Origin of the sequence: Teichococcus oryzae, assembly GCF_008386565.1 — a bacterium.
In the GTDB taxonomy this organism is placed as follows: Bacteria; Pseudomonadota; Alphaproteobacteria; order Acetobacterales; family Acetobacteraceae; genus Pseudoroseomonas; species Pseudoroseomonas oryzae.
This window is the reverse complement of the sequence record NZ_VUKA01000015.1, coordinates 1-54,985: the sequence shown is the minus strand read 5'-3', so window position 1 is coordinate 54,985 and position 54,985 is coordinate 1. Positions and strand designations below refer to the sequence as shown.

Below are 54,985 nucleotides of genomic sequence, written 5' to 3'. Positions count from 1 at the left end.
TGGCGCCGGGCACCGCCACCTCCTGGTCGGCGCCGATCGTCAGCGGCACCGTGGCCCTGATGCTGGAAGCCAACCCCAATCTCGGCTACCGCGACGTGCAGACCATCCTCGGCATGTCCGCCCGCATGGTCGACAATGATGGCGCCGGCTGGTTCTTCAACGCGGCGCAGGATTGGAATGGCGGCGGGCACCATGTCTCGCGGCGTGCCGGCTTCGGGCTGATCGATGCGCATGCGGCGGTGCGGCTGGCGGAGAGCTGGGAAGCGCAATCCACCGCCGGAAACCTGTCGCAGGCCAGCGTCCGCAACGATGCCGGCGGCGGCCTGTCCGAGAACCAGCGCCTCGAACAAAGCGTGCGGATCGATGCTGCGATCCGCGTCGAGCGCGCCGAGCTGTTCATCGACCTGCGCCATGAGCGCATCGGCGATCTGCGCATTTCCCTGGTGTCGCCCTCCGGCACCGAAAGCCTGCTGCTCGACCGCGTGGCCCTCGGCAATTATGACCCGGCCAGCGGCGCGCTCACCTTCACGCTGGCCAGCACGCAATTCCTCAACGAGGCGGCGCAGGGCGATTGGCGGCTGCGTGTCGACGATCTGGCCGCGGGCAACACCGGCACGCTGCTGAACTGGGGCCTCACCGTGCTGGGCTCGGCGGCCTCGGCCAACACGCAGCATGTTTATACCGACGAGTTCGGCAGCCTTTCCGCCGCCAATGCCGCGCGGCGCGTGCTGCAGGACGCGGAGGGCACCGACACCATCAATGGCGCGGCACTGACGGGCGATGCGCGCATCGACCTGTCCGGCGCCGGCGCCAGCCGCATCGCCGGGCAGACGCTCACCCTCGCCGCCGGCACGGCCATCGAGAACGCCATCGGCGGCGACGGCAATGACTGGCTGACCGGCAATGAACTGGCCAACCACCTGCGGGGCGGGCGCGGCAATGACCGGCTGGAAGGCGGAGGCGGCAACGACGTGCTGCAACCGGGGCCCGGCAGCAACCTCGCCGATGGCGGCGCCGGCTATGACATCCTGGTGCTCGGCGGCACGGCGGCGACCTATGCCTCCTGGCGGCAGGGCGACGTGACGACGCTGCGCTCCAGCGGCGATATTGTGCAGAGCTGGAATGTGGAGCAGGTCAACTTCGCCGATGGCGCGGTCCTGCTGCGGCCGGATGTGCCGCTGTTCAACGCCCATTTCTATGCCGCCGCCAATCCGGACGTGCTGCGCAGCGGGGCCGACCTGCTGACCCACTACAGCGTGTTCGGCTGGCGCGAAGGGCGCGATGCGAACCCGCTGCTCGACAGCGACGCCTATCTGGCGCGCAACGCCGATGTCGCGGCGGCGGGGATCGACCCTCTCACCCATTACGGTTCCTCCGGCTGGCGCGAAGGGCGCGATCCTTCCGCCGGCTTCGATATCGGAACCTATCTGGGACGCAATCCCGATGTCGCGGCGGCGGGGATCGACCCGCTGGCGCATTACCTGACCTTCGGCCAGGCGGAAGGACGCGGCACCGGGCCGGCGATCGGCCATGCGGCGGATGATGGCTTCGATGCCGGCTACTACTTTCTGGCCAATCCGGACGTGGCGCGGGCCGGCGTGGATGCACGCGCCCACTGGGAAGCGGGCGGCCGGCAGGAAGGGCGCGATCCGAACGGTTATTTCGACATGGCCTTCTATCTGGCCGCCAATCCGGATGTTGCGGCCGCGGGGGTCGATCCGCTGCTGCACTACAACCAGTCCGGCTGGCGCGAAGGGCGCGCGGCCAGCGATCTTTTCGACAGCGCGGCCTATCTCAACGCCAATCCCGATGTCGCGGCGGCGGGCTTCAACCCGTTGCTGCATTATCTCAACAACGGAAGCGTGGAAGGGCGCCTGCCCGACCCGGTCTTCCTGTAGGCACCATGGGGCCGGGCAGCATGACCGCCCGGCCTTTACCCACCCGATGTCACCGGGCGAGGCGGAGCAGCGCCCCCATGTCCAGATGGGCTTCCAGATGCGCCGCCAGCCCGTCCAGCGCCGCCTCCACCGCCGCGTCATGCGGGGCGGGGGCGGCGGCCGCGCCCAGGCGGGCCAGCCAGGCGGCGCGCTGGGCGTCATCGGCGAAGAAGCCGTGGATGTAGCTGCCGGCGACCCGCCCATCGGCCGATACCGCACCATCGGCCCGCCCATCGGCGAGGCGCAACAGCGGCCGCGCCGTGTCAGGGCCGGTGGTGCGGCCGATATGCATCTCGTAGCCGGTGAAGGGCTGGCCATCGGCCAGGGTGGTGCCATGCACCTCGGCCAAGCGCTTCTCTCCCGACAGCACCGTGTCCACCGCCAGCAGCCCGAGGCCGGGAACGCTGCCCGCCGCCCCTTCCACACCCTCCGGATCGGACAGCGTGCGGCCCAGCATCTGGTAGCCGCCGCACAAGCCCAGCACCCGGCCGCCGCGCCGATGATGCGCCAGGATGTCGGTGTCCCAGCCTTCCGCGCGCAGCGCCTGGAGGTCGGCGATGCTGGCCTTGGAGCCGGGCAGCAGCACCAGGTCCACATCCCCCGGCAGCGCCATGCCGGGGCGCAGCAGGATCAGTTCCATCTCCGGCTCGGCGGCCAGCGGGTCCAGATCGTCGAAATTGCTGATGCGCGGCAGCACCGGCACGGCGACGCGGCATTTCGCGCCATCCCGGCGCGGCTGCTCGGCGAGGTCCTGCGCGTCCTCGGCCGGCAGGCGGCGCGCGCCATCGAAGAACGGCACCAGGCCGAGCGGCGCCCAGCCGGTGCGCGCGGCGATCTGCGCCATGCCTTCGGCGAACAGCATCGGGTCGCCGCGCATGCGGTTGACGATGAAGCCGCGCACCAGCGCCGCGTCCTCCAGCTCCAGCACCGCATAGGTGCCGACCAGCGCGGCGATGACGCCGCCGCGGTCGATGTCGCCGATCACCACGACGGGCGTGTTTGTGGCGCGCGCGAAGCCCATATTGGCGATGTCGCCCTGGCGCAGATTGATCTCCGACGCACTGCCGGCGCCTTCCACCAGCACGATGTCGGCTTCCGCGCGGAGGCGGGCGAAGCTGTCCAGCACGAAGGGCATCAGGGATGGCTTCATCGCCTGGTATTCGCGCGCCCGCGCCGTGGCATGGACGCGGCCCTGCACCACCACCTGCGCGCCGGTCTCGCTTTGCGGCTTCAGCAGCACGGGGTTCATGTGGATGCCGGGCGCGACGCCGGCCGCGCGCGCCTGCAGGGCCTGGGCGCGGCCGATCTCCCCGCCCTCCGCGGTGACGGCGGCGTTGTTGGACATGTTCTGCGGCTTGAACGGCCGCACCGCGAGGCCCCGCCGCGCGAGCGCCCGCGCCAGCCCCGCCACCAGCAGCGACTTGCCGACCGAGGAGCCGGTGCCCTGGAACATGATGGCGGCGGCCGGCATGGTCAGTGCGGCACCGATTTCGAGAACAGGTTCACCACCGCCACCCCGGCGACGATCAGCCCGAGGCCGATCAGCGCCGGCAGGTCCAGCGCCTGGCGGAACCAGATCCAGCCAATGGCCGAGATCAGCACGATGCCGGCGCCCGACCAGATGGCATAGGCGATGCCGGTCGGCACCGTGCGCAGCGTGACCGACAGGAAGAAGAACGCTACCGCATAGCCCGCCACCACCACCAGCGAGGGCCAGAGCCGCGAGAAGCCATCCGATGCCTTCAGGGCGGAGGTGGCGATCACCTCGGCGACGATGGCGATGCCCAGCGCGGCATAGGCGTTCATCTCAGAACTCGATGCCCTGCTGCGCCTTCACCCCGGCGGCGAAATGGTGCTTCACCGGCTTCATCTCGGTCACCATGTCGGCGGCCTCGACAAGCGCGGGCGGCGCGTTGCGGCCGGTGACCACGACATGCAGGCCGGCGGGGCGGGCCGCCAGCCCGGCCAGCACCTCGTCCAGCGGCAGGTAGTCGTAGCGCAGCGCGATGCATAATTCGTCCAGCACCAGCAGGCCGAGATCCGGCTCCGCCATCAGCCGCACCGCCTGGTCCCAGGCGCGGCGGGCGGCGGCGATGTCGCGCGCGCGGTCCTGGGTTTCCCAGGTGAAGCCCTCCCCCATGCTGTGCCATTCCAGCATGGCATAGGCTTCCAGCAGGCCGCGCTCGCCCGTGCTCCAGGCGCCCTTGATGAACTGCACCACGCCGACCCGGCGCCCACGCCCCAGCATGCGGAGCGCCAGGCCGAAGGCGGCGGTGGACTTGCCCTTGCCGGCGCCGGTGTGGACCATCAGCAGTCCCTTCTCCAGCGTCTTGCCGGCCACCTCGGCATCCTGCACGGCCTTGCGCTTCGCCATCTTCTCGCGGTGGCGGGCGGCGTCCTCGTCTTCCGTCATGGCTCCCCCTTCAGCACCAGCGGCAGGCCGGCGGCGATGAAATGCACCGATGCGGCGCGTGCCGCCAGATCCTGGTTCAACCCGCCGGCAAGATCGCGGAAGCGGCGGGCCAGCGCATTCTCCGGCACGATGCCGAGACCCACCTCATTCGCCACCAGCACGGTGGGCGCGGCGCGGCCGGCCAGCGCGGCCCGCAGGCCGGCGCCGGCGGCGGCGATGTCGTGTTCGCCCAGCATCAGGTTGGTCAGCCACAGCGTCAGGCAATCCACCAGAACGGGCCGCGCCCCGGCTTCGGCCAGCGCGGCGGGCAGGTCGAGCGGCGCGTCGATGGTGGTCCATTCCGCGCCCCGCCGCGCCCGGTGCTCGGCGATGCGGGCGCGCATCTCGTCATCCCAGGCTTCCGCCGTGGCGATGTAGGCCCAGGGCGCGGGGTGGCGGGCGATCAGCGCCTCGGCATGGCGCGACTTGCCGGAGCGGGCCCCGCCGAGGACAAGGGTGAAGCTCATGCGGAAGGGGTTAGCGGATTCCGGTGGCGCGCCATAGAGGCAGCGTCGCCGGCTCCGGGCGGCCCGCCAGCCTGTTGTGGGGGGATCAGGCCCCGGCCAGCCAGCCCTGCACGGTTGTGGCATGCTCGTCGATGAACCGGCCGATGGCGGTGTCGAAATCCTTTTCCTGCGACACCAGCATGCCCTGCTCCAGATCCTTCAGCGTGATCTGCACGCGGGACAGGAAGGCGGCCACCTCCGGATGGTCCTTGCTCAGGCCGGGGCGGCCCAGAGCGATGGACTCCTCCTCCCCGCCCAACGCCTTCTTCGGGTCGGCCAGGTAGCGCAGATCATATTTGCCGAACATCCAGTGCGGACTCCAGGCCGTGGCCACCACCCACCTCTCCTGGCGCAGGGCGCGGTCCACCACACTGAGCATGGCCAGTTCGCTGGCTTCCTGCAGCCTGTAGCCATCGAGGCCATAAGCCTCCAGCGCCCCGAGCGAAATGCGGGTCAGGCCGGCGCCAGGCTCGATCCCCTGGATGATGCCGCCCATCTTCTTCCGCACCTCCGGCTTCGTCAGGTCGGCGATAGAGGACAGCTCGGCTTCGGGCACATATCCAGGCACGACCCACCCGTTCCTGCCCTTGTAGAAGGTGCCAAGCCGCTCGGCCTTGCCCTCGATGCGTTTCCAGTAATCGGCATGGGTCACCGGCAACCAGGCCATCATCATGACATCCAGGTCGCCACGGGCGATCCCCTGGAAGAGCAGCGCGATGTCGGTCCGCACCAGTTCCACCGGCGTCCGAAGATTGTCCCCGATCAGCTTCGCCAAAAGCCGGGCGACGAACTCGCTGTCGGTCCAGGAAGCGTAGCCGAGCTTGATGGGCTTGCCGGCCCATGCAGGCGCCGCGCCGATGGCAAAGGTCGAGGCCAGGCCGGCGGTCAGGCTCAGCAATTCGCGCTTCTTGAACGTCATGGAGATTCCTTAGGGAAGTGAGGGGGAAGGTGGCGTCAGACCTGGCGATCCGGCGGCGCGGGAGCTGCGGCGGCCTTTACTCGCCACGACTTGCGCGGTTGCTCTGGATCCTTGTTTCCGGCTGCATCTTCACCGCCCCGGCGATGCCATCCGGACAGGCGCCGCTCCAGGCGGGCAAGACCCCGCAGGGGCGCAGATACGTGACCGGATCAGCGTCCGCGGGCGGGTCAGCGGCGGCCAATGGCCGCCGCGAAAGCGGGCGGGGGCGGAAGCCGCCCGCCCTTCCGTCATCCGACGAGATCAGCTGCCGGCGAACCAGCCATCCACGCGGTCGCCGTGATTCTCGACGTAATGGGCCACGGCGGCGTCCTGGCTGTCCTCCTGCGCGGCCAGCATGCCGACCTCCAGCTCGTTCAGCGGCAGGTTCAGCTTCGACAGGAAGGCAGCCACCTTCGGATGGTCCTGCTTCAGGCCAGGACGGCCGAGGGCGATCACCTCCTCCGCGGCGCCGAGCGCGTTCTTCGGATCGTTCAGGTAGCGCAGCTCGTACTTGCCGAACATCCAGTGCGGGCTCCAGGCGGTGGCGACGATCCAGTCCTCGCCACGCATCTGCCGGTTCACCATGGACAGCATGGCGGCCTCGGACGATTCCTGCAGGGTGTAGTCCTTCAGGCCATAGATCTTCAGCGCCTGCTGCGAAAGGCGGGTCAGGCCGGCGCCCGGCTCGATGCCCTGGATGCGGCCATTCAGCTTTTCCCGCACGGCCGGCTTGGCGAGGTCCTCGATGGAGGCCAGCTCGCTTTCGGGCACGTATTTCGGCACCACCCAGCCCAGCTTGGCGCCGGTGTACAGGGTGCCGAGGCGCTCCACCTTCTTCTCGACGCGCTTGAAGTAATCGGCGTGGGTCTGCGGCAGCCAGCACATCAGCATGGCATCCACGTCGCCGCGCGTCAGGCCCTGGTAGAGCGGCGCAACATCGGTCTGCACCAGCTCCACCTTCATCTCAAGGCGCTCCTCGATCAGACGGGCGGCTAGGCGGGTGATGAACTCCGCATCGGCCCAGGGAGCGAAGCCGAGCTTGATGGCCTTGTCCTGGGCACGGGCCGGGCGGAAGCCCGTCGCGAGCCCGGCCGCGAGACCGGCACCGGCGGCGAGCAGCTGGCGCTTGTTCAGTTGGATCATGGTTGCGTCCTTTTGTTGGGGCGCGACCGAAGGCACGCCCGTAAACAGGCAGAAAGGGGAAAGGGAAGGCGGGGGAGCATCCTCCCCCGCCGCGGCCTCAGGCCTTGGGCACCGCGAGGCTGCCGGCGGGTGCCGCGTTCTTCTGCGCCGCCACCTGCGCCGAGGCGGCGCCGAACAGGCGCCGCAGGGAAAAGCCCTGGGGCTGGCCGCTGAAGCTCTGGGTGATGCGGTCCAGCAGCACCGCCAGCACCACCACGGCCAGGCCGCCCTCGAAGCCGGTGCCCACATCCAGGCGCTGGATGCCGGTCAGCACCGTGTTGCCGAGCCCGCCCGCGCCGATCATGGAGGCGATCACCACCATCGACAGCGACAGCATGATGGTCTGGTTCACGCCGGCCATGATGGAAGGCAGGGCGTTCGGGATCTGCACCTTCAGCAGCAGCTGCATGGGCGTGCAGCCAAAGGCCTCGCCGGCCTCGATGAACTCGTGATGCACCTGGCGGATGCCGAGATTGGTCAGGCGCACCACCGGCGGCATGGCGAAGATCACCGTGGCGATGGTGCCCGGCACGGCGCCAAGGCCGAAGAACATGGCCGCCGGGATCAGGTAGACGAAGGCCGGCATGGTCTGCATCAGGTCCAGCACCGGCCGCGCCACCGCCTGCACCGCGTTGGAGCGCGCCATGGCGATGCCGAGCGGAATGCCGACCAGCATGGCGATGCCGGTCGCGGCCAGCACCAGGGACAGCGTTTCCATCATCCGCTCCCACAGCCCCATGCCGGTGATCAGCAGCAGGGAGGCGACGGCGAAGACGGCGAACTTCCAGCCCATGCGCCACAGCGCGACCAGGGCGATCGCGGCGATGATGGCGGGCGCCGGCAGCCCAACCAGCGCGTCATGGAGGCCGTCGGTGACAAAGCCGATGGCGGCGGCGATGATGTCCAGGGCGGGGGTGAAATGGTCGAGAACGAAGTTCACGACCGCATCGGCGCCTTCGCCGATGCCGAGGTCGAAATCCTGCATCGGGTGCCTCCTCAGTTGCCGCTGCGGTCGAGCGTCTGCAGAAGCGCCGACTTGCTGATCGAGCCAAGATAGCGCTGATCGTCATCCACCACGGGCAGGGGGTGCGGGCTCTCGGCGACGCGGCCCATCACCTCGGACAATGTCTCGCCCGCGGCGATCGGCGCCACTTCGGGCAGCAGGGCGCGGTGATAGGGATCGGGCTCGGGGCGGCGCGCCGCCGCGGCCAGCGAATCGACACTGACCATGCCGTGATACTTCTTGTCGCGGCCCACCACGATGGCGACGTCGCGGTCATGCCGGCGCATCCGCTCCAGCGCGGCGGGGATGGCCATGCCGCGGCGCTCGATCAGCGTCACCTGCGTCTCGCGCGCGATGTCGCCGGCGCGGAACACATGGGACACGTCCACGTTGCGGAAGAAGGAGCGGACATAGTCATTGGCCGGGCTCATCACGATCTCGTCCGGCGTGCCGACCTGCACCACGCGGCCATGCTGCATGATGGCGATGCGGTCGCCGATGCGCATGGCCTCGTCGAGGTCATGGCTGACGAACACTACGGTGCGGCTGCGCTCGGATTGCAGGCGGATCAGCTCGTCCTGCATCTCGGTGCGGATCAACGGGTCGAGCGCCGAGAAGGCCTCGTCCATCAACAGCACGCTGGGCTCGCCCGCCAGGGCACGGGCGAGGCCGACGCGCTGCTTCATGCCGCCCGAAAGCTGGTCCGGCCGGCTGTCGGCATAGGCCCCGAGGCCCACCGCCTCCAGCGCGGCCCGCGCCTTGGCGTGGCGCTCGGCCTGCGCCATGCCAGCCACTTCAAGGCCAAAGGCGGCATTGTCCAGCACGGTGCGGTTGGGCAGCAGGGCGAAGGACTGGAACACCATGCCCATGCTGGAGCGGCGCAGCGCCGTCAGTTCCTGGCGCGACATCTTCGTGATGTCCTGGCCGTCGATCAGGATCTCGCCGGAGGATGGCTCGATCAGGCGATTGATCAGCCGCAGCAGGGTGGATTTGCCCGAGCCCGACAGGCCCATGATCACAAAGATCTCGCCGGAGCGGATCTCGAAGGAGGCATTGTCCACGCCGACCGTGCAGCCGGTCTCGGCCTGGATCTCGGCCTTGTCGCGGCCATCGCGCACCAGCCGCATGGCGGCTTCGTCGTGGTCGCCAAACACTTTGTAGACGTTGCGCAAGGCGATCTTCACGGGCGGGATGGCGTCGTCGCCAGCCGCCCTGTCGAGGGTGGGGGTCAGGCTGTCCATGGATGCTCCTGGCTGCCGCGCGCCGCGGGCGGCATCACCTCCATCGGGGTTCAAACGGGTCTCGGCCACCCGGCGAATCCTGGCGGCTGAAAGGCGTCAAGAGCGCCCTAAAAAGGGCACAATTCTGAATTGACGCGTGAGTTTCGCCGAGACCTAAAGCATCCCGGCTACCCTGTCCACCATTAACACAGTCACTCATGGCATCACCCGAGAATCGAGCGCCCCTGTCCATGACAAGGAAATGAAACCTATGGGCGAAACCTCGAAATCTGCTTTGCTTGATGGTGAGTTTAGACCGTGACTTCACAAGGAAACTCTTTTTCTTCATTTCATGTATTCATAACTGGCCAGAAAGAACTCATCGAAGAGCCAAAAGTTTCCATAATCCTTCCGGGAGCTTCTCCCGCCATGGGGCGGCCGGGTTTGACTCCCGCCGGTTCCGCCGCCTACCACCATGCCGGTGATGGTCCTTCCGCGAGGAAGGCGAAGAGGGAACACGGCAAGGGGCTCCTTCCCCAAATCCGTGGCTGCCCCCGCAACTGTGGGCGGAAAGCACCCGCGCAACTGCCACTGGTCCCGCAAGGGGCCGGGAAGGCGCGCCGGGCGCGTTTGGATCCGCGAGCCAGGAGACCTGCCATCGCCGCATCGGATCGTGCCACCGGGCGGGGTGCCCCGGAGGGCGGCGATGGGCCCGCGCATCCGCACGCCGGGCACTGTCGGGCCCGCGCACCATAGAGGGGCGCGGGACGGTTCTTGGCATCCCCTGTCCATGCGCCGACCACGGCGCGCAACAAGGGTGCAGAACCGTGCCGAGCGATGCCTCCCCGCCTTGTCTGGTTGTTTGCACCACCTGCCGCGCCGGCCGTCCCCTGGCGGAAGGGGAAACGCCGCCCGGCCAGCACCTGCACGATGCGGTGGCGGCGGCGCTCGCGGCCTGGGACGGTCCGCCGCCGCTGGAGCTGCGCGGCGCCAAATGCCTGGCCGCCTGCGAACGCGGCTGCACCGCGGCGATGGCCGCGCCTGGCAAGTGGAGCTACCTGCTCGGCCATCTCGACGCCGCGCTGGCGCCCGACCTGCTGCGCTATGCCGAGGCCTATGCCGCGCACCGCACCGGCGCGGTGCTGCCCTCCCGCCGGCCCGAAAGCCTGCGCCGCGCGGTGCTGGGCCGCATCCCCTCCTTCCTTCCCGAACAGGACATCCCCGCATGAGCCAGAGCCTGGACAAGGTTCCCGCCACCGTCGTCACCGGCTTCCTGGGCGCGGGCAAGACCACCCTGCTGCGCCACCTGATGCAGCATGCGGGCGGCCGCCGCATCGCCATCATCGTCAACGAGTTCGGCGCCCTCGGCGTCGATGGCGAGACGCTGAAGGATTGCGGCATCCCGGGCTGCGAAGCGGAGAACATCGTGGAGCTGGCCAATGGCTGCCTGTGCTGCACCGTGGCGGATGACTTCATCCCGACGCTGCAAACCCTGCTCGACCGGCCGAACCCGCCCGAGCACATCCTGATCGAGACCTCCGGCCTCGCCCTGCCCAAGCCGCTGATCAAGGCGTTCAACTGGCCCGCCATCCGCTCCCGCGTCACGGTGGACGGGGTGGTGACGGTGGTGGACGGCCCGGCGGTGGCCGAGGGCCGCTTCGCCGACGACCCGGAGGCGGTGGCCGCCCAGCGCGCCGCCGACCCCTCCCTCGACCACGACAACCCGTTGGCCGAGGTGTATGAGGACCAGCTCAACGCCGCCGACATCGTGGTGCTGAACAAGGCCGACCTGTTGGACACGGCCGCGCTGGAGCGGCTGCGGAGCGAGATCGGCGCCCGCCTGCCCCGCGCCGTGAAGGTGGTGCCCGCCCGGGAAGGCGCGCTGGAGCCCGCCATGCTGCTCGGCCTGGAGGCCGCCGCCGAGGATGACCTCGCCGCCCGCCCCTCGCACCACGATGCCGAGGATGGCGCGCATGAGCACGACGATTTCGACAGCTTCGTCGTGGTGCTGCCGGAATACGACAGCGCCGACGCGCTCCTGGCCCGGCTGCCGGAGGTCGCGGCCGCGCATGACGTGCTGCGAATCAAGGGCTTCGTGCGGCTGAAGGGGAAGCCGATGCGCCTCGCGGTGCAGGGCGTGGGCCGCCGCTTCCGCTCGCATTTCGACCGCGCCTGGACGGATGACCGCGAGGGGCATCTTGTTGTGATCGGGCAGGCGGGGATGGATCAGGCAGCCATCGCCCGCGCCATCCTGGGGTAGAAGCGCATCGGCGGGGCAGCACGCCCCGGCCGGCATGAGGGAACCAGGCGTTGCACCTGCTGCGGCAAGAAACACGCACGCTGGACGAAACGGAGCTGGCTGAGGATCTCGGCCATGCCCCGGCCGACCTGGCGCTGCTGTCCTTCAGCGACAGCGACCTCGCCGCCGCCGCGGCCGGCTGGCAGGCGCTGCCCGAACCGCGGCCGACGCTGCGCCTGGCCAGCCTGTCGCGCCTGCGCCATCCCATGTCGGTGGACCTTTACGCCGAGGACGTGCTGAGCCACGCGCGCTGCATCGTCATCCGCCTGCTGGGCGGCCTCGATTACTGGCGCTACGGGGCGGAGGAGGTGGCGGCGCTGTGCCGGCGCCGCTCCATCCCCCTGGCCATCCTGCCGGGGGATGGGCGGGCCGACGCGCAGCTCGCGGCGCTGTCCACCGTTCCGCCGGCGATGCATGGCCGGTTCGACGCCCTTCTGCGCGAGGGCGGGGCCGGGAACCTCGCCGCCGCCCTGCGCCTGGCCGCGCATTGCGCCGGGCTGGGGCCGGATGACGTGCCGGCCCCCCTGGCCCTGCCGGCCTGCGGCGAGCATCCGCTGGGGCGGGAGGAACCGGCCCCGCAGGCGGTCATCACCTTCTACCGCTCGCACCTGCTGGCCGGCGACATCGCGCCGATGCTGGCGCTCGCCGACGCCCTGCGCCAGCGGGGCCTGCGCGTGCGCGGCCTGTATGCCGCCAGCCTGAAGGACGCGGGCTGCGCGGATTTCGTGGCGCGGCGGCTGGCGGAATGGCGCCCGGCCGTGGTGCTGAACGCCACCGCCTTCTCGGCCCGGCAGGACGGCGCCTCGCCGCTCGACGCCGCCGGCGCGCCGGTGCTGCAATTGCTGCTCTCCGGCGCGCCGCGCGAGGCCTGGGCCGCCTCGGCGCGCGGCCTGGGACAGAGCGACCTCGCCATGCAGCTGGTGCTGCCGGAACTGGATGGGCGCCTCGCCACCACGGCCATCGGCTTCAAGCAGGAAGCGGCGCCGGTGCCCGGTCTGGACCATGGCCAGACGGTGCTAGCGCCGGATGCCGGGAACATCGCCCTGGCGGCGGACCGGGCCCTGGGCTGGGTGCGGCTCGCCGCCACGCCGCGCGCGGAACGGCGGATCGCCGTGCTGCTGTCCGACTACCCGGCGGTGGGTGGGCAGGAAGGCCATGCGGTGGGGCTGGACAGCTTCGCCAGCCTTGCCGCCCTGCTGCGGGATCTGCGGGATGCCGGATACGACACGGAAGCGCCGGACGCCGCGCATCTGGCCCGCGCCCTGACCACAGCCCCCGCAACCCCCTTCCTGGACCTGGCCGGCTACGCAGCGCTGTCCGCCACCCTGCCCGCCCCCCTGCGCGAGGCCATCGCCGCCGCCTGGGGCGCGCCGGAAGACGATCCGGCCGTCCGGGCGGGCGGCTTCGCGCTGCGCCACCTTCGCCTCGGGCGGGCCACGGTGGCGGTGCAGCCGGATCGCGGCAGCCGGCTCAACCGCCGGGAAGGCTATCACGACGCGGACACGCCGCCGCGCCATGGCTTCGTGGCCTTTCATCTGTGGCTGCGGGCGCGGCATGACGCGCTGCTGCATCTCGGCACGCATGGCATGCTGGAATGGCTGCCGGGCAAGGCCGCCGCGCCCTCCGCCGCCTGCGCCCCGGCCGCCCTGCTGCGCGGGATGCCGGTGATCTACCCCTTCATCGTCAACAATCCGGGGGAGGCCGCCTATGCGAAGCGCCGCCTCGGCGCGGTCACGCTGGGTCATCTGACGCCGCCGCTGCGCGCCGCCGGCCAGCATGGCGCGGCGCTGGAGCTGGAACGGCTGATCGACGAATACGCCGCCGCCGACGGCCTCGACCGCCGCCGCGGCGCCATCCTGCGGCGGGAAATCCTCGACCGCGCCGAGGCCACCGGCCTGCTGGCGGAAGGCAACATCCCGCGCGGCCTGCCGGAGGAGGAAGCGCTGGCCCGGCTGGATGCCTGGCTGTGCGACGTCAAGGAAATGCAGATCCGCGACGGGCTGCATGTCTTCGGCCGGGCACCCTCCCCCGAGCGGCGGGATGCCCTGCTCGCCGCCCTGCCCGCCGGCACCGATCCGGCGCGGCTCGATGCCTCCGCCGGCGCCGAGCGGGACGCGGTGCTGGCCGCCCTCGATGGCCGATTCGTGCATCCCGGCCCGGCCGGGGCGCCGACGCGCGGCCGGGCCGATGTGCTGCCCACCGGCCGCAACCTGTTCAGCATCGACCCGCGCGGCGTCCCCAACCGCTCGGCCCTGGCCCTGGCCGAAAAGGCCGCCGCCGAGCTGCTGCGTCGCCACCGGCAGGATCATGGCGACTGGCCGCGCTCCCTGGTGATCGACCTTTGGGGCAGCACCACCCTGCGCACCGGCGGCGAGGACCTGGCGCTGGCCCTGGTGCTGATGGGGGCGAGGCCGGTCTGGGACGCCGCCTCGGCCCGCGTCACGGGGGTGGAGATCCTGCCGCTGGCGCTGCTGGACCGGCCGCGCGTCGATGTGACGCTGCGCATCTCCGGCCTGTTCCGGGATGCCTTTCCCGCCCAGATCGCCCTGTTCGACGAGGCGGTGCGCGCCCTCGCCGCGCGGGCCGAGGAGGACAATGGCTGGAACCCGCTGGCCGATGCCGCGCGCGGGCTGGGCGGGGCGGCGCTGCGCCAGGCCACCGCCCGCATCTTCGGCGCCGCCCCCGGCAGCTACGGCACCGGGCTGGAGGACCGCATCGCGCGTAGCGCCTGGACCAGCCGGGCCGATCTGGGAAGCGCCTATCTGGACGGCTCCGCCGCCGCCTATGGCCGCGGCCTGGACGGCGCGCCGCAGCGCGAGGCCCTGGCCGGCCGGCTGCGCACCGCCGACGCCATCCTGCACAGCCAGGACCATGCCGAGGCGGACCTGCTGGACAGCCCCGACTTCGCCGCCCACCAGGGCGGGCTGGCCGCCGCCGCCACGGCGCTGGGCGCCGATCCCGCGCTCTACCACGCCGACACCAGCACCCCCGACGCGCCGCGCATCCGCGCGCTGGAGGAGGAGATCGCCCGCGTGGTGCGCGGCCGCGCCGCCAACCCCGCCTGGATCGCCGGCATGATGCGCCACGGCCAACAGGGCGCGCTGCACATCGCCCGGGGCCTGGAAGGGCTGCACGCCTTCGCCGCCACCCTGCCGGCGCGGCTCGACCGCCAGTTCGACCTGCTGTTCGAGGCGACGCTGGGCAATCCCGCCGTGGAAGCCTTCCTGGCCGAGCACAACCCGGCCGCCCTGGACGCCATGCGCGCCCGCTTCGCCGAGGCGCGGGAGCGGGGTCTGTGGCGCCCGCGCCGGAACAGCGTGCCGTGACGCCGCGCGGCTGGTGCCCTTCGCTGTTCGAGCCGATGCGCGCGGAAGATGGCTGGCTGACCCGCATCAAGCCGCCGCGCGGGCAGATCACCGCGCTCCAGGCCCGCGCCATCGCGGCCGCCGCGCCCGCTGGGATCGAGCTGACCCAGCGCGGCAACCTCCAGCTTCGCGGCTTCGCGGAAGCGGGCCTGGCGCCCTTCGCCCTGGCGATGCAAGCGGCAGGGCTTGCCAGCGGCGAGGCCGGCATCGAGCGGCGGCGCAACATCATCGCCCCGCCCCTGCTCGGGCATGATCTCGGCATCGCGCCGAATGCCGCGGCATGGCTTGAGGCGCTGGAAGCCGTTCTGGCCGACGACGCCCTGGCGGCGCTGCCGGGCAAGTTTGGCCTTGCCCTGGATGCCGGCGGCGCGCTGCCGCTGCACGGCGTGGCGGCCGACATCACCCTGCGCCTGGATGCCGGCGGGGCGGCCAGCCTGCACATCCCCGGCGCCATGGCGCGCGGCGCGGCGCCCGGCCATGTCGCCACGCTGATCCGCGCCTTTCTGGCGGTTCCGGGCGCGCGGCGGATGCGCGACGCGACGGCGGCCCTTGGCGCCGCCGCCCTGATTCGCGCGGCCGGGCTGCGGCCCGAGCCCCCGATGCCCGAGCCGCCTGCGCCACGCGCCATCGGCCTGCTTCCCGGCGCCACCGGCTTCGGCCTGCCCTTTGGCCAGATGGGCGGCGATGAGCTGCGCCACCTGGCCAGTCTGGCGGAGCGTGCCGGGCCCGGTGCCCTGTGCATCACGCCCTGGCGTGCCATCCTGCTGCCGGGGCCTTCCGACCCTGGCCTGCTGAGCGCCGAGGCCGGCCGCTTCATCACCGATCCCGGCGACCCGCGCATGCTGATCCGCGCCTGCCCCGGCTCGGCCGGCTGCGCCAGCGGCGGGGCCGACACGCGCGCCGCCGCCGCCATCCTGGCGCGGCATCCCCGCCCGCCGGGCTTGCTGCATCTGTCCGGTTGCGCCAAAGGCTGCGCCCATCCGGGGCCGGCGGCGCTGGTGCTGGTGGCGCAGCCCGACGGGCGCTACGCCCTTGTGCGGGACGGCCGCGCGGGTGACGCGCCGGCGCGGCGAAACCTTTCCCTGGCCGAGGCAGCGGCGGAGCTGGAGCGATGACCCACGACTACATCCGCGATGGCGCGGCCATCTATGCCAGGTCCTTCGCCATCATCCGCGCCGAGGCCGACCTCGCGCGCTTCTCGGCGGCCGAGGCGCGGGTCGCGGTGCGCATGATCCATGCCTGCGGCCTGGTGGAGGTGGCGCGCCATATCCGCTTCGCCCCCGGCTTCGCCGAGGCCGCCCGCGCCGCCCTGCTGCGCGGCGCGCCGATCCTGTGCGACGCGAAGATGGTGGCGCAGGGCATCACCCGCGCCCGCCTGCCGGCGGAGAACGAGATCCTCTGCACCCTGGCCGACCCGGGCGTGCCGGAACGGGCGGCGGCGATCGGCAACACCCGCTCGGCCGCCGCGCTGGATTTCTGGGGCGACAGGCTCGGCGGCGCGGTGGTGGCGATCGGCAACGCGCCCACCGCGCTGTTCCGCCTGCTGGAGCTGATGGATGCCGGGGCGCCGCGCCCGGCCGCCATCATCGGCCTGCCGGTCGGCTTCGTCGGCGCCGCCGAAAGCAAGCAGGCGCTGGCCGACGACAACCGCGTTCCCTGGATGATCGTCGAGGGCCGGCAGGGCGGCAGCGCCATGGCCGTCGCCGCCGTCAACGCCCTGGCCTCCGAGCAGGAATGATCCCGGGGAACATGACAGGCACGCTGCACATCCTGGGCGTCGGCCCGGGCGATCCGGAGCTGGTGACGCTGCGGGCCGCGCGCATCATGGCCGCCGCGCCGGTCTTCGCCTGCTTCGCCAGGCGCGGCCGCGCGGGCCATGCCCGCTCCATCGCCGCGCCGCACCTGAACCCGGCGGCGGAGGAGCTGCGCTTCGAATATCCCTACACCACCGACCTGCCGGTGGATGACCCCCGCTACCCGGCCGCCATGACCGCCTTCTACGACGAAAGCGCCGCCGCCATCGCCGCGCATCTGCGCGCGAGCCGCGACGTGGCGCTGCTGTGCGAGGGCGATCCGTTCCTTTACGGCTCGGCCATGTATCTGTTCGACCGGCTGCGCGGCGCGCACCCCGTGGCGGTGACGCCCGGCATCACCGCCATGTCCGGCTGCTGGTCCCGCGCGGCCTCGCCGATGGTGCATGGCGACGACATCCTGTCCGTGCTGCCCGCCACCCTGCCGGCGGAGGAACTGGCCGGGGCGCTGCGCCGCTGCGACGCCGCGGTGGTGATGAAGCTTGGCCGCAACCTGCCCAAGCTGCGCGCCGTGCTGGACGAGCTGGGCCTGACGGGGCGCGCCATCTATGCCGAGCGCGGCTGCATGGAGGGCGAGCGCATCCTGCCGCTGGCGGAGCGCGACACCACCCCCGCGCCCTATTTCGCGCTGGTGCTGATCCCTGGACGGCAGGGCACGCGATGAGCGGCTGGCTCCGCATCATTGGTCTCGGTCCCGGCGCGGCCTCGCTGCGCACACCGGAAGCGGAGGCGGCGCTGGCCGAGGCCACCGACATCCTCGGCTACGGCCCCTATGTGGCGCGGGTCGCGGCGCGGACGGAGCAGCGCGTCCATCCCACCGACAACCGGGAGGAGCTGGACCGTGCCCGCCATGCCCTGGAACTGGCGGAAACCGGCGCCCGCGTCGCGGTGGTGTCCTCCGGCGATCCCGGCGTCTTCGCCATGGCGGCGGCGGTGTTCGAGGCGGTGGAGCACGGCCCCGCCCCCTGGCGCGACCTGGACATCCAGGTGCTGCCAGGCATTTCCGCCATGTTCGCCGCCGCCGCCCGGCTCGGCGCGCCGCTCGGGCATGATTTCTGCGCCATCTCCCTGTCGGACAATCTGAAGCCCTGGGAATTGGTCGAAAAGCGGCTGCGCCTGGCCGCCGAGGCCGGCTTCGTGCTGGCGCTCTACAACCCGATCTCGCGCGCCCGGCCCTGGCAGCTCGGCCGCGCCTTCGCCCTGCTGCGGGAGCACCTGCCGGGCACCGTGCCGGTGGCCTTCGCCACCGCCATCTCCCGCCCCGAGGAGCGCATGGTGCTCAGGCCGCTGGCGGAGGCCAATCCGGCCCTGGCCGACATGCGGACCCTGGTGCTGGTGGGCAGCGCGGCCACGCGGATGGCCGGGCGGTTCCTCTACACCCCCCGCTCGGCGGCCAGCGCATGAAGCCAGCCCAGCGCCGCCGCGACATCCGGCACGGTACGCAGCCCCGCCAGCGGCGGCGGGCGGCGCAGCAGGATCACCGCCGCGCCGCTTTCCCGCGCCGCGTCCAGCTTGGCACCGGTCGCCGCGCCACCGGAATTCTTGGCCACCAGCGCCTCGATGCGATGGGCGCGCAGCAGGGCGCGCTCCGCCTCCAGGCCGAAGGGACCGGTGGCGGAAAGCACGATGGCGCCTGGCGGCAGCAATTCGGGCGGCGGCGGGTCAACGGAGCGGATCAGGTAGTGGTGCTGCGGCGCCATGTCCCGGAAGGGCGGCAGTTCCTTGCGGCCCACCGCCAGGAAAACGCGGCGCGGCGCCTTCCCCAGCGCGGCGGCGGCGTCCGCCATGCTGTCCACCTCCCGGTCGCCGGGTTGCACCGGCCAGGGCGAGCGGTCCAGCCGCAGCAGCCTCGTGCCGGCAAGGGCGGCGGCGGCGGCGGCGTTGCGGGTCATCTGCGCGGCGAAGGGATGGGTGGCGTCGACCAGCGCATCCACGCGCTCCGCCCGCAGATACGCCGCCAGCCCGGCCACGCCGCCGAAGCCGCCGATCCGCGTCGGCAGGGGCTGCGCCCGCGGCGTGCTGGTGGCGCCGGCCAGGGACAGGGTCGCCTGGAAGCGCGCATCCCCGCCGAGGGCGCGGGCCAGGGCCGAGCCTTCCGTTGTTCCCCCCAGCAGCAGAACCCGCATAACTCCCCGCGATGACCGATCCATGGCTGTTCATCCTGGGCATCGGTGAGGATGGCGTCGAGGGCCTTTCCCCCGCCGCCGCCACGCTGCTGCGCCAGGCCGAAGCGGTGTTCGGGGGCCGGCGCCACCTGGCCCTCGCGGCGCCGCTGATCCGGGGCGAGCCGCATCCCTGGCCCAGCCCGATGGCCGATGGCTACCCGGCGCTGCTGGCGCGGCGCGGCCGGCCCACGGTTGCGCTGGCCTCGGGCGACCCGTTCTGCTTCGGCGTCGGCGCCACCCTGGCGAGGCAGGTGCCGCCAGGCGAGTTCCTGTGCATCCCGGCGCCTTCCGCCTTCGCCCTGGCCCGTGCCCGGCTGGGATGGGCCGCGCAGGATTGCGCCACCCTTTCCTTCTGCGGCCGCCCGCTGGAGCCGGTGCTGCCGCTGCTGCAGCCCGGCGCCCGCATCCTGGCCCTGTCGGCCGATGCCGGAACGCCCGCCGCCCTCGCCGCGCTGCTGACGTGCCATGGCTTCGGCCCGTCCCGCCTGCACCTGCTGGAAGCGCTGGGCGGCCCGCGCGAGCGCCAGCGCAGCGCCACCGCCGACACCTTCGCACTGGAAGCCGGTCCGCTGAACCTGCTGGGCATCGAGGTGGTGGCCGGGCCGGAGGCCCGCATCCTGCCCCTGGCTCCCGGCCTGCCGGAAGCCTTGTTCGAACAGGATGGCCAGATCACCAAGCGCGAGGTGCGGGCGGTGACGCTCTCGGCCCTGGCACCGCGGCAAGGGGAGTTGCTGTGGGATGTCGGCTGCGGCTCCGGCTCCGTGGCCATTGAATGGATGCTGCGCCACCCTTCTCTGCGTGCCATCGGGCTGGAGCCGCGCGCGGACCGCGCCGCGCAGGCCGCGCGCAACGCCCTGGCCCTCGGCGTGCCGGCGCTGCGGGTCATCGAGGCGGCGGCGCCGGTCGGCTTCGACGGCCTACCCACCCCCGATGCGGTGTTTCTCGGCGGCGGCGCCAGCCATCCCGGCGTGCTGGAAGCGGCCTGGGCCGCGCTGCGCCCCGGCGGGCGGCTGGTGGCCAACGCCGTGACGCTGGAAACCGAGGCGGTGCTGATCGCGGCGCATCGGCGCTGGGGCGGCAGCCTGACGCGGATCGGCGTGGAAAGGCTGGATTCCGTCGGCACCCTGCATGGCTACCGCCCGCTGATGACCGTGACCCAGTATGCCGTGCAGAAACCCGCCGATCCGCGCCCGGCGGCGGTGGCCGGAATCGGCGCCCGCCCTGCCGCCGCCGCCGCCGACATCGTAGCCCTGGTGCGCGGCGCGGAGGCGCTGTCCGGCCACCGCGTCACCCGGTTGCTCGCCCCCGGGTTCCGCCGCGATGTGCCAGCGCTGGCGGAAGCGGCCTCGGCGCTCGGCCTGCCCCTGGCCTTCGCCGCGCGAGAGGCCATCCTGGCGGCGCAAGGCCATTGCCCCACCCGTTCGGCGGCGGCGCTGGAGGCCACCGGCATCGCTTCCGTGGCGGAAGGCTGCGCCCTGGCCGGCGGCGGCGCCCTGGTGCTGCCGCGCATCGACGGCCCCGGCGTCACCTGCGCCCTGGCCACGGAGCGGAACGCATGACCGTCCACTTCATCGGCGCCGGCCCCGGCGCGCCGGACCTGCTCACCCTGCGCGGGCGCGACCTGCTGGCCGCCTGCCCGGTCTGCCTTTACGCCGGCTCCATCGTGCCGCCGGAAATGCTGCGACACTGCCCGCCCGATGCGCGCAAGGTGGACACCGCTTTCCTCGACCTCGACGCCATCGAGGCGGAGTTCCGCCGCGCCCACGCGGCCGGCCAGGATGTGGCGCGGCTGCATTCGGGGGATCTTTCCGTCTGGTCGGCGGTGGCCGAGCAGGCGCGGCGCCTCGACCGGCTGGGCATCCCGTGGAGCATGACGCCAGGCGTGCCGGCCTTCGCCGCCGCCGCCGCCGCGCTGGGGCGGGAGCTGACGGTGCCGGCCCTGGCGCAGAGCGTGGTGCTGACGCGGGTTTCCGGCCGCGCCTCCCCCATGCCGCCGGGCGAAACGCTGGATGCCTTCGGCGCCACCGGCGCGACCCTGGCCATCCACCTCGCCATCCACGCCCTGCCGGGCATCGTGGGGGCGCTGCGCCCGCTGCATGGCGCGGATTGCCCGGTGGCCATCGTGGTGCGCGCTTCCTGGCCGGACCAGCGCATCCTCCGCGGCACGCTGGGCGACATCGAGGCGAAGCTGGCCGCCGAGCCGGCGGAACGGATGGCGGTGATCCTGGTGGGCCGCGCGCTGGAGCCGGGGGATTTCCGCGACAGCGCGCTGTACAGCACGGATTACCGGCGGCGCTTCCGGTGAGCGGGCCCGAACCGGCGGCAACCGCCGCCCGCCCCTTCGGCTCAGGCGTGTTTAGCTCAGGCGCGCGCCAGCAAGGCGCCGTCTCGCCCGAACAGCGCCACATCGACGGCGATGCCGGTGCCGGCCACCACCTGCCGCGCCACCTCCCGCGCCCGCGCCGCCACCGCCGCCGGCAGGGCGATGCCCTGCCCCTGCGCCAGGGTGAAGGCTTCCAGCGCGGTGTTGGCGGCGGCGATCCGCGCGGCAAGGGCCGCGTCCGCCCCCGCCTCCCGCGCCAGGGCGGCAAGGGCTTCCAGGTCCACCGTGCCGCGCCGCGAATGCAGGTCCAGCCGCCCCTGCGCCAGCTTGGTCAGCTTGGCCAGGCCGCCCGCCACGGTGACGCGCGGCACGGGATGGGCGCGCAGGTATTTCAGCATGCCGCCGACGAAATCGCCCATGTCGATCAAGGCCTGTTCCGGCAGGTTGTCCAGTTGCCGGATCGCCGCCTCGCTGGTGCTGCCTGTGGCGCCGGCCAGGTGATCCAGCCCGAGGGCACGGGCCACGTCGATGCCGCGATGGATGGAATGGATCCAGGCGGCGCAGGAATACGGCACCACCACCCCTGTGGTGCCGAGCACCGACAGCCCGCCCAGGATGCCCAGCCGGGGGTTCATGGTCCGCTCGGCGATGCGGGCGCCGCCGGGGATGCTGATCTCGACATGCGCATCGGCCTCCGCCCCCGTGATGCCCTCACTGGCGATCTCGGCCAGGGCGGCGCGGATCATGGCGCGCGGCGCGGGGTTGATGGCGGGCTCGCCCACCGGCAGCGGCAGGCCTGGCAGCGTCACGGTGCCGACGCCCTCGCCAGCGGCGAACACCACGCCGCTGCCCGGCGGCAGCCGCCGCACCGTGGCGCGGATCAGCGCGCCATGCGTCACGTCCGGGTCGTCCCCCGCATCCTTCACCACCGCCGCCATGGCCCCGCCACCTGGCAGCAGGGCGTGCTCCGCCAGGGCGAAGGCCGGCTGCTCGCCGCGCGGCAGGGTGATCCGCACCGGGTCCGGGAAGGCGCCGCCGCGCAGCGCGGCATAGGCTGCCTTGGCCGCCGCCGCGGCACAGGCCCCGGTGGTCCAGCCACGGCGCAGCGGGCGATCCTGGTCTTGCACCCGGCGAGCATTATCCCCCCTCGCCCCGCCTGTCATGCGGGAGCCGCGCGGTGAACCGGCTGGTGATGCTGGAGGCGCTGCTGGGCCACCGCCCGCCCGTGCTGCCACCGGGCCATGTTTGGCTGGTCGGCGCCGGGCCTGGCGATCCGGGGCAGCTGACGCTGGATGCCGTGGCGGCGATCGCCCAGGCCGAGGCCCTGGTGCATGACGATCTGGTGGACCCCCGCATCCTGGCCCTCGCGCCCGAATCCGCGACACGGCTGTTCATGGGCAAGCGCGGCGGCCGCCCCTCGGCCCGGCAGGCGGACATCATCGCCGCGCTGATCCGCGAAGCTCGCCTCGGCCGCCGGGTGGTGCGGCTGAAGGGGGGCGATCCCTTCGTGTTCGGGCGTGGCGCGGAGGAAGCGCTGGCGCTGGCCGATGCCGGCATACCCTGCCGCATCGTCCCGGGGCTGACGGCCGGGCTGGCTGGACTGGCCGCCGCCGGCATCCCGGCCACGCAGCGCGGCGTCAACCAGGCCGTGGTGCTGGCCACCGGCCATGCCGCGGCGGGGGCGGAGGATGCGCTGGACTGGGCGGCACTGGCGCGACTCGGCCAGCCCCTCGTGCTTTACATGGCCATGCGGCGGCTGCCGGAGGTGGCGGCGGCGCTGCTGCGCGGCGGCCTGCCGCCCGGCACGCCGGCGGCGGCGGTGGCCGAGGCGACCACCCCGCGGCAGCGCAAGGTGGTCTCGACGCTCGGGAACATCGTCGATGCTGTGCGGCGGGCGGGCCTGGCCGCGCCCGCCATCGTGGTCATTGGCGGCGTCGTCGCCACGGCGGCCGCCCTGGCGCAGCGGCCAATGGCCGATTCCCCCGGCCAGCCGGGCGGACCGGAGGCCGGGCTGGGCTGAACCCGCCCGGACCCGTTCAGCGGCCCCGGCGCGCCGGGGCCGCCTTGGCGGGAGTGGTCACCGGCTTCGCCGAGTTGGCGGCCGGCGTTACCACCGGGCGGGCGGGCTGCGCGACGGCAGGCACCGCGGCGGCCGTGGCCGGCTGCGCCCCGCCCTCGACCTTGGCATTGACCCGCACCGAGGTGGAGCCGGGCAACAGCCGCACCACGAAGCTGTCCTCGCCCACGAAGCCGGGATCGGGGATGTAGTCGATGCGGGTCCAGTCGCCGACGGCCTGCACCCGCACGCGGCCATGCGCGGCGCGGCTGGTCAGCAGCCCGGCATCGAACGGCTCCGGCCCGGGGCGGGACACGCGGAGGCCGCACCAACCGCCATCATTGCCGAGGGTCATCGGCACCTCGGTCTGCTGCGCGTCCACCAGGCGGGGATTGTCCGCCACGGTGCAGGACTTGGCCGCCCCCATCATGTCGGCGGCATAGACCGGGCGGGCGGACTGGCTCAGCGGCGCATCGTTCTTGGCGCAGGCGGCCAGCGCGGCCGGCGCGAGCAGCGCCAGCCACAGGCCGGCGCGGCGGAAAGCGGACATCATCAGCGTGAAGCTCTCCGGGTGGAGCGTGCCGGGGCCGCGGCGGGCTGGCTGCTGCCGGCGCAGATGCCGACGGAAGCCGGGATCAGGTCCTTGGCGGCGGCGTAGGGGGCCAGTTCGGCGGCGGAAGGCAGCGCCATCACCTCCTTGAACAGGGCGGCGTTGCGGGCGCAGAAATCCGCGCCGATGCGGTTGGCTTCCTGCGCGCGCGCATTGGCCAGGTTGGTGATGAAGGTGTCGTTGGCGCGCTGCCCGGCGCGGCGGTCGCGCCCGGTGAAGTGCCGGATCACCGCTAGGTCGTTGCTGGCGAGCTGCGACTGGTAGCGGCGGATGAAGTTGTTGTAGGGCTGATCGGCCTGACAGGTGGTGGCGACCACCATCAGCTCCGTTTTCAGCGCCGAAATCTCGAACATGCGCTGCGCTTCCTCATCGGCGCAGCGGAACGGCGCCGCCATGGCGCCGGAGGAGGCGCACAGCGTGCCCACCGCCAGCAGGCCGGCCAGGACGCGGCGCAGCAGCGGGGTGGATGGCCGGGCGGGGTGCGTCTGCGGAAGGTGGCGCTGGACCATGCCCTTCTCTTCTCCAATCGTGAATGGCTGGCAACCGGGGCGCAGCCGGCGGTGCGAGGCCCGGGCGGCAGGTGCTGCCCGGCCGGTGGCTGTAAATACCGCGCCGTGCCCTGCCAGAGCAAGCAAGACATCAGGGTTTGCGCGATTCTGCCACGCAATAAATCAACCCGTTATGCAGGATTGCTGAGGCGTCATCTGCAGATGGCGGGCGCCTGCGCGGCGGGGCCGAAACATGCTATCCGCGGCGCATGAGCCTCGCTTCCCCCTTCCCGCCAATGGCCGCCCGAGGGCTGGTGATCGGCGCCGCCCGCTCCGGCAGCGGCAAGAGCACGCTGATGCTGGCGCTGCTGGCGGCGCTGCGGCGGCGCGGCGTGGCGGTGGGCGCCGCGAAATCAGGGCCGGACTACATCGACCCCGCCTTCCATTCCGCCGCCATCGGCCGCCCCAGCCCCAACCTGGACAGCTGGGCCATGCCGCCCGGCCTGCTCGGCGCCACGGCCGCAACGGCGGCGGCCGGCTGCGAGCTGCTGCTGGTGGAATCGGCCATGGGCCTGTTCGACGGCGCGGGGCCGGAAGCCGGGCGGCAAGGCAGCGCCGCCGATCTGGCCGCCCGCTTCGGCTGGCCGGTGCTGCTGCTGCTCGACATCTCGGGCCAAGCGCAATCGGCCGCCGCCATCGCCCGGGGCTTCGCCGCCCACCATCCGGCGGTGCGCGTCGCGGGCGTGGTGCTCAACCGCGTCGGCAGCGAGCGGCACCGGCGCGGCGCGGCCGATGCCATCGCCGCGCTGGGCCTGCCGGTCTGGGGTGCCCTGCCGCGTGACGCCACCATCGCCCTGCCGGAGCGTCACCTCGGCCTGGTGCAGGCGCGCGAGCTGGGCACCCTGCCCGCCCTGCTGGAACGGCTGGCGGCGCTGGCGGAGGCGCATCTCGACCTCGACGCCATCCAGGCGGCGGCGGGCGGCGCCGTGCCAGGGGCGGCGGCCCGCCCCGCCCTGCCGCCGCCAGGGCAGCGCGTCGCCGTGGCCGAGGATGCCGCCTTTTCCTTTCTGTACCCGCACCTGCTCGCCGGCTGGCGCGGCGCTGGGGCGGAGATCCGCACCTTCTCACCCCTGGCCGACGAAGCGCCGCCGGATGATTGCGATTCCTGCTGGCTTCCCGGCGGCTATCCCGAGTTGCATGCCGGGCGGCTGGCGGCGGCGGCCCGCTTCCGCGCAGGCCTCCGAAGCTTCGCGGAAACCCGCCCGGTGCATGGCGAGTGCGGCGGCTTCATGGTGCTGGGCCAGGGGCTGGAGGATGCTGGGGGCGAGCGGCACGCCATGGCCGGGCTGCTCGGCCATGCCACCAGCTTCGCCCGGCGGCGCATGAATCTCGGCTATCGCGAGGCGCGGCTGCTGGCCGATGGCCCCCTGGGCCATGCCGGCCAGGTGCTGCGCGGCCACGAGTTCCATTACGCCAGCGTCAGCGATCCCGGCACCGATCCGCCCCTGGCCGAGTTGCGGGACGCGCAGGGCGCGGTTCTGGGTCCGGCCGGCGGCCGGCGCGGCCGGGCCAGCGGCAGCTTCTTCCACGCCATTGCGCTGCAGGAATCCTGATGCCTGACTTTCCCACTCTGGCCGCCCTGCGCGCCGCCGCCCTGGCGCCCTCCGCCGGCGATGATGCCGCCGCCGGGGCCGTCATTGCCCGGCAGGCGGTGCTGACCAAGCCCCCCGGCAGCCTGGGCCGGCTGGAATCGCTGGTGGCCTGGCTGGCACGCTGGCAGCGCCGCCCGGTGCCGCGGCTGCAGCGCGTCCAGGTGCTGGTCTTCGCCGGCAATCACGGCGTCGCGGCGCAAGGCGTATCGCCTTATCCGGCGGCGGTGACGGCGCAGATGGTGCATAATTTCGCCGCCGGCGGCGCCGCCATCAACGCGCTTGCCGCGCAGGCCGGCGGCGCCCTGCGGGTGGTGCCGCTGCGGCTGGACCGCCCCACTGCCGACTTCACCGCCGCCCCCGCCATGACCGAGGCCGAATTCCTGGACGCCGCGCAACAGGGCGCCGCAGCGGTTCCGGCGGAATGCGACCTGCTGTGCCTGGGCGAGATGGGGATCGCCAACACCACCGCCGCCGCCGCGCTGGCGGCGGCGCTGTTCGGCGGCACCGGCTGGGCCGGGCGCGGAACCGGCCTCGACGCGGCGGGGGTCGCGCACAAGGAGGAGGTGGTTCGGGCCGCGCTGGCCCGCCATGCCGCCGCCCTGGACGACCCGCTGGAAGTGGCCCGCCGCCTGGGCGGGCATGAGCTGGCGGCGATCCTGGGCGCCACCCTGGCGGCGCGGCGGCGGGGCATCCCGGTTCTGCTGGACGGCTTCGCCGTCACGGCCGCGGCGGCCCCGCTGGCCCTGCTGGCGCCGGATGGGCTGGACCATGCGGCGGCCGCCCATCTTTCCGCCGAGTCCGGCCATCGCCGGCTGCTGGCGGCGCTGGAGATGACGCCGCTGCTCGATCTTGGCCTGCGGCTGGGCGAAGGCTCGGGCGCGGCGCTGGCCGTGCCGCTGCTGCGGGCGGCGCTGGCCTGCCACACCGGCATGGCGAGCTTCGCGGAAGCCGGGGTGGCGGGCCGCGCCGCATGATCCACGCCCCATGATCCGGGCCCGCCTGGCGGAGATCGGCGCCGCTTTCGGCCTGTTGACCCGGCTGCCCGTCGGCTGGCTACCCGTGCCAGAGGCGGCCAATGGCTATGCCCGCGCCGCCTGGGCCTGGCCACTGGCCGGCGCGGCGCTCGGCGCCCTGGCCGGGGCGGTGCAGGCCGGGCTGGTGGCGGCCGGCCTGCCGCCTTCCCTGGCCGCGCCCTGGGCGATCGCCGTGCTGCTGCTGGCCAGTGGCGGGCTGCATGAGGACGGGCTGGCCGACACCGCCGATGGCTTTGGCGGCGGCGGCGGCCGGGAGCGCAAGCTGGCCATCATGCGGGACAGCCGCATCGGCAGCTTCGGCACCCTGGCGCTAATCCTGTGTCTCGGGCTGCGCGGCACGGCGCTGGCGTTGCTGGCCGCGCCATTGCCGGCCATGGCGGCCGCCGGGGCGCTGGCCCGCCTGGCCATGCTGCCGCCCTTGCTGTTCCTGCCGCCTGCGCGGCGCGACGGGCTGGCGGCCGGGCTGGGCCGGCCCGGCCCTGTTCCGGCTATTGCCGCGCTGGCGGTGGCCACCGGCCTGGCGCTGCTGCTGCTGCCCGTCCAGGTGGCCTGGCCGGCCCTGCTGGCGGCATCCGGCGCCGCGGTGGCGTTGAGCTGGCTGGCATGGCGCCAGATTGGCGGGCAGACCGGCGATGTGCTGGGGGCCACCGCCATGGTGGCCGAATGCGCGGTGCTGACGGCCCTCATCGCATCGGGCTGAACAGCACGCTTCCTGGCGGCTGCGCCGGCGACAGCAGGTCCGGCTCCATGCCCGCCAGCAGCGCGCGCAACACCTTCAGCGAGCCTCCATGCGCCACGATGATGGCGGCGTCCGGCAATTCGGCATGGAAGGCGCGCAGCCTCGCCACCAGCGCCGCGCCGCTTTCCCCCCCGGGCGGCGCGAAGCCCCAGGGATCGGCCGCCCATTCATCCAGGGCGGGGCATGGCACGCTATCCCAGGGCAGGCCTTCCCAGGCGCCGAAATCCAGTTCCCGCAGCCTGGCATCGAGGCGGCATGGCAGGCCGGATGCCGCCCCGATCGTGTCCGCCAGGCTGCGGCAGCGCCGTGCCGGGCTGCTGATCAGGTGGCGCGCCGGGAAGCCGCGCAACGCGGCCAGCACCGCCTCCGCCCCTTCATTCCCCCCCGCCGGAAGGTCGAGGCGGCCATAGCAAAGGCCCTCCGCATCCACCGGCAGGTGGCGGACCAGCGCATGAGCGTGGGAGGCGAGCACACCCATCGGGATCATCCTGTCAGGATCGTGACCGTTTCATGTCTGCGGCAATGCAACAAAAGCCGCTGGTCCGTGTTTCAATGCCGCCATGCACAGAAGCGGGCCGCGTCACCGTCCGAGCCTGCCGGAGGAAATCTTGCACATCGCCTCACTTCATCCTTTCCCCGCGGTTCCGGAAACAACGGAAAGCCGGGCCGGCCGCCTCGGCGTGACGGAACAGGCGCGCCAGGATGCGCTGCGCCGCATTCCTGGCCCGGGCCTGCCGCTTGCCGGACAGATCCTGGTCGCCTTCCCCACAGGGGCCACTCCACCCGCCGCGCCCCGCTGACGCACAGGCCAGTCCGGGCGTCAGCCGCCGACGCGATAGACCGTGACATCCCGCTTGTCGCGGTCTTCCAGTTCCCGCGTGGTGGGCACGCTGAAGCGGGCCACCGCCACCAATCCTTCGCGCGGCAGATAGGCCCGCCCCGGATCGGCCAGCAGGACCTCCACCCCATCGGCCGCGAGGCGGCGCAGCCAGGGCATGATGTGCCCGGTCATCGGCGCCTCGTAGCAGACATCGCCGGCCAGCACCGTGTCCCAGCGCCGCGCCGCGCCCACCACGTCCCCTTCCGCTTCCCGCACGGGGACACGGTTATGGGTGGCGTTGAGCCGCGTGGCCGCGAGGGCCAGCGGATCGATCTCCGCCGCTTCCACCAGCGCCGCGCCGGCCCGCGCCGCCGCGATCGCGGCCAGCCCGCCGCCGGCGGCAAAATCCAGCACCCGCCGCCCCGCCACGGGAACCACGCCGTCCAGGATCAGCCGCGCCAGCGCCTGGCTGCCGGGCCAGGCGAAGGCCCAGAAGGGCGGCTCGATCCCCGTCTCGGCCAGCCAGGCCTCGGTGGCCTGCCAGATCGGGGTGATCTCCGTGGCGAGGTGAAGCTCGATCTCGGGCACCAGGGGCGGCCGGGCCAGCGCGGTGTGGGCGATGATAAAGGATGCCGCGTCGGGCGGGTTCACAGCCGGCCGATCAAGAAGGCCAGCGCCACCAGCAGCCCGACCTCCCGGTTGCGCTGGAACAGCTTCAGGCACAGCGCCCGGTCGTGGATGTCGAGGCGGCGGATCTGCCAGCCCAGCACCAGCGCCGGCAGCAGCAGCGCCGGGTAGAACAGCGCCCCCGCCCCGCCCAGGAAGCCGGCCAGCAGCAGCAGCGCCACGGTTCCGGCATAGCAGGCCAGCAGGAAGGGCGCGGTGTTCTCGCCGAAGCGGCGGGCGGTGGAGCGGACGCCGACCAGCGCGTCGTCTTCCCGGTCCTGGTGGGCGTAGATGGTGTCGTAGCCCAGGATCCACAGAAAGGCGGCGGCGTAGAGCGCCAGCGCCGCGCCATCCAGCCGCCCGGTGGCCGCCGCGTAGCCCATCGGCGCCGCCCAGGAGAAGGTCAGCCCCAGCACCGCCTGCGGATAGTCCGTCACCCGCTTGGCCAGGGGATAGAGCGCCACGGGAACCAGCGACACCACGCCCAGCAGCCAGCAAAGCGGGTTCAACTGCAACAGGATGGCCAGCCCCACCAGCAGCAGCAGGCCCAGAAAGGCCAGCGCCTGCTTCGGCCGCACCGCGCCGGATGCCAGCGGCCGCTCGGCGGTGCGGCTCACCTTGCGGTCCAGGTCGCGGTCCCACAGATCGTTCACCACGCAGCCCGCGCCCCGCATCACCACGGAGCCGAGGCCGAACAGCGCCGCCAGCCACACCCCTTCCGCCCAGCCCGGCGCCGCGAGCGCGAAGGCCCACAGCCCCGGCAGGAACAGCAGCCAGGAGCCGATCGGCCGGTCCAGCCGCATCAGCAGCGCATAGGGTTGCCAGCGATCGGGGAGTTGCGCGACCCAGCCCCTGGCGCGGATATCGGTGTACGAGTTCACCGCGCCATTTGCCCCGCCGGAGCCCCGCATGTCCATCCCGCGTCTGTTTGCCGAGGCCGAGCTGTCCGAAGGACTGGAAGTGCCCGCCCTGCCCGGCCAGGGCCATTATCTCGGGCAGGTGATGCGGAAACGGGAAGGCGATCCGGTGGTCCTGTTCAACGGCCGGGATGGCGAGTGGCGCGCCCGCATCGCCGCCATCCGCAAGGACCGTGCCAGCTTCATCCCCGAGACGCGGCTGCGCGAACAGAGCAGCGGCCCTGACATCCGCCTGCTGCTGGCCCCCGTGAAGCGCGATGCGCTGGACTGGACGGTGGAAAAGGCCACCGAACTCGGCGTCCGCCGCATCCAGCCGGTGATCACCGCCCGCACCGTGGTGGGCCGCGTCAACACCGACCGCTTGCGCGCCATCGCCCGCGAGGCCGCGGAGCAATGCGAGCGGCTGGACCTGCCCGACATCGCCGAGCCGCTGGACCTGCACGCCGCCCTGGATGCCTGGGATGGCGCGCCCCTGCTGGTTGGCGATGCGCGTGGCAATGCACGCCCCCTTGGCGTGGTTTTGGCCGGAAAGGCGCCTCCGCTCGGGCTTCTGGTCGGGCCGGAGGGGGGTTTCACCGGGCAGGAGCTTGACGCGGTGCGGCGTCGTCCCTTTGTTTCACCGGCCGCGCTCGGCCCACGGATTCTGCGGGCGGAGACGGCGGCGGTCGCGGGGCTTGCCGTGCTTCAGGCACTGGCGGGAGACTGGGCCGTTCCCATCTGAGGCTCCACGCCACCTGCCCTGGCGTCCTGTGAGGTCATTGATGTCCAATCCCGGTGAGGCCGACCTCACACCGATCCAGCACCCGCGTCAGCTCGCCGAATGGTTCGCCGCCGGCTCCAAGCCGCGCGAACATTGGCGAATCGGCACGGAGCACGAGAAGTTCGGCTTCCGCCGCGACGACCTGTCCCCGCCGCCCTATGAGCCGGGCGGCATCCGCGCGATGCTGGAAGGGCTGGGACGCTTCGGCTGGGAGCCGATCCTCGACAATGGCAATCCGATTGGGCTGAAGCGCGGCGGCGCCTCGGTCAGCCTGGAGCCGGGCGGGCAGTTCGAGCTGTCCGGCGCGCCGCTTCCCGACCTCCATGCCGCCGAGGCGGAGCTGCGCGGCCACCTGGACGAGGTCCGGCAGGTGGGCGCGGCCCTCGGCCTCGGCTTCGCGCCGCTGGGCTTCCACCCGCTGGCGAAGCGGGAGGAGATGCCGTGGATGCCGAAGGGGCGCTACGCCATCATGCGGCAATACATGCCGCGGGTCGGGTCCATGGGGCTCGACATGATGCTGCGCACCTGCACGGTGCAGGTGAACCTCGATTTCGGCGCCGAGCCCGACATGGTGGAGAAGCTGCGGATCAGCCTGGCGCTGCAGCCGCTTTCCACGGCGCTGTTCGCCAATTCCCCCTTCACCGAAGGGCGCCCGAACGGGCTGCGCAGCCTGCGCGGACGCGTCTGGACCGAGACCGACCCCGACCGCACCGGCATCCCGGCCGTGGCCTTCGAGCAGGGCTTCGGCTTCGAGCGGTTCGCCGACTGGGTGCTCGACGTGCCGATGTATTTCATCATGCGCGAGGGCCGCTGGATCGATTGCGCCGGCGCCTCCTTCCGCGACTTCATGGCGCGCGGCCTGCCGGAGCATCCGGGCATCGAGGCCACGATGGGCGACTGGGCCGACCACGTCACCACCGTGTTCACCGATGTGCGCCTCAAGCGGTTCCTGGAGATGCGCGGCGCGGATGCCGGCAGCCCGGAGATGATGCAGGCCATGCCCGCCTTCTGGGTTGGGCTGCTGTATGACGATGCGGCGCAGAAGGCGGCCGCCGCCCTGGTGCGGGAGTGGCCTGTGGCCGAATTGCAGGCGCTTCGCATTGCGGTGCCGGAACGGGCGCTGGAAACCCCGTTCCGCGGTCGCGCCCTGCGCGACTGGGGCCGCGACGCGGTGGCCATCGCCCGCCAGGGCCTGCGGGCACGGGGGCTGGGGGAGGAGCGCTACCTCGCCCCGCTGGAAGCCGTGATCGAAAGCGGTGAAACCCAGGCCGACCGGTGGCTGCGGCTCTGCGCCACCGAATGGAATGGCGCGGTGTCGCGGGTGCTGGACGCCGCCGCGATCTGAGCGGCCCCGTTCAGGCGCGGGCGGGCCAGCACATGTCGGCCAGTTCCGGGGTATGGCGGCAGGCGCAGTCCCAGACCATGGCCATGGCCGCCGGCACGCTGGTCGCGGTGCCGCGAAGGGTCACGTCGTCCTCCACGCTCATCAGCACGGTGATGCCGCCGGCGTCGCGTTGCAGCAGCAGGGCGATGTCCCGCTCCTCCCAGCAATCGGGCGACAGCAGCAGCGTCACTTCCCCTTCCGAATCGACATGCGGAAAGGCGGTCCATTTCCCGGGCAGGGCACGGCATTCCTGCGTGATGGCGGACAGTTCCCGCTCGGTGAAGCGGGTGGTGACGGCGGGTTCGTCGCACGTTCCGTGCTGATCACCGGACTCGGTCGGAAGGGTCATCATGGCGGTGCAATCTGGCCAATAAAGGTGAATAACTCTTAAAGAAGATGAGTCGCTCACGGATTGCTGAACGTTTCCTTCAGCAATGCCCGATTCGGCGACAATGGTTCACAATTCGTTCCTGGCGACTGGCGATTCGCCCCTGGCTTGCCCACATTGCTGCCCAACCTCATCCTCCGTTTCGCGTTCCGGGGCCTGCCGCATGAACCTGATCATCCCTGCCGCCACCCCCTTCGTGCCGCCGAAGCGCCCGGCCCCACCCTCCACACGCCCCTTGCAGGTGGTTTCGCCCTATGAGCCGGCGGGCGACCAGCCCGCCGCCATCGGGCAACTGGTGGAAGGGCTCAGGCAGCGGGAACGCGACCAGGTGCTGCTGGGGGTCACCGGCTCGGGCAAGACCTTCACCATGGCCAAGGTCATCGAGCAGGTGCAGCGCCCGACCCTGATCCTGGCGCCCAACAAGACGCTGGCGGCGCAGCTTTACGGGGAGATGAAGTCGTTCTTCCCCGAGAACGCGGTGGAGTATTTCGTCAGCTACTACGACTACTACCAGCCTGAAGCCTATGTGCCGCGCTCCGACACCTATATCGAGAAGGACGCGCAGATCAACGAGCAGATCGACCGCATGCGCCACTCGGCGACGCAGGCGCTGCTGGAGCGCAGCGACGTGGTGATCGTGGCCTCGGTGTCCTGCATCTACGGCATCGGCTCGGTTGAGCTGTATTCCAACATGGTGGTGAAGCTGCAGGTGGGCGGCCGCATCGCGCGGGAGCAGCTGCTGAAGGCTCTGGTGGAGCAGCAATACCGCCGCAACGACGCCGCCTTCCAGCGCGGCACCTTCCGGGTGCGCGGCGAAACGGTGGACATCTGGCCCTCCCACCTGGAGGACCGCGCCTGGCGCGTCTCGCTGTTCGGCGACGAGGTCGATTCGCTGCGCGAGTTCGACCCGCTCACCGGCGAGGTCGCCGGCGAGATGGAAAGCATCGCCGTTTACGCCAACAGCCACTACGTCACGCCACGCCCCACCCTGCTGCAGGCGATCCGCGACATCCGCATCGAGCTGAAGCAGCGGCTGGAGGAGCTGAACGCCGAGGGCAAGCTTCTGGAAGCGCAGCGTTTGGAGCAGCGAACCACCTTCGACCTGGAGATGATGGAAACCACCGGTTCCTGCAAAGGCATCGAGAATTATTCCCGCTACCTGTCGGGCCGCGGCCCGGGCCAGCCGCCGCCGACCTTGTTCGAGTACCTGCCGGACAACGCCCTGCTGATCGTCGACGAGAGCCATGTCACCGTGCCGCAGATCGGCGGCATGTACCGGGGCGACTTCGCCCGGAAATCCATCCTGAACGAGTTCGGCTTCCGCCTGCCTTCCTGCATGGACAACCGGCCGCTGAAATTCGAGGAATGGGAAAGCTTCCGCCCCGACACCCTCTTTGTCAGCGCCACCCCCGGCCCGTGGGAGATGGAGCGCACCGGCGGCACCTTCGCCGAGCAGGTGATCCGCCCCACCGGGCTGATCGACCCTGTCTGCGAGATCCGTCCCGTCGAGGGCCAGGTGGATGACCTGCTGGCCGAATGCCGCGACACCATGGCCAAGGGCGGCCGGGTGCTGGTGACGACGCTGACCAAGCGCATGGCCGAGGACCTGACGGAATACATGACGGAAGCGGGCATCAAGGTCCGCTACCTGCATTCGGACGTGGACACGCTGGAGCGGATCGAGATCATCCGCGACCTGCGCAAGGGCGTGTTCGACGTCCTGGTGGGCATCAACCTGCTGCGCGAGGGCCTGGACATCCCGGAATGCCGCCTCGTCGCCATTCTGGATGCCGACAAGGAAGGCTTCCTGCGCTCCACCACCTCGCTGATCCAGACCATCGGCCGCGCCGCCCGCAACGCGGAGGGCCGGGTGGTGCTCTACGCCGACCGCATGACCAACAGCCTGCGCAACGCGCTGGAGGAAACCGAGCGCCGCCGCGCCAAGCAGCAGGAATGGAACGCGGCGCATGGCATCACGCCGCAAACCATCACCCGCCAGATCAGCGACGTGCTGCAATCGGTCTATGAGCAGGACTACGTCACCGTGGCGCCGACCGGCGCCGAGGAAGGCGGGCCGATGGAGTTCGTCGGCAAGGATCTGCGCGCCTCGATCGCCGAGTTGGAGAAGAAGATGCGCGCCGCCGCGGCCGACCTGGAATTCGAAACCGCCGCCCGGCTGCGCGACGAGATCAAGCGGCTGGAAAAACTGGAACTCGGCCTCGATTCCGCGCTGGAGCCAAACCTGGCCGGCCGTTCCATGAACCCCGCCGCGCCGAAGCGGGGCGGCAAGGCGGATTGGAAGCCCAAGCCGCTCGGCCCCGGCGGCGGGGGCTATGATCCCGAGAAGAAGCGCGGCGGACGCCGGCGGGCGGCCCGCTAACCGCCTTCCCGCAGGCTGCGGGAAGCTGCCTGTTCTTGCGTGGCGGGACGTGCTGTGAGAAGATTTTCGCGCATCGCGCGATGTGCTGGATCGGCATCATTGCTCCCAGGGGGTTGGGCCCGGGGAAAACCCTCCGAGGAATCTGAATGAGCGAGACTTTTCCGCCTTCTGCTCCAAGCACGCAGATGCTTGCGAGCCTGGAAGCAGGCATCCGTGCGCTGCAGGACAGGCTGGCGGCGATGGATGCCTCGCTGAACCGGCGCATCAACGGGCTTGAGGCGCAGCTGGCGCAGCTGAGCAACAGCCACACCCTGTATCTCGGGGAACACGAGGCCCTCACCCGCCTTTACACCGGCCATCGCATCTATGTGGACACCCGCGATGTCGGCATCTGCTCCCACCTGATGCTGGATGGCCGCTGGGAACCCTGGATCGAGAAGGTGATCGCCAGGGCGGTGAAGCCGGGCATGACGTTTCTCGATGTGGGCGCCAATTTCGGATACTATACGCTGCTGGGCGCGGCCTGGGTCGGCGCCACGGGGCGGGTGCATTCCTTCGAGGCCAATCCCTCGATCTTCCGCCACCTGTCCAAATCGGTGTCCATCAACGGATTCAATGACCGGGTCAGGCTGCACAACCTGGCGGTGCACAACACCGAAGGCGTGCTGCGCTTCTCCTACACCGATGACTATTCGGGCGGCGGCTCGACCATGGGTGTGCCGGAGGGCGCGCATCAGGTGGAGGTCCGCGCCCTGCCGCTCGACACGGCGCTGGCCGGCCTGCCCACCGTGAACGTCATGAAGGTGGATGTGGAAGGGGCCGAGCCTCATGTGTTCCAGGGCGCCAGGGCGCTGATGGACCGCTCCCCGGACCTGACGCTGGTGGTCGAGTTCCACGAGGGCAGCACGCGCCCGGTGCTGCCGCCGCTGCAATACCTGCAAAGCTTCGTGGACCAGGGCTTCAGCCTGGCGCTGATCGAGCCCGACGGCCTTTCCCTCACCATGTCGCCGCAGGAGGTCCTGACCAAGCTCAATGGCGAGCTCGGCTACCTGCACATGACGCGCGGCTACTGAGCGGGGAGCCAGGGCTGCCCAAGGGGCCGTTCAGGCCCCGCTTTCCATCGCCTGCCCGGCCCGGTGGCGCCGCAGCAGCCAGAAGCCGATCGCAGCGGAGCCCATGAACAGCCCGCCGGCCAGCCAGAGCTGCGCCGAGCGGTCCACCGCCACGCCGGCGCCGGCCAGGGCGAAGATGGCGGTTTGCGGCACATAGCCCACCAGCGACGCCGCCAGGAACGGCAGGGCCGGAATGCCCGACAGGCCGGCCAGCAGGTTCAGTGCCAGATTGTTGCCAACCGGCAGCAGGCGCAATGCGAGGGTCGCCTGGAACGGGCTGCCCGCCAGGACGTCGCGCAGCGTCCGCAGCCGCCGCCCGAAGCGGCCCGCCAGCCGTCGCTCCGCCCAGTCCCGCCCCACCAGCCTGGCCCAGCCATAGGTGGCGGTGCAGCTCAGCCCCTGCGCCAGCAGCGCCAGCGCCCCGCCGGTCCAGGGCCCGAAGGCATAGCCGCCCAGAAAGGCCACGGCCTGCCGCGGCACGCCCACCGCGGCGGCCACGGTGCCCACCACCACATAGGCGATCTCGCCGCGCAGATCCTGCTCCAGGCCGAACCGGCGCACCCAATCCTGCGCCGCGGCGCCCCCGGGCGTCGCGCCGAATTCGCGCAGCAGCCAGCCCGCCAGCCCCAGCCCCGCCGCCAGCAGCAGCGCCTTGCCCAGCGCGGCCAATGGCCTGGACCGGGAAACCTTCCCGGCCGGCTCGGCTGTCATGGGCGCAGCTGCGGCCGCTTCCAGCGCCGCTGCAGCCACATGACGCCCAGGATGTCCACCATTCCCACCGCCAGCCGGTCCAGCGTGCCGTAATTGGACTGCCCCCGCATGCGCGGGCGGTGGTTCACCGGCCGGCTGACCACCCGCCCGCCCTGGCGCAACACCAGCGCGGGAAGGAAGCGGTGCATGTGGTCGAAGGCGGGCAGGCTGAGGAACAGCGCGCGCGGAAACAGCTTCAGGCCGCAGCCGGTGTCGGGCGTGGCATCGCCCAGCAGCCTTGCCCGGATGCGGTTGGCGAGGCGGGAAGACAGGCGCTTCACCTGGTTGTCCCGCCGCGTGGTGCGCCAGCCCGCCACCATCAGCGGCGGCAGGTCGGGCCGGCTTTCCGCCTGGGCGAAGCGCCACAGGGCGGGAATGTCGGCCGGATCGTTCTGCCCATCGCCATCCAGCGTCGCGATCCAGGCGCCGGCCGCCGCCCGCACCCCGCTGACAATGGCCGCCGACTGGCCGCAGGACGCCGCATGGGTCAGCACCCGCAGCGTCGGCGTGGAGGCCGCCAGCGCCGCCAGCACCGCGCCCGTGTCGTCGCTGGAGCCGTCATTGACGTAGATGATCTCATGCGCGACGCCGACCAGGGCGGCGGAAATCTCCGCCACGAGCGGCCCGACATTAGGTGCCTCGTTGCGCACCGGCACCACGACCGACAGGGCGGGCGGCTCGGCGACGATGGCCGGGCCCGGAGGGGCGGCAACGGAAGGGCGCGCGAGGTCCGACATGGCGGCGCGGGGTAGCAGGCAGCAAGGGGACCGACAAGGGAGGCCATCGCGGGGGTGACCTTCCGCGCCGGTATTCCGGCCATCCGCCAGGTGGGCAGCCCCCCGCGTGAAAACTGTGCTAGAAGTGGTCGGATCATGCCTTTCGATCCGCATCTTCCCACCCGCAGCCAGCTCCGCGCCGACCAGCGCGCCATCGGCTGGTGGCTGCTTGTTGTTGCCGCCATGATCTGGGCGATGGTGGCGCTGGGCGGCGCCACGCGGCTGACGGGCTCCGGCCTGTCCATCATGGAATGGGCACCGCTGTCCGGCACCCTGCCTCCGTTGTCGCAGGCCGAATGGCAACGGCTTTACGACCTTTACCGCACCATTCCCCAGTATGAGCTGGTCAATCAGGGCTTCGGCCTGGAAGGCTTCAAGCAGATCTTCTGGCTGGAATGGGCCCACCGGCTCTGGGGCCGCCTGATCGGCCTCGCCTTTGTGCTGCCGCTGGCCTGGTTCTGGCTGCGGGGCCGCATTCCGCAGGGGCTGAAGCCGCGCCTTGTGCTGCTGCTCCTGCTGGGGGGCGCGCAGGGCGCGGTGGGCTGGTTCATGGTGACCTCGGGCTTCGAGGCCGACCGCACTGCGGTCTCGCCCTACCGGCTGGTCACGCATCTGGGGCTGGCGCTGCTGCTGTATGGCCTGGTGCTCTGGACCGCCCTCAACCTGTTCCGGCCGGAACGCAACGCGCCGGAGCATCCCGCCGGGTTGCGCCGCCTCGTGCATGGCACGGCCGGGCTGCTGGTGCTGGCGATGCTGGCGGGCGGCTTTGTCGCCGGCATCCATGCCGGCCTCGCCTACAACACCTTTCCGCTGATGGAAGGCCGGTGGGTGCCCGAGGGCTATGCCGAGCTTTCCCCCTTTCTGTTGAACTGGACCGCCAACATCGCCGCGGTGCAGTTCAATCACCGCCTGCTGGCCACCCTGGCCGGCGCCGCCGCCCTTGCGGCCGCGTTCTGGGGCATTCGGGTCCTGCCCGTCGGCTTCGCGCGCGGCAGCCTCCTGGCGCTTGGCCTCGTGGTGGCGCTGCAATACGCGCTGGGCGTGGCGACGCTGCTGCTGGTGGTTCCGGCCTGGCTGGGCACGCTGCACCAGACGGTGGCGGTGGGCGTGCTGACCGCCGCGCTGGCCGCTCTGCATGCCCTGCGCCGGCCGCGCCACGCCGCGCCGGTTTCCAGGACCCGCGCATGACCACGCCCCCGGCCCGCATGGAGGCCGGCGAGGCCGAGGCGGCGCTCCGCCTCGTGCTGGCCATGCCGGCCGCGGTGATGGTGTTCGATTCGACACAGCGGCTGATGCTGCTGAACGACGCCGCCCGCGCCCTGCTGGCCCTGCAGGAAGGCGAGGACCTTCGCGGCAGCTGCCGGGAACCGCTGATCCGCCGCCTCGCCTATCGCGGCCTTTACGGCAATGGCGACCCCGAGGCGCATGCGCGGGCGGTTCTGGAGATGGGCGCGGACCAGCCGCCACGGCGCCTGGTCTGCGCCACCGATGGGCGTTGGTTCGAGATCGCACGGGTTCCGCTGCCAGCCGGAAGCTGGGCCACCCTGTTCACGGATGTCACCCAGCACCGCCAGGCCGAGACGGCGGCGCGGGAACGGCTGCACCTGTTCGGCACCGCCCTGCGGCAGAACCCTTCCGGCATCGCCATCTATGACCGCCAGCAGCAATTGCTGCTGTTCAACGAAGCCTATGAAACCCTGCTGGAGCTGCCGGCAGGCACCCTCCGCCCCGGCCTCGCCTTTGAGGCGGTCACCGCCCTGGCGATCAGGAATGCGCCACTCGACCCGGAAGCGCTGGAATTCTTTGCCGCTCTCGGCAGCGCCGACCGCAGGCAGCGCTTGCAGTTCGTCCGGGCGCAGGCCGGTGGCGTGGCCGTGCGTGCCACCACCCAGCCCCTGCCGGATGGCGGCCTCCTGGTGGCGCTGGAGGACGTCACGCTGCTGCGCAAGGCAGAGGACGAGGCCAAGCGGCGCGCCGCCATGCTGGACGGCATCCTGGCGGCCCTGCCCTATGGCGTGTGCGTGTATGGCCCGGATCACCGGCTGCGCATGGTCAATGCCGCCTTCCGCGGCATCCTCGGCGATGACGAGGTGATCCTCGGCGAGCACCTGCTGGACATCCTGCGTCGTCGCGAGGCGGCGGGCGGCTATGTCACGCCCGAACCGCCCGAGGAGGTGTACAAAAGGCAGTTCCACTTCGACCGCCCGCCCACCACCCGCCTGCGGATCGATGGCACGGTGCTGACCGGCCGCACCGCCCCCCTGCCGGATGGCGGCCATATCTCGGTGATCAGCGACGTCACGGCCCTGCAGCGGGCGGAAACCGAGGCGCAGCAGCGCGCGGCCCTGCTGCAGGTGATGATGGACAACATGCGGCACGGCGTCTGCCTGTTCGACCGCGACAGCCGGGTGGTCGCCGCCAACGCCCTGGCCTGCAGGCTGACCGGCCTCACTCCGGAGGAACTTGCTCCGGGTGTTTCGTTGCAGGAACTGCGCCGGCTGCAGTTCGAGCGCGGCCAGTTCGGCACCGGCCCGGAAGCGGAGCGGATCTTCCACACCCGCGCGGGCGGCGTGTTGCGGACCCTGGAAACCTTTACCCGCACCACGGCGGATGGCCGGGTGATCGAGGTCAGCACCGATCCCACGCCGGATGGCGGCTTTGTCCGCATCTACACCGACGTGACGGCGGAGCGGCAGGCATTGTCCGAGATCGAGCAGGCGCGCGCCGCCGCCGAGGAAGCCAGCCAGGCCAAGACCCGCTTCCTGGCCACAATGAGCCATGAGCTGCGCACGCCGCTGAACGCCGTGATCGGCTTTTCCGAGGCCCTGATCGCCGATCCCTCTCCCCAGCAGGTGGCCGAATTCGCGGGCAGCATCCTGGAAGCCGGCAAGCATCTCCTGTCGTTGATCGACGAGGTTCTGGCCGTGGCCAGGGCCGACACCGGTGCCCTTCAGATCGAGACCCGCGCCCTGCTCCTGCCCCCGGTCCTCGAAAGCGTGGTGCGGCTGATGCGGCCCTCCGCCGATGCCGCCGGCATCACCCTGGTCCTGGAACCGCCGCCCGAGCTGCCGCGGATCCGCGCGGATGAGCGACGGCTGCGGCAGATCCTGCTGAACCTCCTGGCCAATGCGGTGAAGTTCACGCCATCCGGCGGCGAGGTCCGCATGGCCGCGGCGGCGGGGCCGGAAGGGGTGGAGGTCACGGTCAGCGATTCGGGCATCGGCATGGCGCCCGAGCAGGTCGAGCGGGCCTTCGAGCCCTTTGTGCAGTTGGAAACCAGCCATGCGCGCCGATATGGAGGCTCCGGCCTCGGCCTCTACCTGGCCCGGGTCCTCGCCCAGGCGATGGAAGCCAGCCTGACCCTGGACAGCAGGCGTGGCGCGGGCACGATCGCCCGGCTGCGCCTTGCCACCGCCATGCAACCGCAGGAGCAGACGGCATGACCGCCCTCGACACCACCGACCGGCTGTTCTTCCGCGAGCTGGACCAGGCCGCCGCCGAGCGCCTCACCGCCGGGGCCCTCGCGGGCGCCGAGGATGGCGAGCTGTTCCTGGAATATGTGGAAAGCGAGGCGATCAGCCTGGATGATGGCCGCATCCGCTCGGCCAGCTTCGATGCCACGCGCGGCTTCGGCCTGCGCGCCGTGGCCGGGGAGGCGGCCGGCTACGCCCATGCCGGGGATATCTCGGAAGCCGCCCTGCAACGCGCCGCCGCCACGGTGCGGGCGGTGGCCTCCGGCCATTCCGGCCAGCTCGCCCTCGGGCCGCGCGCCACCAACGCCCGGCTGTATGACGCCGCCAATCCACTTTCGGCGGTGGAATTCCCCGCCAAGACGGCGCTGCTGGCAGCCATCGACGCCTATGCGCGCGGCCGGGACAGCCGCGTCACCCAGGTGATGGCGAGCCTGTCCGGCGAATGGCAGGCGGTGCAGATCATCCGCGGTGATGGCCAGCGCGTGGCCGACCTGCGGCCGCTGGTGCGGCTCAATGTCAGCGTGGTGGTGGAATCCGGCGGCCGGCGTGAAAGCGGCATGCATGGCATGGGCGGCCGCGTTTCCTATGACACCGTGATGAGCGAGGCCGCCTGGAAGGGCGCGGTGGAGGAAGCGCTGCGCCAGGCGGTGCTGAACCTGGAAAGCATCCCCGCCCCGGCCGGGGAGATGGAGGTGGTGCTCGGCCCCGGCTGGCCGGGCATCCTGCTGCATGAAGCGATCGGCCACGGGCTGGAAGGCGACTTCAACCGCAAGAAGACCTCCGCCTTTGCCGGACTGCTGGGCCAGCGGATCGCCGCGCCGGGCGTCACGGTGGTGGATGACGGCACCATCGAGGGCCGCCGCGGCTCCCTCACCGTGGATGACGAGGGCACCCCCACCGGCCGCACGGTGATGATCGAGGACGGCATCCTGACGGGCTTCATCCAGGACCGGCAGAACGCCCGGCTGATGGGCGTGGCGCCCACCGGCAATGGCCGGCGGCAAAGCCATGCGCATGCGCCGATGCCGCGCATGACCAACACCATCATGCTGGGCGGCGACAAGAACCCGGAGGAAATCCTGCGCTCGGTGAAGCGCGGCATCTGGGGGGTCAATTTCGGCGGTGGGCAGGTGGACATCACCTCCGGCAAGTTCGTGTTCTCCATGTCCGAGGCCTATCTGGTCGAGGACGGCAAGGTGACGGCGCCGGTGAAGGGCGCCATGCTGATCGGCAACGGGCCGGATGCGCTGACCCGCGTCACCATGGTGGGCAACGACATGTCGCTCGATCCCGGCATCGGCACCTGCGGCAAGCAGGGCCAGGGCGTGCCGGTGGGCGTCGGCCAGCCAACGCTGAAGATGACCGGGCTGACCATCGGTGGCACCGCCGTCTGATCCTTCGCCGCGCCTCGCTCGGCCGGACGAGGCGCCGGCGCTGGCCGCGCTTGTCCGGCGCGCCTATGCCCCCTGGGTGCCGGTAATCGGTCGCCCGCCCGCCCCCATGCAGGATGATTACGCCGCGCGGATCGCCGCCGGGCAGGCCTGGGTGCTGGAGGAGGACGGGGTTCTGCTGGGGCTGGTGGTGATCGAGGAACACCCCGCCTGCCTGTGGCTCGACAATGTGGCGGTGGACCCGGCGCGGCACGGGGCCGGCATCGGCCGCGCCCTGCTGCGCTTCGTTGGCCGGGAAGCGCGGCGGCGGGGCCTGCCCGAGATCGGGCTGATCACCAACGAGAAGATGGCAAGCAACATCGCCCTTTACCGGCGCCTCGGCTTCACCGAGCGCGGGCGGCGGTTGGAGAAGGGTTTCCACCGGGTGGAGTTCCGCATCGCGGCTGGGCAATTGCTGGCTGGATCACCCGGCTGAGGCAGGCAACTTCCGCCACCGCCATCCGCTGACAGCCCTGCCGCGCGGCGGAGCGGCCGCAGGCCGGGGGGGCGCGGAGATGAAGCTTTTTCTCGACCTGGACGGGGTGCTGGCGGATTTCGACCAGGGCGTGAAGGCCATCACCGGCAGGCCGCCGGAGGATCTGCCGGTGAGGACCATGTGGGCCGCCCTGGCCAAGGCGCCGCGCTTCTTCGAGACCCTGGCCTTCATGCACGACGCCGAGGTGCTGTGGCGCTTCTGCGCGCCGCACCACCCCACCATCCTGACCGGCCTGCCGATGGGAAGCTGGGCGCCGGCGCAGAAGAAGCGTTGGGTGGCGCGCATGCTGGGCGCGCATGTGCCGGTGATCACCTGCATGAGCCGCGACAAGCCGCGCTGGTCCGGCCCTGGCCATGTGCTGGTGGATGACCGCGCCTCTGCCGCCGAGGGTTGGGAACGCAAGGGCGGGGTGTTCATCCACCATGTCTCGGCGGCAAGCTCCATCGCGGCGCTGCACCGGCTGGGCTTCGGGGGCCTGGGCGGTTCCGCGCGCGATGCGCACGGATGACCGGGCGGCAAGGTCCCCGGAACCGGAGCCCCGGCGCCGGCAGGACTCGGTTTCCGGTGGTTCGTGCCGCTGCCAGGCGGCGTCAGGCGTCGCTGCCCGCCTGGAAGTTCCGGTTTTGCTGCGACACGCTGCCGATCTGGCGCGGATCAATGGTTCCCCCGGCCACCCCGCTGTCGATCACCCGCATGCCCTGATGCGCGGTGCGCCCGGCGCTGGGATGGTGCCGAACCCGGTTCGCCTGCTTCATCGCCAGGGCACGCCGCGCGGCCTCGCCCTGGCGGCCACGGCGCGCCGCGTCCTCCTGGCGGGCGATCTCGCGGTTCACCCGCTTGAGCGCCGATGCGAAGACCTGTTTCTTTTCCATGAGCCCGGTGCTGTCGGGCGCGGGGTTGGCGCCACGCGGCTCCGCCTTGCCGCGGTTCTCGCGGCGCCGGGAACGGCTGATGTCGCGTGCCTTGTCCCGGAAGCCGCGCAGGCTGCGCGCCACCGCGATCAATTCCTCCCGCGGAAGGCCGCAGATCACGGGATAGCGGCTTCGCTCCACCGCCGCGAGTTCGGCACCGGTCAGGATACGGCGTTCCAGGGCAATCGGATGGCTCACGGCGTCCTCCTGTTGAAGCGCCGCCGGCCCAGGCCGGCGGCAATCAACATGACAAAACGTTCATGTGCCCAGGGTTTCAGTTCGCCCCGGATGCTCCGATGGCCGTCTTCCGTGCCTGGGCACGGCGCGACAGCATGTTCAGCCCCTCGACCAGCACGGAGAAGGCCATGGCGGCGTAGATGTAGCCCTTCGGCACATGCGCCCCGAAGCCCTCGGCGATCAGCGTCATGCCGATCATCATCAGGAAGGCCAATGCCAGCATCACCACGGTCGGATTGCGCTTGATGAAGCTGGCCAGCGGGTTGGCGGCCAGCAGCATCACGGTGACGGCCACCAGCACCGCGATCACCATGATCGGCACATGCGGCGTCATGCCGACGGCGGTGATGATGCTGTCCACCGAGAACACCAGATCGAGCACCAGGATCTGCCCGATGGCCGAGCTGAAGGACAGGCTGGCGGCCTTGCCGGCGAACATGTCGCCTTCCGCCGGCGGGTCCACATTGTGGTGGATCTCCTTGGTCGCCTTCCAGACCAGGAACAGGCCACCGGCGATCAGGATCAGGTCGCGCCAGGAGAAGGCATGGCCGAACAGCTCGAACACCGGCGTCGTGGCGCGCACGATGAAGGCGATGGTGGCGAGCAGGCCAAGCCGCATCACCAGCGCCAGGCCGATGCCGATCCGGCGGGCGCGCTCCTGATGCTCCGGCGGCAGCTTGTTGGTGATGATCGAGATGAAGATCAGGTTGTCGATGCCGAGCACCACTTCCATGGCGATCAGCGTGGCCAGCGCCACCCAGGCGGCCGGATCGGCGGCAAGTGCGAGAAGCGAATCCATCAGGAAGTCCCTTCAGGGAGATGAGGCGGGGCAAACACGCGGACGACCTTCGGCAGGAGCCGGAAGCGCGCGGGCGTCATGGCTTTCAGCTCGCCATCGGTGTTGATCGGCATCGGCCGGCGGGTCCGCACCTCGCAGCCGGTGGTCTGGAAGGCGCGCACATCCCGCCACTGGCCCTGCGTGCCGCGTCGCAGATAGGGCAGCAGCGCCAGAAGGCGCCACCAATGGTCCAGCTCCAGGCTATAGACATCGAGCCTGCCGTCATCGGGCCGGGCCTCGCTCGCCACCGTCATGCCGCCGCCATAATGCCGCCCATTGCCCACCGAGACCTGGATGGTCCGGGCCCGCTCCTCGATGCCGTCATGCCCGATCCAGGCGGTGAAGGGGCGGGAACGGCGCAACAGCCGGAAGGCGGCGATGGCATAGCCGAGCTTTCCCCAGCGCGCCTTCACCTCCTTCCCCAGGTCGCGCGCCAGCTCGGCGCTGAACCCGATGGAGGCGACGTTGAAGAAAGGGATGCCATTCACCTCGCCGAGGTCGATCGGCCGCGGCGGCATGCTGGCGATGATCCGCGCCGCCTCCACCGGGTCGGGCGGGATGCCGAGGCTGCGCGCCAGGTCGTTCGCGGTGCCGAGCGGCAGCACACCGAAGGGCAGGCCGGTTTCGATCAGCGCGGGAGCGGCGCCGTTGAGCGTTCCGTCGCCGCCGCCCAGGATCACCGCGCCGAAACCCTGGCCGGCATGGGCGCGGATCAGATCGGCGGCGTTCCCGCCGGGGGCGCAGGAAGCCTCGTGCAGCGTCCAGCCGGCTTCCCGCAACACCTCCAAAGCCTCCTCGATGGCGGCGCCGCCATTGCGGGCGTTGCGGTTGACGATCAGCAAGGCACGCCGCGCCCCGGCCGTGGCTTGGGCATCCATGGCCGCCACAGGCCTTTGCTGCATGATGAACCCTCTTCCATCCGCCACCCGCGGCCAGGATGCGCCGCCGGCGGCGCAATGTGCAAAGCCTCAGTTGGCCGGTGGTTTCCGGCAACTGTTGCGGCGCGGTGGCGTCTCTGCCCTATCCAGCCCGCAGGATGCCCGATGCCTGGCTTGCTTGATTTCCGCCATCTGCGCGCCCGCTTCGGCTGGGGCCAGTTCGTCATGCTGTCCGCGCTGCTTTGCTGCGCGCTCGGCCTGCTGGGCTTCGCCTGGCTGGTCGATGAAGCGCTGGAAGGCGGCACCCGCGCCTTTGACGAAACGATCCTGCTGGCCCTGCGCAACCCGGCCGACCGCGGCGACCCGATCGGGCCGTTATGGCTGGAGATCATGATGCGCGATTACACGGCGCTGGGCAGCCACGCCGTGCTGATCCTGATCGGCATGGTGGCGCTCGGCTATATCCTGTTTCTGCGCAAATGGGCCTCGGCGCTGCTGCTGGCGGTGTCCTTTGGCGGGGGCATGCTGATCAACGGCCTGCTGAAGCAGGGCTTCGACCGCTCGCGCCCCGATCTGGTGGCGCATCTGGCCGAGGTGCACACGGCCAGCTTCCCGTCCGGCCACGCCATGCTTTCGGCCACCTGCTACCTGACGCTGGGCACCCTGCTGGCGGGAGTGACGGAGGCGCGGCGGCTGAAGGCCTATATCCTCGGCATCGCGGTCACCCTGACGGTGATCATCGGCATGAGCCGGGTTTATCTTGGCGTCCATTGGCCGACCGACGTGCTGGCCGGCTGGGCATTGGGCGCCGCCTGGGCCATTGCGTGCTGGCTGGCGCTGCGGATCTGGGTGGCATGGCAGGACCGTGCAGGGTCCGGCCGAAGCGCGGGCGGCCCTTCGGCCGGCGCCGGCCTCGCCCCGGAAGGCGAGGCCCGCCCCAGCGGCCGGAGCAACCCAGCAGCGCCCTGCAAGCACTAGGGTGCTTTCCACCCCGCCCCTCCCGCGGCGCCCCGGGGGACAGGGGCGGCAGGCCCGGCCTAAAGGCCTGGCTCCCGCTGCCAGCCTTGGTCGCGCATGCAGCTCGCCACCACGCTGTCGCGCAGCCCCGCATTGGCATCCCGCGTCTGGTATTCGGGCCATTGGAAGCGGCCGCCATCCTGGCGGCAGGCGCGGCCATCGGCGGTGCATTCGGTGCGGGACGGGATCCAGTAGCCGGAACGGGCCACGCTGGTTTCCCAGATCGGCGGCACCTCGGCTTCCGCCCGTGCTTCGCACTGGCGCAAAGCGGATCGTTCTTCCGCACCGGACGCACCCGGCTTGCTCCAGCCGGCGCAGGCGGACAGGAAAAGAAGGAGGCAGCAGGCAAGGCTGTTCCGGTGCATCGACACGGAGGCTCCCGCGATGGCTGGTGATGCCCTATCATATAGGACCCGGCCGGCTCGCGGTCGGGCCTGGTGCCGGCCCGGCCCGCGAGGCGGCTAAGGTTTTCCCGTTCCATGCCCCAGGGACAAGCGCCGGGCCATACATTCATCTTCCGCGCAGGCTCCGCTACCGGTCCGGCGGCTTCGCACGCTTTCTGCAACGAATTGGTCCGCCGGATGATCTTTTCACAACTTGCAGTTGCGCTCCACGAACGATCCGTATACCCACTTTCTTGTGAAGCCAGCATTTCAATTCAGGGGATGCGGAACGCTGGCGAAGATAGCCACGCCTGCCGGGTGGAATGTCGCTAACTCGATGACCAACCTCGTCCAACAGCGACGCCGTCTTTTGACCGCCGCGATTGCGATCCCGGCGCTGGTCTTCGCCGCAGCGGCGGCCTGGAACCGGGCCGAGGTGCTACGCGACGGAACCGACGCCGTCACGAGAACGGCGATCGTCATGCATGAGCACGCCGCCAAGGTGTTCGATACGGCGGACCTGATCCTGGCCCATGTGGATGACCGCACAAGAACAATGAGCCGGGAGGAGATCGCGAAGCCGGAAACAAGCGCCTTCCTGATGCGGACCATCGCCCCGCTGCGGCAGGTGGTGTCCGTCTGGATCACCGATGCCGACGGCTTCATGCAGGCGGGCAGCCAGCCCTGGGGCAATGAAAGGCGGATCCTGGAACGGCCCTTCTTCAAGGCCCACAGGGACGATCCGGGACCAGGCACGCGGATCAGCTCCCGGTTCGTCGGGCGTGCCACGAACACGGCCTCCTTCGCGGTCAGCCAGCAGCGATTCTCCTCCGACGGGCGCTTCGCCGGCATCATCCATGTCGCGCTGAGTCCCGAGTATTTCGAGAACTTCTACAAGGAGGTCGTTCCCCCCTTCACCCATGCCGCCGCCCTGGCGCGCAGCGACGGCTCGGTTCTGGCGCGCGAGCCCCGGAACCCCGATGGCCAGGCCATGGTCTATGGGGAGGATCATCCCTTTCGTGCGGCCATGCGCCAGGGAGAAAAGGCCGGGCTGCACCGGGCCACGCTGGCAAACGGCAAGGAAGTCATCTTCGCCTATCGCCAGGTCGGTTCCCGCCCGGCCTATGTCACCTATGCGGCGGACAGTGAGGCGCTGCTGCACCGCTGGCGCCACAACCTGGTCACCTATGGCATCGTGGCGCTGGCGGCATCCCTGGCGCTGATCCTGGTGTCCCAGTTCACCCTTCGCCGCATCCAGGCGGAGCGGGCCGCGCTGCGGCTCGCCGCCACGGAAAGCGAGCGCCGGCGGGCCATGGAGGAGCGCCTGGGGCAAACCCAGAAGATGGAGGCCCTTGGCCAGCTTGCCGGGGGTGTGGCGCATGACTTCAACAATTCCGCCGCCATTGTTCTGGCCGGCCTCGAACTGCTCCAGAAGCGGCATGGCGCGCTGCTCGCCAGTGGCGGCGAGGAGGTCCACCAACTCGTCTCGGGCATCCGGGAAGGCGCCGAACGCGGCGCCTCGGTGACGCGCCGCCTTCTGACCTTCTCCCGCCGCGAGGAGCTTCGCGCCAGGGCCGTCGATCTTGCGAAGCTCTTCGAGGAGCTTCGCGCCGTGCTCGCGATCAGCCTGCCGCCAGGCCTGACCTTGCTGACCCGGCTCCAGCAGGGCACGCCGCGCGCCTTTGTCGATCCGGGGCAGCTCCGGACCGTCCTGATCAACCTGGTGATCAACGCGCGCGATGCCATGGCCGGGCAGGGCTCGGTGACGCTGGGGGCGGAGCCGGTCCGGATCGCCGCCGGACAGGCGCATCCGGGCGGCCTCGCCGCCGGGCATTACGTGCGGCTCTACGCCGCCGACACCGGCATTGGCATGGACAAGGAAACGCTGGAACGCGCGACGGAGCCGTTTTTCACCACCAAGCCCCAGGGCCAGGGCACCGGCCTGGGATTGTCCATGGCGCACAGCTTCGCCGTGCAGTCCGGAGGAGCGATGGGCATCGACAGCCGCATCGGGCATGGCACCACGGTTTCCCTTTGGCTGCCCGTGGCGCCCCCCGCCGATGCCACGGCGCCGAGGGAAAGGCAGCTGGCGGACAGCGCGTGATCCGGCCCGGGCGCCCGGCCGTTCCTGCGCGGCCATTCCGGCTGACGGACGCCACCTAGGCGATCTCCCCCTTCCCCCGCATACTCCCGCACAAGCCCGCCCCGTGCAGGACCGGGCAGGTGGAAGGGTGGATACGAATTGAGAATGCCTTTGTGGGTCAGCGCGCTGGTCGCCACCCTGATTGTCCAGACTGTCAGCTCCTTCGCCTCCACCGCCGTTCCGCTGCTGGGCCCGCCGCTCATGGCCCGGGCCGGCCTGCCGCCGGAAAGCATCGGCCTTGTTTCCGCCATCACATCCGCCGGCATCTGCTGGTGCCTGGCCTGCGGCGGCCCGATGCTGGGCCATCATGGGCCGGTCCGCACCCTGCAGATCGGCCTGGCCTGCACGGCCGCCGGCCTGTTCGCATTGTCGCAGCCCCTCGGCCTGCTGGGATTGCTGGGGGCGCTGGCGATCGGCTTCGGCGTCGCCCCGAACACGCCGGCGGGCAGCCAGATCCTGATCCGCACTGCGCCGCCCCGCCACCGCACGCTGATCTTTTCGATCAAGCAAGCCGGCGTTCCCCTCGGTGGCGCGCTGGCCGGGCTGGTTGTGGCGCCCTTGATGCTGGCCCAGGGCCTGCCCGCGGCCCTCGGCATCATCATCGCGGTGACGCTGCTCACCATTCTCGTGGTGCAGATCTTCCGCCGGCGCCTGGACAAGGACAGGGGCGAGGGCCAGCCGGGCTGGGCGCGCGCGCTGCTGTCCCCGGCGGTGCTGGCGAGTTCCGTCCGCAGCCTGCGTTCGCACCCTTCCCTGCCGCTCCTCACCGCGCTCGGCGCCTCCTTCTCGGTTGTGCAATCCTGCCTGATGGCCTTCACCGCCACCTATGTGGTTGCCCGGCACGGCGCTTCGCTGGCCGAGGCCGGCTTGATCGTGGCGGTGATGCAGGGCGCCAGCATGCTGGGGCGGGTGGCGATGGGCTGGGTGGCGGACCGCACAGGCAATGCCCTGCGCCACCTGGCCTTCCAGGCTGTCATCTCAGCGCTGGCGGTGGGGCTGCTGGCGGCCACCGGCAATCAGGAACCGTGGATGCTGTATGGCTGTGCGGCGCTGGTTGGGATCACCGCCATCGGGTGGAACGGCGTCCACATCGCGGAACTGGCCCGCGTCGCGCCGCCGCAGCTGGTCAGCGACGTGACCTCGGCCGCGAGCCTGTTCGGCTTCGTGGGATCGGTTTTCGGGCCGCTGGTTTTCACCCTTCTGGTGAGCTGGAGCGGAAGCTACGGCCTGGCCTTTGCCGTGGTCGCGGCTCAACAGGCATGCTTCGGGCTGGTGGCGCTGGCCTATCTGCGGCGCTGATCGCCAAACGGGCAACTGCGGAAGCCGGCTTGCGGACGCCGCCGCAGCGGGGCGATGCCGCCCCAAGGGAAGATGGTGGTGATATGCCGGGTGAGGGGATCGAACCCCCGACCTTCGGTTTACAAAACCGCTGCACTACCGCTGTGCTAACCCGGCATTCCGTTGCAAAGGCTGGCCCTGTGCCGGCCCGCCTTTCATTCGCCCCCGCGGGTTGAACGTCATCCAACCGCTTGTGCTGAAGCGTTCCCCTTCTCCCCGTTTTGGCCGTGGTTTTCAAGACCCGCGACTCACCCGCCGCCCTGGGCCTGGAGCCGCCAATGGCCTTCATTGAGAAGCGCAAGCCGCCTGCGATCCGGCGGATACCCTTGCTGAAACCGGCTGCCCGCTTGTCGGGGAAACAGAAATTCGCCCGATGACCCCGTGCCGATTGGCCCTGGCGCGTCATGGCGTGCCACATGTATTTGTGATGGCGTTGCGTGTTTCCGCGCGCAAATCGATCAACCGGCGGCCCGTCGCTGATTGGCGCGGCAATCAGGAATGCATGACGGATCGACTCGCATGAAGCGTAATTTTGCGAACATTCAGGCAATGCGGGGCATTGCCGCGCTTCTGGTGTGCCTTGTCCATTCCGTGGCGATGCCTGTCAGCGTCGGGATGGATCCCGTGGTGCCGTTCCTTGGAGCGGTGGGACCGGCAGGGGTGGATCTGTTCTTTGTCATTTCCGGGTTCATCATCGCCACGGTGGCGGACCAGGCGGGTGACAAGGCCGCTTCGAGGGGCCGCTTCAAGATCGCCCGCGAATTCGCCTTGAAGCGGGTGGCGCGGGTTTATCCCATCTACTGGGTGGTCTTCATCCTCGCGGTACTGGTCAGCCCCTATATCTTCCTGGCGCCCTCCACCGTTCCCGAGCGGCCGCTTTGGCGTCTTTTCCTGCTGATCGACACCAACAACAACAAGATCATGGCCGCCTGGACCCTGGTGTTCGAGCTGTATTTCTATCTGGTGGTCGGGGCTCTACTGCTGCTTGCGCCGCGCCGCATCTTTCACGGAATCCTGGCCTGGGCCTCGGTCACGATCATCCTCCTGGCCTATTTCGAGGTGACAGGAAACCCATGGCGCTTCGCGGTTCCGTTCAGCCCCGTGCTCATCGAGTTCATGCTGGGGACAGCGATCGCCTATGCCCTGAAGCAAGGAGTGACCGGCCACGCGCGCATGGCGATCGCCGCGGGCGTGCTGCTCTTCGCGGCGGGAGCCTATGCGAACCATTCCTTTGGCGACTGGCGTCCCTGGCACCGGACAATCGCCTTTGGTCCGGCGAGCGCGCTGATCATCTACGGCGTTGTTGCTCATGAATTGAAATACGGGTGGACCTTTAAACGCCCGTGGCAGCAGCTCGGCGATGCATCCTATTCGCTGTATATCTGGCACCAGCCGATGTTCTTCGGCATGCTTGCCATCTCGCAATGGCTTGGCCTGTTCCGGCACCTGCCCGGCATCGCCATTGTTCCGGTCTGGATCATGATCGTGCTGGGCTGGAGCATGCTCAGCTTCCACTGCCTGGAAAATCCGTTGCGGAAATGGCTGGAGGGGATCATCACCGGCCGCCGCGGAAAGGCCGTTGGAGAGGACGGCGCCGTCCGCGTTCGGGGGAGGCCGGTGGCTGCCTATGGCCTCGGGGCCATGGCATGCTTCCTGATCGCCTTCCTGGGGCTTGGCGGGTACGCCTATTCGCAGCGCAGCGCCTTCGCCAGCGCCGGACAGGCGGCCCAGCAATTCGAACAGGCCATGTCCGCGAACCGGATCGGCTTGGCCCAGGCCGCCGCGTCCCTGGGCCTGTTGCCGGACGGGGCCTTGCGCAGCCATGTGGACAATGCCGGCAGGCCCATGCCACAGACCATCCAGCTTCAGGGATGGGCCGCGGACACCAGCGGGAAGCGCCGCCCCTTACAGATCATGGCGTATCAGTGCGGGCGATATCTGGGCACCGTTTCGCTGCGCCAGCCCCGGCCGGATGTGACGGCCGTGCTCAACATCCCGGACGACCGGCATGGATTCACGGACAATTTCGCGGCGCGTCCCGAGTGCGAGGCCGGAATGGTTGAGATGCTGATCCTCACCGAGGATCAGCGCTTCGCCGTGCAGTCCGGGATCATGCCTTGATGCCGTTCACATCCAGGTCCCGCGGCTCGGGAGCTGTTCAACCATTCAGGTGAGCGGAGCGCCGCTCAAGGCGCCTGTTCGTCGATCCACGCGCAAAGCGCGGTCACGCCACGCTCCACGCTCCATTGCGGCGCCCAGCCCAGCTCCGCCTTGGAGCGGGTGATGTCGCCCGAGGCGGCGCGCACATCGCCATTGCGGAACGCGCCATTCACCACGGGTTCCGGCGCGCCATAGATGCGCGCGATGATCGTGGCGAGCTGGCGGATGCTGGTCGCCTCGCCGGAGCCGATGTCGTAGGCGCCGGCGGAAGGAATGGCCCCCGTGGCCATCCGCACCACGGCCGCCGCCACATCGTCGATGAAAACAAAGTCGCGGATGATCTCGCCATCCTCGTAGAGCGGGATGACCTTGCCCGCCTTGGCCAGCCGCGCGAAGAGCGAGACGATGCCGGTATAAGGATTGCTCAGCGACTGGCCCGGACCATAAACGTTCTGGAGGCGCAGCAGCCCCGTCTCGACACCGAAGGACAAGGCCCAGGCGCGGAGCACCATTTCCTGCGTCAGCTTGGTGGCGCCATAGATGCTGGTGGGGCGCGGTTCGGTGCGGGTCGCCTCGAAGGGCAGGCAGGTCAGCCCAGGGAAATCCCACTGTCCGGCTTCCAGCATGGCGCGGGAGCGCTGGCCCGGATAGCTGACATGGCCCTGCGCATCCCTCCATGCGCCCTCCCCATAGACGGCGCGGCTGGAGGTCAGCACGACGCGGCCGGGAATGCGGTCATGCCGCACAAAGGCATCCAACATCTGCGTGGTGCCGACAACATTGACATTGGCGTGGCGCGTGCCCTCGGTGAGGGACTGTCCGGTGCCGGTCTCGGCGGCGAGATGGATGACCGTGTCCGGCCTGAAGCCCGGCAACAGCGCATCCCAGGTCTCGGCCAGCGTCACATCGCCTTTCACCAGCTCCACGGACGGGTCCAGCGCGGCGGGGCGCGTTTCCGTCGGGTGGATCTGGGGATGCATGTTGTCCAGCGCGACGATGCGGTCGAACCGATCCTTGAGGAGCGGCGAGATGGCACAGCCGATGAAGCCGGCGCCGCCGGTGATCAGACAGTTTCGGGTCATAGACGGCTTCCCAGGACGATGTTGAGCATGGCGGCCTCAGCGATCCCCGCGTGAGCGGAGATGGCGCAGCGTGGCGGTGCGGTAGACGGGGCGCAGGGCATGGACCAGCCGCGGGAGGCGGTGTCCAGCGGAGCGTTTCACGGCCAGAACAAGGGCGGCCAGGCTTTGCCGCACGCTGGAAGACTGGGAATAACTGGCGTTGCGCCAGTTCTCGACAATACGGACCCGATAGCCGAAATCGGCGTTGGGCAGGGCGGCTTCCAGCTTCTGCAGCTTGTATTCCAGCATGCCGTAGTTCCAGCCGGCGCTGTGCGTGCTGATGATCTGCTGGGTGGTGAAGCCCGCATCCTGCGCGACATAGCAGACCATGCGCTCCAGCGCATGGCCGAGGGCCCCATCCAGGGGATAGGGCTCGTCCTCGAAATCGGTCCATGTCCAGGGATGGGCGAAAAGCTTGCGCAACGCCCGGGGCCGGAACCAGAACATGCCGCCATAGACCGCGGTGGGGGGCGTCGCCTCGATCGGAGTCTTCAGGCCGAGCATCGCCGCCAGGGCTTCGACGCGCGGCCGGTTGCCGAGCCAGCCATGCCCCAGCGTGCCCAGCGAGATGTGCATGATGGGCGGCACGGCGACACCGACCCAGGGCTTGTCCCGGAACAGGTCCAGCACATTGGTCGTGTAGCCCTCGCTGTTCAGCAGGTTCTCGACCGAATGGCGCTTGAACAGCTCGGCGCGGCCGCTGTGCAGATGCGGCGACTTCTTGGTATGAAGCCGGCAGACGGCGGTGTAGCGGTCATCGAGGAACAGGTCGCGGCAGGCGATGAACAGGGCCGACATGTCGCGCCC

At 70.9% G+C, this 54,985-nt stretch carries 52 protein-coding genes, 1 tRNA gene, 1 pseudogene and 1 riboswitch (1 of these 55 cut by a window edge); of the genes and pseudogenes, 29 read left to right on the top strand and 25 right to left on the bottom strand.

The window, feature by feature from the left end:
- Positions 1-1,898, top strand: the 3' portion of a protein-coding gene (locus F0Q34_RS18250) for a S8 family serine peptidase (RefSeq protein WP_161600939.1). The gene continues 652 nt to the left of window position 1, outside the view; the window shows 1,898 of its 2,550 coding nt (coding positions 653-2,550); its start codon lies beyond the left edge, outside the window; it ends in the stop codon at positions 1,896-1,898.
- Positions 1,899-1,947: 49 nt separating this feature from the next.
- Here F0Q34_RS18250 and F0Q34_RS18245 read toward each other — a convergent pair whose 3' ends face one another.
- From F0Q34_RS18245 to proV, 8 genes are all read right to left on the bottom strand, one after another.
- Complete coding sequence (locus tag F0Q34_RS18245) at positions 1,948-3,408, bottom strand: cobyric acid synthase (RefSeq protein WP_206668085.1); 1,461 nt, start codon at positions 3,406-3,408, stop codon at positions 1,948-1,950.
- A gap of 2 nt (positions 3,409-3,410) precedes the next feature.
- The gene (locus F0Q34_RS18240) at positions 3,411-3,743 is read right to left on the bottom strand and encodes an SMR family transporter (protein WP_149813686.1); all 333 of its coding nucleotides are present in this window, start codon (positions 3,741-3,743) and stop codon (positions 3,411-3,413) included.
- A gap of 1 nt (position 3,744) precedes the next feature.
- On the bottom strand, positions 3,745-4,350 hold the full coding sequence (gene cobO, locus F0Q34_RS18235) for a cob(I)yrinic acid a,c-diamide adenosyltransferase (protein WP_149813685.1): 606 nt from the start codon (positions 4,348-4,350) through the stop codon (positions 3,745-3,747).
- Positions 4,347-4,856, bottom strand: coding sequence for a bifunctional adenosylcobinamide kinase/adenosylcobinamide-phosphate guanylyltransferase (gene cobU, locus F0Q34_RS18230; protein WP_149813684.1), 510 nt, complete (start codon positions 4,854-4,856; stop codon positions 4,347-4,349). The genes cobO and cobU overlap by 4 nt, the downstream gene beginning before the upstream one ends.
- Before the next feature lie 85 nt (positions 4,857-4,941).
- The gene (locus F0Q34_RS18225; RefSeq protein ID WP_149813683.1) at positions 4,942-5,814 is read right to left on the bottom strand and encodes a glycine betaine ABC transporter substrate-binding protein; all 873 of its coding nucleotides are present in this window, start codon (positions 5,812-5,814) and stop codon (positions 4,942-4,944) included.
- Positions 5,815-6,114: 300 nt separating this feature from the next.
- Positions 6,115-6,996 (bottom strand): glycine betaine ABC transporter substrate-binding protein, encoded by an 882-nt coding sequence (locus F0Q34_RS18220; RefSeq protein ID WP_149813682.1) that lies wholly within the window; start codon positions 6,994-6,996, stop codon positions 6,115-6,117.
- A 97-nt stretch (positions 6,997-7,093) separates the two neighbouring features.
- The gene (locus F0Q34_RS18215; protein WP_149813681.1) at positions 7,094-8,020 is read right to left on the bottom strand and encodes an ABC transporter permease; all 927 of its coding nucleotides are present in this window, start codon (positions 8,018-8,020) and stop codon (positions 7,094-7,096) included.
- Between the two features lie 11 nt (positions 8,021-8,031).
- Positions 8,032-9,279 (bottom strand): glycine betaine/L-proline ABC transporter ATP-binding protein ProV, encoded by a 1,248-nt coding sequence (proV, locus tag F0Q34_RS18210; protein WP_149813680.1) that lies wholly within the window; start codon positions 9,277-9,279, stop codon positions 8,032-8,034.
- Between the two features lie 447 nt (positions 9,280-9,726).
- A riboswitch (cobalamin riboswitch) is annotated at positions 9,727-9,932 on the top strand.
- 153 nt (positions 9,933-10,085) lie between these two features.
- Here proV and F0Q34_RS18205 point away from each other — a divergent pair.
- From F0Q34_RS18205 to cobJ, 7 genes are read left to right on the top strand one after another with little or no spacing between them, the layout of a single operon-like run.
- The gene (locus tag F0Q34_RS18205; protein ID WP_149813679.1) at positions 10,086-10,487 is read left to right on the top strand and encodes a DUF1636 family protein; all 402 of its coding nucleotides are present in this window, start codon (positions 10,086-10,088) and stop codon (positions 10,485-10,487) included.
- A complete protein-coding gene (gene cobW, locus F0Q34_RS18200; protein WP_149813678.1) occupies positions 10,484-11,518 on the top strand; it encodes a cobalamin biosynthesis protein CobW in 1,035 nt (344 codons plus the stop codon). The genes F0Q34_RS18205 and cobW overlap by 4 nt, the downstream gene beginning before the upstream one ends.
- 50 nt (positions 11,519-11,568) lie before the next feature.
- Entirely contained in the window at positions 11,569-14,883 is a 3,315-nt protein-coding gene (gene cobN / locus F0Q34_RS18195; protein ID WP_149813677.1) for a cobaltochelatase subunit CobN, read from the top strand.
- A complete protein-coding gene (gene cobG / locus F0Q34_RS18190) occupies positions 14,853-16,037 on the top strand; it encodes a precorrin-3B synthase (protein WP_149813676.1) in 1,185 nt (394 codons plus the stop codon). The genes cobN and cobG overlap by 31 nt, the downstream gene beginning before the upstream one ends.
- The gene (locus tag F0Q34_RS18185) at positions 16,034-16,660 is read left to right on the top strand and encodes a precorrin-8X methylmutase (protein WP_149813675.1); all 627 of its coding nucleotides are present in this window, start codon (positions 16,034-16,036) and stop codon (positions 16,658-16,660) included. The genes cobG and F0Q34_RS18185 overlap by 4 nt, the downstream gene beginning before the upstream one ends.
- A gap of 11 nt (positions 16,661-16,671) precedes the next feature.
- Positions 16,672-17,397, top strand: a complete 726-nt coding sequence (locus F0Q34_RS18180; RefSeq protein ID WP_149813674.1) for a precorrin-2 C(20)-methyltransferase — start codon at positions 16,672-16,674, stop codon at positions 17,395-17,397.
- Positions 17,394-18,137, top strand: a complete 744-nt coding sequence (gene cobJ, locus F0Q34_RS18175) for a precorrin-3B C(17)-methyltransferase (protein ID WP_149813673.1) — start codon at positions 17,394-17,396, stop codon at positions 18,135-18,137. Before F0Q34_RS18180 ends, cobJ begins: the two co-directional genes overlap by 4 nt.
- Here cobJ and F0Q34_RS18170 read toward each other — a convergent pair.
- Positions 18,107-18,883 (bottom strand): cobalt-precorrin-6A reductase, encoded by a 777-nt coding sequence (locus F0Q34_RS18170; RefSeq protein ID WP_241665573.1) that lies wholly within the window; start codon positions 18,881-18,883, stop codon positions 18,107-18,109. The genes cobJ and F0Q34_RS18170 overlap by 31 nt on opposite strands.
- Between F0Q34_RS18170 and cbiE the strand changes: the two are divergent.
- The 3 genes and pseudogenes from cbiE to cobM all read left to right on the top strand — a co-directional run.
- Positions 18,871-20,076 (top strand): annotated as a pseudogene (cbiE, locus tag F0Q34_RS18165) (precorrin-6y C5,15-methyltransferase (decarboxylating) subunit CbiE); the annotation flags it as partial. The gene F0Q34_RS18170 and the pseudogene cbiE sit on opposite strands and share 13 nt — an antisense overlap.
- Complete coding sequence (locus F0Q34_RS22375) at positions 20,050-20,457, top strand: cobalamin biosynthesis protein (protein WP_241665575.1); 408 nt, start codon at positions 20,050-20,052, stop codon at positions 20,455-20,457. The pseudogene cbiE and the gene F0Q34_RS22375, both read left to right, overlap by 27 nt.
- On the top strand, positions 20,454-21,203 hold the full coding sequence (gene cobM / locus F0Q34_RS18160) for a precorrin-4 C(11)-methyltransferase (RefSeq protein ID WP_149813671.1): 750 nt from the start codon (positions 20,454-20,456) through the stop codon (positions 21,201-21,203). Before F0Q34_RS22375 ends, cobM begins: the two co-directional genes overlap by 4 nt.
- 56 nt (positions 21,204-21,259) lie before the next feature.
- Here the strand turns inward: cobM and F0Q34_RS18155 are convergent, their stop codons facing one another.
- The gene (locus F0Q34_RS18155; RefSeq protein WP_149813670.1) at positions 21,260-22,384 is read right to left on the bottom strand and encodes a cobalt-precorrin-5B (C(1))-methyltransferase; all 1,125 of its coding nucleotides are present in this window, start codon (positions 22,382-22,384) and stop codon (positions 21,260-21,262) included.
- A gap of 14 nt (positions 22,385-22,398) precedes the next feature.
- Here F0Q34_RS18155 and cobA point away from each other — a divergent pair, with 14 nt between their 5' ends.
- Positions 22,399-23,241: a uroporphyrinogen-III C-methyltransferase gene (gene cobA / locus F0Q34_RS18150; RefSeq protein WP_241665571.1), complete on the top strand. Its 843-nt coding sequence runs from the start codon at positions 22,399-22,401 to the stop codon at positions 23,239-23,241.
- 16 nt (positions 23,242-23,257) lie between these two features.
- Here the strand turns inward: cobA and F0Q34_RS18145 are convergent, their stop codons facing one another.
- Entirely contained in the window at positions 23,258-23,830 is a 573-nt protein-coding gene (locus F0Q34_RS18145; RefSeq protein WP_149813669.1) for an Ig-like domain-containing protein, read from the bottom strand.
- Positions 23,830-24,396, bottom strand: coding sequence for a hypothetical protein (locus F0Q34_RS18140; RefSeq protein WP_149813668.1), 567 nt, complete (start codon positions 24,394-24,396; stop codon positions 23,830-23,832). Before F0Q34_RS18140 ends, F0Q34_RS18145 begins: the two co-directional genes overlap by 1 nt.
- A 248-nt stretch (positions 24,397-24,644) precedes the next feature.
- Between F0Q34_RS18140 and F0Q34_RS18135 the strand changes: the two genes are divergently transcribed.
- From F0Q34_RS18135 to F0Q34_RS18125, 3 genes are read left to right on the top strand one after another with little or no spacing between them, the layout of a single operon-like run.
- On the top strand, positions 24,645-25,988 hold the full coding sequence (locus F0Q34_RS18135; RefSeq protein ID WP_241665570.1) for a cobyrinate a,c-diamide synthase: 1,344 nt from the start codon (positions 24,645-24,647) through the stop codon (positions 25,986-25,988).
- Positions 25,988-27,001, top strand: a complete 1,014-nt coding sequence (cobT, locus tag F0Q34_RS18130; RefSeq protein WP_149813667.1) for a nicotinate-nucleotide--dimethylbenzimidazole phosphoribosyltransferase — start codon at positions 25,988-25,990, stop codon at positions 26,999-27,001. Before F0Q34_RS18135 ends, cobT begins: the two co-directional genes overlap by 1 nt.
- Positions 27,002-27,011: 10 nt before the next feature.
- Positions 27,012-27,761, top strand: a complete 750-nt coding sequence (locus F0Q34_RS18125; protein WP_149813666.1) for an adenosylcobinamide-GDP ribazoletransferase — start codon at positions 27,012-27,014, stop codon at positions 27,759-27,761.
- On the opposite strand, the gene F0Q34_RS18120 is transcribed toward F0Q34_RS18125, so the two are convergent.
- The gene (locus F0Q34_RS18120; RefSeq protein WP_241665569.1) at positions 27,745-28,278 is read right to left on the bottom strand and encodes a histidine phosphatase family protein; all 534 of its coding nucleotides are present in this window, start codon (positions 28,276-28,278) and stop codon (positions 27,745-27,747) included. The genes F0Q34_RS18125 and F0Q34_RS18120 overlap by 17 nt on opposite strands.
- A 130-nt stretch (positions 28,279-28,408) precedes the next feature.
- On the opposite strand from F0Q34_RS18120, the gene F0Q34_RS18115 reads away from it, so the two are divergent.
- A complete protein-coding gene (locus F0Q34_RS18115) occupies positions 28,409-28,600 on the top strand; it encodes a hypothetical protein (RefSeq protein ID WP_149813664.1) in 192 nt (63 codons plus the stop codon).
- Between the two features lie 20 nt (positions 28,601-28,620).
- Here F0Q34_RS18115 and F0Q34_RS18110 read toward each other — a convergent pair whose 3' ends face one another.
- A complete protein-coding gene (locus F0Q34_RS18110; RefSeq protein WP_149813663.1) occupies positions 28,621-29,271 on the bottom strand; it encodes a class I SAM-dependent methyltransferase in 651 nt (216 codons plus the stop codon).
- Positions 29,268-30,203, bottom strand: a complete 936-nt coding sequence (gene ubiA / locus F0Q34_RS18105; RefSeq protein WP_149813662.1) for a 4-hydroxybenzoate octaprenyltransferase — start codon at positions 30,201-30,203, stop codon at positions 29,268-29,270. The genes F0Q34_RS18110 and ubiA overlap by 4 nt, the downstream gene beginning before the upstream one ends.
- Here ubiA and F0Q34_RS18100 point away from each other — a divergent pair.
- Positions 30,196-30,924 (top strand): 16S rRNA (uracil(1498)-N(3))-methyltransferase, encoded by a 729-nt coding sequence (locus F0Q34_RS18100; RefSeq protein ID WP_149813661.1) that lies wholly within the window; start codon positions 30,196-30,198, stop codon positions 30,922-30,924. The two genes, ubiA and F0Q34_RS18100, sit on opposite strands and share 8 nt — an antisense overlap.
- Positions 30,925-30,964: 40 nt before the next feature.
- Complete coding sequence (locus tag F0Q34_RS18095; protein ID WP_149813660.1) at positions 30,965-32,308, top strand: glutamate--cysteine ligase; 1,344 nt, start codon at positions 30,965-30,967, stop codon at positions 32,306-32,308.
- A 10-nt stretch (positions 32,309-32,318) separates the two neighbouring features.
- Here F0Q34_RS18095 and F0Q34_RS18090 read toward each other — a convergent pair whose 3' ends face one another.
- On the bottom strand, positions 32,319-32,699 hold the full coding sequence (locus F0Q34_RS18090) for a hypothetical protein (RefSeq protein WP_149813659.1): 381 nt from the start codon (positions 32,697-32,699) through the stop codon (positions 32,319-32,321).
- A gap of 199 nt (positions 32,700-32,898) precedes the next feature.
- Here F0Q34_RS18090 and uvrB point away from each other — a divergent pair, with 199 nt between their 5' ends.
- Positions 32,899-35,115: an excinuclease ABC subunit UvrB gene (uvrB, locus tag F0Q34_RS18085; protein WP_149813658.1), complete on the top strand. Its 2,217-nt coding sequence runs from the start codon at positions 32,899-32,901 to the stop codon at positions 35,113-35,115.
- A gap of 146 nt (positions 35,116-35,261) precedes the next feature.
- The gene (locus tag F0Q34_RS18080) at positions 35,262-36,188 is read left to right on the top strand and encodes an FkbM family methyltransferase (protein ID WP_149813657.1); all 927 of its coding nucleotides are present in this window, start codon (positions 35,262-35,264) and stop codon (positions 36,186-36,188) included.
- 30 nt (positions 36,189-36,218) lie between these two features.
- On the opposite strand, the gene F0Q34_RS18075 is transcribed toward F0Q34_RS18080, so the two are convergent.
- Both F0Q34_RS18075 and F0Q34_RS18070 read right to left on the bottom strand, forming a co-directional pair.
- Positions 36,219-36,938, bottom strand: coding sequence for a TVP38/TMEM64 family protein (locus F0Q34_RS18075; protein ID WP_149813656.1), 720 nt, complete (start codon positions 36,936-36,938; stop codon positions 36,219-36,221).
- The gene (locus F0Q34_RS18070) at positions 36,935-37,714 is read right to left on the bottom strand and encodes a glycosyltransferase family 2 protein (protein ID WP_149813655.1); all 780 of its coding nucleotides are present in this window, start codon (positions 37,712-37,714) and stop codon (positions 36,935-36,937) included. Before F0Q34_RS18070 ends, F0Q34_RS18075 begins: the two co-directional genes overlap by 4 nt.
- Positions 37,715-37,849: 135 nt before the next feature.
- Between F0Q34_RS18070 and F0Q34_RS18065 the strand changes: the two genes are divergently transcribed.
- The 5 genes from F0Q34_RS18065 (at position 37,850) to F0Q34_RS18045 (ending at position 43,660) form a co-directional block, all read left to right on the top strand.
- Positions 37,850-38,941 carry a COX15/CtaA family protein gene (locus F0Q34_RS18065; protein WP_149813654.1) on the top strand — a complete coding sequence of 364 codons (1,092 nt, stop codon included), beginning with the start codon at positions 37,850-37,852 and terminating at the stop codon, positions 38,939-38,941.
- Positions 38,938-41,196: a sensor histidine kinase gene (locus F0Q34_RS18060; protein WP_149813653.1), complete on the top strand. Its 2,259-nt coding sequence runs from the start codon at positions 38,938-38,940 to the stop codon at positions 41,194-41,196. The genes F0Q34_RS18065 and F0Q34_RS18060 overlap by 4 nt, the downstream gene beginning before the upstream one ends.
- On the top strand, positions 41,193-42,620 hold the full coding sequence (gene tldD, locus F0Q34_RS18055) for a metalloprotease TldD (RefSeq protein WP_149813652.1): 1,428 nt from the start codon (positions 41,193-41,195) through the stop codon (positions 42,618-42,620). The genes F0Q34_RS18060 and tldD overlap by 4 nt, the downstream gene beginning before the upstream one ends.
- Positions 42,604-43,092, top strand: coding sequence for a GNAT family N-acetyltransferase (locus F0Q34_RS18050; protein ID WP_149813651.1), 489 nt, complete (start codon positions 42,604-42,606; stop codon positions 43,090-43,092). The genes tldD and F0Q34_RS18050 overlap by 17 nt, the downstream gene beginning before the upstream one ends.
- 79 nt (positions 43,093-43,171) lie before the next feature.
- Positions 43,172-43,660, top strand: a complete 489-nt coding sequence (locus F0Q34_RS18045; RefSeq protein ID WP_149813650.1) for a hypothetical protein — start codon at positions 43,172-43,174, stop codon at positions 43,658-43,660.
- An 82-nt stretch (positions 43,661-43,742) separates the two neighbouring features.
- Here F0Q34_RS18045 and F0Q34_RS18040 read toward each other — a convergent pair whose 3' ends face one another.
- From F0Q34_RS18040 to F0Q34_RS18030, 3 genes are all read right to left on the bottom strand, one after another.
- Complete coding sequence (locus F0Q34_RS18040) at positions 43,743-44,261, bottom strand: hypothetical protein (RefSeq protein ID WP_149813649.1); 519 nt, start codon at positions 44,259-44,261, stop codon at positions 43,743-43,745.
- A gap of 76 nt (positions 44,262-44,337) precedes the next feature.
- Positions 44,338-45,099: a TerC family protein gene (locus F0Q34_RS18035; protein ID WP_149813648.1), complete on the bottom strand. Its 762-nt coding sequence runs from the start codon at positions 45,097-45,099 to the stop codon at positions 44,338-44,340.
- Positions 45,099-46,040 carry a lipid kinase gene (locus tag F0Q34_RS18030; RefSeq protein ID WP_241665568.1) on the bottom strand — a complete coding sequence of 314 codons (942 nt, stop codon included), beginning with the start codon at positions 46,038-46,040 and terminating at the stop codon, positions 45,099-45,101. Before F0Q34_RS18030 ends, F0Q34_RS18035 begins: the two co-directional genes overlap by 1 nt.
- A 141-nt stretch (positions 46,041-46,181) precedes the next feature.
- Between F0Q34_RS18030 and F0Q34_RS18025 the strand changes: the two genes are divergently transcribed.
- Positions 46,182-46,994, top strand: coding sequence for a phosphatase PAP2 family protein (locus F0Q34_RS18025; protein ID WP_206668084.1), 813 nt, complete (start codon positions 46,182-46,184; stop codon positions 46,992-46,994).
- Between the two features lie 59 nt (positions 46,995-47,053).
- Here the strand turns inward: F0Q34_RS18025 and F0Q34_RS18020 are convergent, their stop codons facing one another.
- Entirely contained in the window at positions 47,054-47,404 is a 351-nt protein-coding gene (locus F0Q34_RS18020) for a hypothetical protein (protein WP_149813647.1), read from the bottom strand.
- 349 nt (positions 47,405-47,753) lie between these two features.
- On the opposite strand from F0Q34_RS18020, the gene F0Q34_RS18015 reads away from it, so the two are divergent.
- Both F0Q34_RS18015 and F0Q34_RS18010 read left to right on the top strand, forming a co-directional pair.
- On the top strand, positions 47,754-49,520 hold the full coding sequence (locus F0Q34_RS18015; RefSeq protein ID WP_149813646.1) for a hybrid sensor histidine kinase/response regulator: 1,767 nt from the start codon (positions 47,754-47,756) through the stop codon (positions 49,518-49,520).
- Between the two features lie 144 nt (positions 49,521-49,664).
- On the top strand, positions 49,665-50,858 hold the full coding sequence (locus F0Q34_RS18010) for an MFS transporter (protein ID WP_149813645.1): 1,194 nt from the start codon (positions 49,665-49,667) through the stop codon (positions 50,856-50,858).
- A gap of 84 nt (positions 50,859-50,942) precedes the next feature.
- Here F0Q34_RS18010 and F0Q34_RS18005 read toward each other — a convergent pair.
- Positions 50,943-51,014, bottom strand: a tRNA-Thr gene (locus F0Q34_RS18005).
- 402 nt (positions 51,015-51,416) lie between these two features.
- Here F0Q34_RS18005 and F0Q34_RS18000 point away from each other — a divergent pair.
- Positions 51,417-53,018 (top strand): acyltransferase family protein, encoded by a 1,602-nt coding sequence (locus F0Q34_RS18000; RefSeq protein ID WP_161600938.1) that lies wholly within the window; start codon positions 51,417-51,419, stop codon positions 53,016-53,018.
- Between the two features lie 65 nt (positions 53,019-53,083).
- On the opposite strand, the gene F0Q34_RS17995 is transcribed toward F0Q34_RS18000, so the two are convergent.
- Both F0Q34_RS17995 and F0Q34_RS17990 read right to left on the bottom strand, forming a co-directional pair.
- Positions 53,084-54,139, bottom strand: a complete 1,056-nt coding sequence (locus F0Q34_RS17995; RefSeq protein WP_149813643.1) for an NAD-dependent epimerase/dehydratase family protein — start codon at positions 54,137-54,139, stop codon at positions 53,084-53,086.
- A 36-nt stretch (positions 54,140-54,175) separates the two neighbouring features.
- Positions 54,176-54,985: rhamnan synthesis F family protein (locus tag F0Q34_RS17990; protein WP_206668083.1), on the bottom strand; the 810-nt coding region annotated here is incomplete at its 5' end.

Excerpts from the sequence above, each read along its gene's own strand:
- F0Q34_RS18125 (WP_149813666.1), top strand. The coding sequence starts at position 27,012 with ATGATCCGGGCCCGCCTGGCGGAGATCGGCGCCGCTTTCGGCCTGTTG.
- F0Q34_RS18155 (WP_149813670.1), bottom strand. The coding sequence starts at position 22,384 with ATGACAGGCGGGGCGAGGGGGGATAATGCTCGCCGGGTGCAAGACCAG.
- F0Q34_RS18135 (WP_241665570.1), top strand. The coding sequence starts at position 24,645 with ATGAGCCTCGCTTCCCCCTTCCCGCCAATGGCCGCCCGAGGGCTGGTG.
- cobJ (WP_149813673.1), top strand. The coding sequence starts at position 17,394 with ATGAGCGGCTGGCTCCGCATCATTGGTCTCGGTCCCGGCGCGGCCTCG.
- F0Q34_RS18070 (WP_149813655.1), bottom strand. The coding sequence starts at position 37,714 with ATGTCGGACCTCGCGCGCCCTTCCGTTGCCGCCCCTCCGGGCCCGGCC.
- F0Q34_RS18010 (WP_149813645.1), top strand. The coding sequence starts at position 49,665 with ATGCCTTTGTGGGTCAGCGCGCTGGTCGCCACCCTGATTGTCCAGACT.
- F0Q34_RS18180 (WP_149813674.1), top strand. The coding sequence starts at position 16,672 with ATGACAGGCACGCTGCACATCCTGGGCGTCGGCCCGGGCGATCCGGAG.
- F0Q34_RS18035 (WP_149813648.1), bottom strand. The coding sequence starts at position 45,099 with ATGGATTCGCTTCTCGCACTTGCCGCCGATCCGGCCGCCTGGGTGGCG.
- F0Q34_RS18170 (WP_241665573.1), bottom strand. The coding sequence starts at position 18,883 with ATGGATCGGTCATCGCGGGGAGTTATGCGGGTTCTGCTGCTGGGGGGA.
- F0Q34_RS18120 (WP_241665569.1), bottom strand. The coding sequence starts at position 28,278 with ATGGGTGTGCTCGCCTCCCACGCTCATGCGCTGGTCCGCCACCTGCCG.
- F0Q34_RS18140 (WP_149813668.1), bottom strand. The coding sequence starts at position 24,396 with ATGGTCCAGCGCCACCTTCCGCAGACGCACCCCGCCCGGCCATCCACC.
- cobW (WP_149813678.1), top strand. The coding sequence starts at position 10,484 with ATGAGCCAGAGCCTGGACAAGGTTCCCGCCACCGTCGTCACCGGCTTC.
- ubiA (WP_149813662.1), bottom strand. The coding sequence starts at position 30,203 with ATGGACATGCGGGGCTCCGGCGGGGCAAATGGCGCGGTGAACTCGTAC.
- cobM (WP_149813671.1), top strand. The coding sequence starts at position 20,454 with ATGACCGTCCACTTCATCGGCGCCGGCCCCGGCGCGCCGGACCTGCTC.
- F0Q34_RS18245 (WP_206668085.1), bottom strand. The coding sequence starts at position 3,408 with ATGCCGGCCGCCGCCATCATGTTCCAGGGCACCGGCTCCTCGGTCGGC.
- F0Q34_RS18045 (WP_149813650.1), top strand. The coding sequence starts at position 43,172 with ATGAAGCTTTTTCTCGACCTGGACGGGGTGCTGGCGGATTTCGACCAG.
- F0Q34_RS18185 (WP_149813675.1), top strand. The coding sequence starts at position 16,034 with ATGACCCACGACTACATCCGCGATGGCGCGGCCATCTATGCCAGGTCC.
- F0Q34_RS18030 (WP_241665568.1), bottom strand. The coding sequence starts at position 46,040 with ATGCAGCAAAGGCCTGTGGCGGCCATGGATGCCCAAGCCACGGCCGGG.
- proV (WP_149813680.1), bottom strand. The coding sequence starts at position 9,279 with ATGGACAGCCTGACCCCCACCCTCGACAGGGCGGCTGGCGACGACGCC.
- uvrB (WP_149813658.1), top strand. The coding sequence starts at position 32,899 with ATGAACCTGATCATCCCTGCCGCCACCCCCTTCGTGCCGCCGAAGCGC.
- F0Q34_RS18090 (WP_149813659.1), bottom strand. The coding sequence starts at position 32,699 with ATGATGACCCTTCCGACCGAGTCCGGTGATCAGCACGGAACGTGCGAC.
- F0Q34_RS18100 (WP_149813661.1), top strand. The coding sequence starts at position 30,196 with ATGTCCATCCCGCGTCTGTTTGCCGAGGCCGAGCTGTCCGAAGGACTG.
- cobU (WP_149813684.1), bottom strand. The coding sequence starts at position 4,856 with ATGAGCTTCACCCTTGTCCTCGGCGGGGCCCGCTCCGGCAAGTCGCGC.
- F0Q34_RS18080 (WP_149813657.1), top strand. The coding sequence starts at position 35,262 with ATGAGCGAGACTTTTCCGCCTTCTGCTCCAAGCACGCAGATGCTTGCG.
- F0Q34_RS18025 (WP_206668084.1), top strand. The coding sequence starts at position 46,182 with ATGCCTGGCTTGCTTGATTTCCGCCATCTGCGCGCCCGCTTCGGCTGG.
- F0Q34_RS18015 (WP_149813646.1), top strand. The coding sequence starts at position 47,754 with ATGACCAACCTCGTCCAACAGCGACGCCGTCTTTTGACCGCCGCGATT.
- F0Q34_RS18220 (WP_149813682.1), bottom strand. The coding sequence starts at position 6,996 with ATGATCCAACTGAACAAGCGCCAGCTGCTCGCCGCCGGTGCCGGTCTC.
- F0Q34_RS18065 (WP_149813654.1), top strand. The coding sequence starts at position 37,850 with ATGCCTTTCGATCCGCATCTTCCCACCCGCAGCCAGCTCCGCGCCGAC.
- F0Q34_RS18215 (WP_149813681.1), bottom strand. The coding sequence starts at position 8,020 with ATGCAGGATTTCGACCTCGGCATCGGCGAAGGCGCCGATGCGGTCGTG.
- F0Q34_RS18095 (WP_149813660.1), top strand. The coding sequence starts at position 30,965 with ATGTCCAATCCCGGTGAGGCCGACCTCACACCGATCCAGCACCCGCGT.
- F0Q34_RS17995 (WP_149813643.1), bottom strand. The coding sequence starts at position 54,139 with ATGACCCGAAACTGTCTGATCACCGGCGGCGCCGGCTTCATCGGCTGT.
- F0Q34_RS18145 (WP_149813669.1), bottom strand. The coding sequence starts at position 23,830 with ATGATGTCCGCTTTCCGCCGCGCCGGCCTGTGGCTGGCGCTGCTCGCG.
- F0Q34_RS18000 (WP_161600938.1), top strand. The coding sequence starts at position 51,417 with ATGAAGCGTAATTTTGCGAACATTCAGGCAATGCGGGGCATTGCCGCG.
- cobO (WP_149813685.1), bottom strand. The coding sequence starts at position 4,350 with ATGACGGAAGACGAGGACGCCGCCCGCCACCGCGAGAAGATGGCGAAG.
- tldD (WP_149813652.1), top strand. The coding sequence starts at position 41,193 with ATGACCGCCCTCGACACCACCGACCGGCTGTTCTTCCGCGAGCTGGAC.
- F0Q34_RS18060 (WP_149813653.1), top strand. The coding sequence starts at position 38,938 with ATGACCACGCCCCCGGCCCGCATGGAGGCCGGCGAGGCCGAGGCGGCG.
- cobT (WP_149813667.1), top strand. The coding sequence starts at position 25,988 with ATGCCTGACTTTCCCACTCTGGCCGCCCTGCGCGCCGCCGCCCTGGCG.
- F0Q34_RS18240 (WP_149813686.1), bottom strand. The coding sequence starts at position 3,743 with ATGAACGCCTATGCCGCGCTGGGCATCGCCATCGTCGCCGAGGTGATC.
- F0Q34_RS18075 (WP_149813656.1), bottom strand. The coding sequence starts at position 36,938 with ATGACAGCCGAGCCGGCCGGGAAGGTTTCCCGGTCCAGGCCATTGGCC.
- F0Q34_RS18225 (WP_149813683.1), bottom strand. The coding sequence starts at position 5,814 with ATGACGTTCAAGAAGCGCGAATTGCTGAGCCTGACCGCCGGCCTGGCC.